The organism is Arthrobacter sp. ok362 (genome assembly GCF_900102785.1).
Taxonomy (GTDB): domain Bacteria; phylum Actinomycetota; class Actinomycetes; order Actinomycetales; family Micrococcaceae; genus Arthrobacter.
On sequence record NZ_FNGC01000013.1, the window covers coordinates 56741 to 113965 of the forward strand.

52 protein-coding genes (2 of these 52 only partly in view) are annotated in these 57225 nt (G+C 66.6%); 41 read left to right on the forward strand and 11 right to left on the reverse strand.

Features of this window, described 5'->3' with window-relative positions; translation table 11 throughout:
• The 6 genes from BLQ10_RS16825 to BLQ10_RS16850 form a co-directional block, all read left to right on the forward strand.
• A protein-coding gene (locus BLQ10_RS16825) for a Cgl0159 family (beta/alpha)8-fold protein (RefSeq protein ID WP_091564028.1) crosses the window boundary here: on the forward strand, positions 1–688 show its 3' portion. The gene continues 308 nt to the left of window position 1, outside the view; 688 of the gene's 996 nt are visible here — the last part of the coding sequence; its start codon lies beyond the left edge, outside the window; its stop codon occupies positions 686–688.
• A gap of 39 nt (positions 689–727) precedes the next feature.
• Positions 728–2656 (forward strand): 3D-(3,5/4)-trihydroxycyclohexane-1,2-dione acylhydrolase (decyclizing), encoded by a 1929-nt coding sequence (gene iolD / locus BLQ10_RS16830; RefSeq protein ID WP_091564030.1) that lies wholly within the window; start codon positions 728–730, stop codon positions 2654–2656.
• A gap of 37 nt (positions 2657–2693) precedes the next feature.
• Positions 2694–4226, forward strand: coding sequence for a CoA-acylating methylmalonate-semialdehyde dehydrogenase (locus tag BLQ10_RS16835; RefSeq protein ID WP_091564032.1), 1533 nt, complete (start codon positions 2694–2696; stop codon positions 4224–4226).
• 103 nt (positions 4227–4329) lie between these two features.
• Positions 4330–5241, forward strand: coding sequence for a sugar phosphate isomerase/epimerase family protein (locus BLQ10_RS16840; protein WP_091564034.1), 912 nt, complete (start codon positions 4330–4332; stop codon positions 5239–5241).
• Between the two features lie 18 nt (positions 5242–5259).
• Complete coding sequence (locus tag BLQ10_RS16845; protein WP_091564036.1) at positions 5260–6273, forward strand: Gfo/Idh/MocA family protein; 1014 nt, start codon at positions 5260–5262, stop codon at positions 6271–6273.
• Positions 6274–6359: 86 nt separating this feature from the next.
• Positions 6360–7235 carry a sugar phosphate isomerase/epimerase family protein gene (locus BLQ10_RS16850; RefSeq protein WP_091564038.1) on the forward strand — a complete coding sequence of 292 codons (876 nt, stop codon included), beginning with the start codon at positions 6360–6362 and terminating at the stop codon, positions 7233–7235.
• A gap of 224 nt (positions 7236–7459) precedes the next feature.
• Here the strand turns inward: BLQ10_RS16850 and BLQ10_RS16855 are convergent, their stop codons facing one another.
• On the reverse strand, positions 7460–7909 hold the full coding sequence (locus BLQ10_RS16855) for a MarR family winged helix-turn-helix transcriptional regulator (protein WP_091564040.1): 450 nt from the start codon (positions 7907–7909) through the stop codon (positions 7460–7462).
• A gap of 180 nt (positions 7910–8089) precedes the next feature.
• On the opposite strand from BLQ10_RS16855, the gene BLQ10_RS16860 reads away from it, so the two are divergent.
• A complete protein-coding gene (locus BLQ10_RS16860) occupies positions 8090–9295 on the forward strand; it encodes an MFS transporter (protein ID WP_091564041.1) in 1206 nt (401 codons plus the stop codon).
• A 42-nt stretch (positions 9296–9337) separates the two neighbouring features.
• Here the strand turns inward: BLQ10_RS16860 and iolB are convergent, their stop codons facing one another.
• Complete coding sequence (iolB, locus tag BLQ10_RS16865; protein WP_091564043.1) at positions 9338–10234, reverse strand: 5-deoxy-glucuronate isomerase; 897 nt, start codon at positions 10232–10234, stop codon at positions 9338–9340.
• A gap of 110 nt (positions 10235–10344) precedes the next feature.
• Positions 10345–11085 (reverse strand): GntR family transcriptional regulator, encoded by a 741-nt coding sequence (locus BLQ10_RS16870; protein ID WP_091564045.1) that lies wholly within the window; start codon positions 11083–11085, stop codon positions 10345–10347.
• A gap of 348 nt (positions 11086–11433) precedes the next feature.
• Between BLQ10_RS16870 and BLQ10_RS16875 the strand changes: the two genes are divergently transcribed.
• Genes BLQ10_RS16875 through BLQ10_RS16900 form a run of 6 tightly spaced genes read left to right on the forward strand, consistent with a single transcriptional unit; the run spans position 11434 to position 17411 of the window.
• The gene (locus BLQ10_RS16875; protein WP_091564047.1) at positions 11434–12429 is read left to right on the forward strand and encodes a substrate-binding domain-containing protein; all 996 of its coding nucleotides are present in this window, start codon (positions 11434–11436) and stop codon (positions 12427–12429) included.
• Positions 12430–12481: 52 nt separating this feature from the next.
• The gene (locus BLQ10_RS16880; protein WP_091564049.1) at positions 12482–13531 is read left to right on the forward strand and encodes an ABC transporter permease; all 1050 of its coding nucleotides are present in this window, start codon (positions 12482–12484) and stop codon (positions 13529–13531) included.
• Between the two features lie 14 nt (positions 13532–13545).
• Positions 13546–14463, forward strand: a complete 918-nt coding sequence (locus BLQ10_RS16885) for an ATP-binding cassette domain-containing protein (protein ID WP_091564050.1) — start codon at positions 13546–13548, stop codon at positions 14461–14463.
• A 31-nt stretch (positions 14464–14494) separates the two neighbouring features.
• Positions 14495–15595 (forward strand): Gfo/Idh/MocA family oxidoreductase, encoded by a 1101-nt coding sequence (locus BLQ10_RS16890; protein ID WP_091564052.1) that lies wholly within the window; start codon positions 14495–14497, stop codon positions 15593–15595.
• The gene (locus tag BLQ10_RS16895; RefSeq protein ID WP_091564054.1) at positions 15595–16380 is read left to right on the forward strand and encodes a TIM barrel protein; all 786 of its coding nucleotides are present in this window, start codon (positions 15595–15597) and stop codon (positions 16378–16380) included. Before BLQ10_RS16890 ends, BLQ10_RS16895 begins: the two co-directional genes overlap by 1 nt.
• The gene (locus BLQ10_RS16900; protein WP_091564056.1) at positions 16377–17411 is read left to right on the forward strand and encodes a Gfo/Idh/MocA family oxidoreductase; all 1035 of its coding nucleotides are present in this window, start codon (positions 16377–16379) and stop codon (positions 17409–17411) included. The genes BLQ10_RS16895 and BLQ10_RS16900 overlap by 4 nt, the downstream gene beginning before the upstream one ends.
• Before the next feature lie 143 nt (positions 17412–17554).
• Here BLQ10_RS16900 and BLQ10_RS16905 read toward each other — a convergent pair whose 3' ends face one another.
• A complete protein-coding gene (locus tag BLQ10_RS16905; protein WP_091564057.1) occupies positions 17555–18325 on the reverse strand; it encodes a gamma-glutamyl-gamma-aminobutyrate hydrolase family protein in 771 nt (256 codons plus the stop codon).
• Positions 18326–18365: 40 nt separating this feature from the next.
• Here BLQ10_RS16905 and BLQ10_RS16910 point away from each other — a divergent pair, with 40 nt between their 5' ends.
• The 5 genes from BLQ10_RS16910 to BLQ10_RS16930 all read left to right on the forward strand — a co-directional run bounded on the left by BLQ10_RS16910 (position 18366) and on the right by BLQ10_RS16930 (position 23240).
• Positions 18366–18860 (forward strand): SRPBCC family protein, encoded by a 495-nt coding sequence (locus tag BLQ10_RS16910; protein WP_091564059.1) that lies wholly within the window; start codon positions 18366–18368, stop codon positions 18858–18860.
• A gap of 14 nt (positions 18861–18874) precedes the next feature.
• Positions 18875–19582: a FadR/GntR family transcriptional regulator gene (locus BLQ10_RS16915; protein WP_091564118.1), complete on the forward strand. Its 708-nt coding sequence runs from the start codon at positions 18875–18877 to the stop codon at positions 19580–19582.
• A 197-nt stretch (positions 19583–19779) separates the two neighbouring features.
• A complete protein-coding gene (locus BLQ10_RS16920; RefSeq protein WP_091564120.1) occupies positions 19780–21150 on the forward strand; it encodes an MFS transporter in 1371 nt (456 codons plus the stop codon).
• Between the two features lie 27 nt (positions 21151–21177).
• Positions 21178–21954 (forward strand): SDR family NAD(P)-dependent oxidoreductase, encoded by a 777-nt coding sequence (locus BLQ10_RS16925; RefSeq protein WP_091564060.1) that lies wholly within the window; start codon positions 21178–21180, stop codon positions 21952–21954.
• Positions 21955–22106: 152 nt separating this feature from the next.
• Complete coding sequence (locus BLQ10_RS16930; RefSeq protein WP_091564062.1) at positions 22107–23240, forward strand: LOG family protein; 1134 nt, start codon at positions 22107–22109, stop codon at positions 23238–23240.
• A gap of 4 nt (positions 23241–23244) precedes the next feature.
• Here BLQ10_RS16930 and BLQ10_RS16935 read toward each other — a convergent pair whose 3' ends face one another.
• Both BLQ10_RS16935 and BLQ10_RS16940 read right to left on the reverse strand, forming a co-directional pair.
• The gene (locus BLQ10_RS16935; protein ID WP_254785628.1) at positions 23245–24204 is read right to left on the reverse strand and encodes a matrixin family metalloprotease; all 960 of its coding nucleotides are present in this window, start codon (positions 24202–24204) and stop codon (positions 23245–23247) included.
• Positions 24204–25478, reverse strand: a complete 1275-nt coding sequence (locus BLQ10_RS16940; RefSeq protein ID WP_254785629.1) for a VIT1/CCC1 transporter family protein — start codon at positions 25476–25478, stop codon at positions 24204–24206. Before BLQ10_RS16940 ends, BLQ10_RS16935 begins: the two co-directional genes overlap by 1 nt.
• 261 nt (positions 25479–25739) lie before the next feature.
• Between BLQ10_RS16940 and BLQ10_RS16945 the strand changes: the two genes are divergently transcribed.
• On the forward strand, positions 25740–25976 hold the full coding sequence (locus BLQ10_RS16945; protein ID WP_091564064.1) for a hypothetical protein: 237 nt from the start codon (positions 25740–25742) through the stop codon (positions 25974–25976).
• A 103-nt stretch (positions 25977–26079) separates the two neighbouring features.
• Here the strand turns inward: BLQ10_RS16945 and BLQ10_RS16950 are convergent, their stop codons facing one another.
• Positions 26080–27603, reverse strand: a complete 1524-nt coding sequence (locus BLQ10_RS16950; RefSeq protein WP_091564066.1) for a sodium:solute symporter family protein — start codon at positions 27601–27603, stop codon at positions 26080–26082.
• A gap of 281 nt (positions 27604–27884) precedes the next feature.
• Here BLQ10_RS16950 and BLQ10_RS16955 point away from each other — a divergent pair, with 281 nt between their 5' ends.
• Entirely contained in the window at positions 27885–28460 is a 576-nt protein-coding gene (locus tag BLQ10_RS16955; protein WP_091564068.1) for a helix-turn-helix domain-containing protein, read from the forward strand.
• Positions 28461–28597: 137 nt separating this feature from the next.
• Here the strand turns inward: BLQ10_RS16955 and BLQ10_RS16960 are convergent, their stop codons facing one another.
• Positions 28598–29425 (reverse strand): DUF559 domain-containing protein, encoded by an 828-nt coding sequence (locus tag BLQ10_RS16960; protein ID WP_091564070.1) that lies wholly within the window; start codon positions 29423–29425, stop codon positions 28598–28600.
• 465 nt (positions 29426–29890) lie between these two features.
• On the opposite strand from BLQ10_RS16960, the gene BLQ10_RS16965 reads away from it, so the two are divergent.
• The 12 genes from BLQ10_RS16965 to BLQ10_RS17020 all read left to right on the forward strand — a co-directional run bounded on the left by BLQ10_RS16965 (position 29891) and on the right by BLQ10_RS17020 (position 46223).
• Entirely contained in the window at positions 29891–31336 is a 1446-nt protein-coding gene (locus tag BLQ10_RS16965) for an ammonium transporter (RefSeq protein WP_091564072.1), read from the forward strand.
• Complete coding sequence (locus tag BLQ10_RS16970) at positions 31333–31674, forward strand: P-II family nitrogen regulator (protein ID WP_090583148.1); 342 nt, start codon at positions 31333–31335, stop codon at positions 31672–31674. The genes BLQ10_RS16965 and BLQ10_RS16970 overlap by 4 nt, the downstream gene beginning before the upstream one ends.
• A gap of 92 nt (positions 31675–31766) precedes the next feature.
• Positions 31767–32846, forward strand: a complete 1080-nt coding sequence (gene speB, locus BLQ10_RS16975) for an agmatinase (protein ID WP_091564074.1) — start codon at positions 31767–31769, stop codon at positions 32844–32846.
• A complete protein-coding gene (locus tag BLQ10_RS16980) occupies positions 32843–34507 on the forward strand; it encodes a thiamine pyrophosphate-binding protein (RefSeq protein WP_091564076.1) in 1665 nt (554 codons plus the stop codon). The genes speB and BLQ10_RS16980 overlap by 4 nt, the downstream gene beginning before the upstream one ends.
• A gap of 246 nt (positions 34508–34753) precedes the next feature.
• A complete protein-coding gene (locus BLQ10_RS16985; RefSeq protein ID WP_091564126.1) occupies positions 34754–35239 on the forward strand; it encodes a MarR family winged helix-turn-helix transcriptional regulator in 486 nt (161 codons plus the stop codon).
• 103 nt (positions 35240–35342) lie between these two features.
• Positions 35343–37466 (forward strand): MDR family MFS transporter, encoded by a 2124-nt coding sequence (locus BLQ10_RS16990; protein ID WP_091564078.1) that lies wholly within the window; start codon positions 35343–35345, stop codon positions 37464–37466.
• Between the two features lie 332 nt (positions 37467–37798).
• A complete protein-coding gene (locus BLQ10_RS16995) occupies positions 37799–39532 on the forward strand; it encodes an ABC transporter ATP-binding protein (protein ID WP_091564079.1) in 1734 nt (577 codons plus the stop codon).
• Positions 39533–39555: 23 nt separating this feature from the next.
• Positions 39556–41604 carry an ABC transporter ATP-binding protein gene (locus BLQ10_RS17000; protein WP_302847336.1) on the forward strand — a complete coding sequence of 683 codons (2049 nt, stop codon included), beginning with the start codon at positions 39556–39558 and terminating at the stop codon, positions 41602–41604.
• Positions 41605–41726: 122 nt separating this feature from the next.
• Complete coding sequence (locus BLQ10_RS17005) at positions 41727–42158, forward strand: acyl-CoA thioesterase (protein WP_091564083.1); 432 nt, start codon at positions 41727–41729, stop codon at positions 42156–42158.
• 57 nt (positions 42159–42215) lie between these two features.
• The gene (locus BLQ10_RS17010; protein WP_091564085.1) at positions 42216–42506 is read left to right on the forward strand and encodes a hypothetical protein; all 291 of its coding nucleotides are present in this window, start codon (positions 42216–42218) and stop codon (positions 42504–42506) included.
• An 86-nt stretch (positions 42507–42592) separates the two neighbouring features.
• A complete protein-coding gene (locus BLQ10_RS17015; RefSeq protein ID WP_091564086.1) occupies positions 42593–44824 on the forward strand; it encodes an McrB family protein in 2232 nt (743 codons plus the stop codon).
• Complete coding sequence (locus tag BLQ10_RS17020; RefSeq protein WP_254785630.1) at positions 44817–46223, forward strand: McrC family protein; 1407 nt, start codon at positions 44817–44819, stop codon at positions 46221–46223. Before BLQ10_RS17015 ends, BLQ10_RS17020 begins: the two co-directional genes overlap by 8 nt.
• A gap of 34 nt (positions 46224–46257) precedes the next feature.
• Here the strand turns inward: BLQ10_RS17020 and BLQ10_RS22820 are convergent, their stop codons facing one another.
• The 3 genes from BLQ10_RS22820 to BLQ10_RS17035 form a co-directional block, all read right to left on the reverse strand.
• Positions 46258–46599 carry a hypothetical protein gene (locus tag BLQ10_RS22820; protein WP_254785631.1) on the reverse strand — a complete coding sequence of 114 codons (342 nt, stop codon included), beginning with the start codon at positions 46597–46599 and terminating at the stop codon, positions 46258–46260.
• Positions 46600–46746: 147 nt separating this feature from the next.
• Positions 46747–47190: a very short patch repair endonuclease gene (locus BLQ10_RS17030; RefSeq protein ID WP_091564088.1), complete on the reverse strand. Its 444-nt coding sequence runs from the start codon at positions 47188–47190 to the stop codon at positions 46747–46749.
• A gap of 57 nt (positions 47191–47247) precedes the next feature.
• On the reverse strand, positions 47248–47682 hold the full coding sequence (locus BLQ10_RS17035) for a pyridoxamine 5'-phosphate oxidase family protein (protein ID WP_091564089.1): 435 nt from the start codon (positions 47680–47682) through the stop codon (positions 47248–47250).
• A 291-nt stretch (positions 47683–47973) separates the two neighbouring features.
• Here BLQ10_RS17035 and BLQ10_RS22125 point away from each other — a divergent pair, with 291 nt between their 5' ends.
• From BLQ10_RS22125 to dhaL, 9 genes are all read left to right on the forward strand, one after another.
• Positions 47974–48561 (forward strand): DUF6318 family protein, encoded by a 588-nt coding sequence (locus BLQ10_RS22125; protein ID WP_139164268.1) that lies wholly within the window; start codon positions 47974–47976, stop codon positions 48559–48561.
• A 443-nt stretch (positions 48562–49004) separates the two neighbouring features.
• Positions 49005–49505, forward strand: coding sequence for a PKD domain-containing protein (locus BLQ10_RS17045; RefSeq protein WP_091564092.1), 501 nt, complete (start codon positions 49005–49007; stop codon positions 49503–49505).
• Between the two features lie 187 nt (positions 49506–49692).
• A complete protein-coding gene (locus tag BLQ10_RS17050) occupies positions 49693–50751 on the forward strand; it encodes a 2,3-butanediol dehydrogenase (RefSeq protein ID WP_091564094.1) in 1059 nt (352 codons plus the stop codon).
• A 78-nt stretch (positions 50752–50829) separates the two neighbouring features.
• Complete coding sequence (locus BLQ10_RS17055) at positions 50830–51900, forward strand: alkene reductase (RefSeq protein WP_091564095.1); 1071 nt, start codon at positions 50830–50832, stop codon at positions 51898–51900.
• Positions 51901–52023: 123 nt separating this feature from the next.
• On the forward strand, positions 52024–52734 hold the full coding sequence (locus tag BLQ10_RS17060; RefSeq protein ID WP_091564097.1) for a GntR family transcriptional regulator: 711 nt from the start codon (positions 52024–52026) through the stop codon (positions 52732–52734).
• A gap of 159 nt (positions 52735–52893) precedes the next feature.
• On the forward strand, positions 52894–54234 hold the full coding sequence (locus tag BLQ10_RS17065; protein ID WP_254785632.1) for an MFS transporter: 1341 nt from the start codon (positions 52894–52896) through the stop codon (positions 54232–54234).
• Entirely contained in the window at positions 54231–55427 is a 1197-nt protein-coding gene (locus BLQ10_RS17070; protein ID WP_091564100.1) for a 2-hydroxyacid dehydrogenase, read from the forward strand. Before BLQ10_RS17065 ends, BLQ10_RS17070 begins: the two co-directional genes overlap by 4 nt.
• A 78-nt stretch (positions 55428–55505) precedes the next feature.
• Positions 55506–56510 carry a sugar phosphate isomerase/epimerase family protein gene (locus tag BLQ10_RS17075; RefSeq protein WP_091564102.1) on the forward strand — a complete coding sequence of 335 codons (1005 nt, stop codon included), beginning with the start codon at positions 55506–55508 and terminating at the stop codon, positions 56508–56510.
• 108 nt (positions 56511–56618) lie between these two features.
• Positions 56619–57225 carry the 5' end (the start) of a dihydroxyacetone kinase subunit DhaL gene (gene dhaL / locus BLQ10_RS17080; RefSeq protein ID WP_091564104.1) on the forward strand. The gene runs 1166 nt beyond the window's last position, so the window shows 607 of its 1773 coding nt (coding positions 1–607); its start codon is at positions 56619–56621; the stop codon falls past the right edge of the window.

The following is a 57225-nucleotide window of genomic DNA, read 5'->3' on the forward strand; positions in this document are numbered from 1 at the left end:
GGACGATCTGCTCCTGCTCGGCGCGCTCGAAGGCAAGCTGCTCTTCGGCTCGATGAACCGCGGCGGGCTCTCCGGACTGGTGAACGAATTCGATGACCGCTTTACCGGGCACACCGCGGCCGCGCTCAAGGCCCTGGGCGCTGACGGCGGCAAGATGCTCACCCGCATCTGCCTCGGTGACCCGGACACGGTGGCCACCCTGGAAGCGACGGCGAGGGCCATCGACTCCCTTGCCGAACGCAAGCTGATCGCCATGGTGGAACCGTTCCTCTCCGTCCGCGAAAACGGAAAGGTCCGCAACGACCTCTCCACCAACGCCGTCATCAAGTCAGTCGCCATCGCCGAGGGCCTCGGCGCGAACAGCGCCTACACCTGGATGAAGCTCCCCGTGGTGGCCGAGATGGAACGCGTCATGGCGTCCACCACGATGCCCACCGTGCTCCTCGGCGGCGACCCGGAGGGCAGCCAGGACGACGTGTTCTCCAGCTGGCAGGCTGCCCTCGCCTTGCCCGGCGTCCAGGGTCTCACCGTCGGCCGGACCCTGCTTTACCCGCACGACGGCGACGTTGCTGGCGCCGTGGCAACCGCTGCCTCGCTGCTGCACCACACCGGATCCGGCCGCACCGAATCAGGCCACACCGAATCCACCCACACCGAACCCACCAGCGCCGAAGAAGTATCGGAGTAACTTCCCATGGGAATCAGCACTGCACGAGGAACACGCAGAATGACAGTCGCCCAGGCCGTCGTCGAATACCTGTCCAAGCAGTACACTGTCGATTCGGTCGGCGGCCAGGACTTCCGGGAACGCCTGATTCCAGGCATGTTCGGCATCTTTGGCCACGGCAACGTTGCCGGCGTCGGCCAGGCCCTCAAGCAGTACCAGCAGCTCGATCCGACCATCATGCCGTACTACCAGGGCCGCAACGAACAGGCCCAGTCCCACCAGGCCGTCGGCTTCGCCCGCCACACCCGTCGCCGCCAGACCTTCGCGATCAGCACCTCGATCGGACCGGGCTCCTCGAACCTGCTCACCGGCGCGGCGCTGGCCACCACCAACCGGCTCCCGGTCCTGCTGCTGCCCAGTGACACGTTCGCCACCCGCGCCGCCGACCCCGTGCTGCAGCAGCTCGAACAGCCCTACGCCTACGACATCACCGTCAACGACGCCTTCCGGCCGCTGTCGAAGTTCTTCGACCGCGTCTCCCGGCCCGAGCAGCTGTTTTCCGCGTTCCACCACGGCCTGCGCGTTCTCACCGACCCGGCCGAGACCGGCGCGGTCACGATCTCGCTGCCCCAGGATGTCCAGGCCGAGGCCTTTGACGTGCCCGAGGAGTTCCTTGCCGAGCGTGAATGGCGGATCCGCCGCCCGGACGCCGATGACGAGGACATCCGCCGCGCTGCCGAAGCGATCCGCGCCGCGAAGCGCCCGCTGATCATCGCCGGCGGCGGCGTCCTCTACGCCTACGCCAACGAGGAACTCGCGAAGTTCGTCGAACTGACCGGCATCCCGGTGGGCAACACCCAGGCCGGCGTCGGCGTGCTGCCCTGGGACCACCAGTTCTCCCTCGGCGCCATCGGGTCCACCGGCACGACGGCGGCGAACGCCATCGCCGCCGAGGCGGACCTGATCATCGGCATCGGCACCCGCTACGAGGACTTCACCACCGCGTCCCGGACGGCGTTCCAGAACCCGGACGTGAAGTTCATCAACATCAACGTCGCCGCGATCGATGCCTACAAGCACGGCACCTCGCTGCCGATCGTGGCGGACGCCCGCAAGGCCCTGGTCAAGCTGAACCAGGCCCTCGGCGGCTACCGGGTGGGCGCAGACCTCGAGCAGCAGATCGCCGCGGAGAAGACCCGCTGGGACGCCACCGTGGACGGGGCCTTCGACACCCGCTTCACCCCATTGCCGGCGCAGAACGAGATCATCGGCGCCACGAGCCGCGCCATGGACGCCCAGGACGTCGTCGTCTGCGCCGCCGGTTCGCTCCCCGGGGACCTGCACAAGATGTGGCGCGTGAGGGACCCGTTCGGCTACCACGTCGAATACGCCTACTCCTGCATGGGCTACGAAATCCCGGGCGGCCTCGGCGTCAAGCGCGCAACCCTCGCAGAAGCCGCCACGGGCGGCACGCAGCGCGACGTCGTCGTGATGGTGGGGGACGGCTCCTACCTGATGATGCACACCGAGCTGGTCACCGCCGTCGCCGAACGGATCAAGCTGATCGTGATCCTGATCCAGAACCACGGTTACGCCTCAATCGGCTCGCTCTCCGAGTCCCTGGGCTCGCAGCGGTTCGGCACCCAGTACCGGGCGCTGGACGAGGAGCACCACAGCTTCGACGACGGCGACCGGCTGCCGGTGGACCTGGCCCTGAACGCCGAAAGCCTCGGCGTGAAGGTCATCCGGATCGAACCGGGGGAGAAGGTCATCGCCGAGCTCGAACAGGCCATCCGCGACGCCAAGGCCGCGCCCGAAAACGGCGGACCGATCGTCATCCACGTGGAATCCGACCCGCTGCTGGACGCGCCCAGCTCCGAATCATGGTGGGACGTTCCGGTCTCCCAGGTCTCCGAGCTCGACTCCACGAAACAGGCCTTCCAGACCTACACCGACCACAAGAACCGCCAGCGCAAGCTGCTGGGCTGATCCCCCTTCGAACTTCAACCACTCAAGGAAGAGCCCCATGACTACCACCACTGACCAGAACACCACTGACCAGAGCACCAAGACCATCCACCACTTCATCAACGGCGCCGAAACCGCAGGCGCGGGCACCCGGACCCAGCCCGTCTACAACCCCGCCACCGGCGCCGTCACCGCGGAGCTGCGGCTGGCCAACCGGGCAGACCTGGACGCGACCGTCGCCGCCGCCCGCGCCGCCGCCGATTCCTGGGGCGACATCTCCCTGGCCAAGCGCACCGCCGTGCTGTTCAAGTTCCGCGAACTCGTGGCCTCCCACGTGGACGAACTCGCCGAACTGATCACGGCCGAGCACGGCAAGGTCCTCTCCGACGCCAAGGGCGAGATCGGCCGCGGCCTGGAGGTCATCGAGTTCGCCTGCGGCATCCCGACCCTGCTCAAGGGCGACTACTCGGACCAGGTCTCCACCGGGATCGACGTCTTCTCCTTCCGGGAGCCGCTCGGCGTCGTCGCCGGCATCACCCCGTTCAACTTCCCGGTCATGGTGCCGCTGTGGATGGCCCCGATGGCGATCGCCGCCGGCAACGCCTTCATCCTCAAGCCCTCCGAACGCGACCCCTCCGCCTCCATGCTGCTCGCCAAGCTGTGGAAGGACGCGGGTCTGCCCGACGGCGTCTTCCAGGTCCTGCACGGCGACAAGGAAACGGTCGAGGGCCTGCTGACCCACCCGGACGTGGACGGCATCTCCTTCGTCGGCTCCACCCCGATCGCCCGGTATGTCCACGAGACCGCCACCGCCCACGGCAAGCGGGTCCAGGCTCTGGGCGGCGCGAAGAACCACGCGATCATCCTGCCCGACGCCGACCTCGACAACGCCGCCGACCACCTCGCCGCCGCCGCGTTCGGTTCCGCCGGCGAACGCTGCATGGCCATCTCCGTCGCCGTCGCCGTCGGTGATGCCGCCGACCTGCTGGTCAAGAAGGTCGAAGAGCGCGCCCTCGCAGTCAAGGTCAACAACGGCACCGCCCCCGGCGCCGAAATGGGACCCGTCATCACCCCGGCCTCCAAGGAACGCATCGTGCGGATCGTCACCGAAGCCGAAACCGCCGGCGCCGCCATGGTGGTGGACGGCCGCGACCTCGTGGTCCCCGGCCACGAAGACGGCTTCTGGGTCGGCCCCACCGTCCTGGACCACGTCAAGACCGAAATGACCGCCTACACCGAGGAAATCTTCGGGCCCGTCCTCGTCGTGGTCCGCGTGGCGGACCTCGACGCCAGCATCGCCCTGATCAACGCCAACCCCTACGGCAACGGCACCGCCATCTTCACCTCCTCCGGCGCCAGCGCCCGCAAGTTCCAGCGCTCCGTCACCGTGGGGATGATCGGCATCAACGTCCCGCTGCCCGTGCCCGTGGCCTACCACTCCTTCGGCGGCTGGAAGGCCTCGCTGTTCGGCGACAAGCACATCTACGGCCCGGAAGGCGTCTCCTTCTACACCCGCGGCAAGGTCGTCACCTCCCGCTGGCCCGAACCCACCCACGCCTCCGGCGCCTCCTACAACTTCCCCTCCAACTAACTGCGCAACTGACGCCTCGACCAACCACGATCGACTGCTCCGTAACCGCCGTTTTGAGTGTCCAAAACGGCACTTGCGGAGCAATCGATGAGAAGGAATCGAAATGACTGAGAACAAGCTGATCATTGGCACCGCGCCGGACTCCTGGGGCGTCTGGTTCCCGGATGACCCCAAGCAGACCCCATGGGAACGCTTCCTGGACGAGGTCGCCGAATCCGGCTACAAGTGGATCGAGCTGGGCCCCTACGGCTACCTTCCCACCGATCCGGAACGCCTCGCCGAAGAGCTCAAACAACGCGACTTGAAGATCTCGGCCGGCACTGTGTTCACCGCCTTCCACCGCGGCCTGGACCAGTGGGACACCGCGTGGGAACCGGCCCGCAAGGTCGCCGAACTCACCGCCGCGATGGGCGGGGAACACATGGTGGTCATCCCGGCGATGTGGCGCGACGACGTCACCGGGGAGGCGGTGGAAAGCGGCACACTCAGCGAAAAGGCCTGGGACGACCTCTTCGCCGGCCACAGCCGCCTGGGCAAGACGCTGCTGGAGGATTTCGGCCTGAAGCAGCAGTTCCACTCGCACGCAGATTCCCACGTCGGCGCGCAGGAGGACATCGAGACCCTGCTCGCCGCCACGGACGCCAAGTACCTCAACCTCTGCCTGGACACCGGCCATGCCGAATACTGTGGGGCCTCCAGCCTTGAGCTGATCAAGAACTACCCGGACCGGATCGGCTATTTGCACCTGAAGCAGATCAACCCGGAGATCCTCAAAAGGGTCAACGCGGAAAACATGACCTGGGCTGCCGCCAACCTGGCCGGCGTCATGACCGAACCGCCGAACGGCCTGCCGGACCTGCGCGCCGTCATCGAAGCCGTGGAGGCGCTGAACCGGCCGATCTTTGGCATTGTGGAACAGGACATGTACCCCGTGCCCTTCGACGTCCCGATGCCGATCGCCAAGCGCACCCGCAACTACCTGCTTTCCTGCGGCTCCCGCACCGCCGTCAACTAAAACTCGAAGGAACCCACCATGACAAAGATCCTCCGCGTGGCCGTCATCGGCGCCGGCCGTATGGGCGCAGACCACATCCAGCGGCTCAACACCCGCATCCACGGCGCGGAAGTCGCCGCCGTCGTCGACGTCGACCTCACCCGTGCACAGGCAGCCATCGAGGGCATCCCGGGCGCCATTGCCCTGGCCGACGCCGAGGAAGCCCTCAACAACGGCGACGTCAACGCCGTGCTGATCGCCACGCCCGGCTTCCTGCACGAGGACATCCTGCTCAAGGCGATCGCCAAGGACATCCCGATCCTGTGCGAGAAGCCGCTCACCCCGGATGCCGGGTCCTCCTGGAAGATTGTCGAGGCCGAGCAGAAGCTGGGCCGCAAGCGCATCCAGGTCGGCTTCATGCGCCGCTTCGACGCCGAATACGCCGCCCTTGGCAAGATCATCCGCGACTCCGAACTCGGCGAGCTGCTCATGCTGCACCACCAGCACCGGAACCCCACCACCCCGGCGGGGTTCACCAACGAGATGCTGATCAACGACTCCGTGGTGCACGAATTCGACGCCATCCGCTACTTCACCGGCGAGGAAATCACGTCCGTCCAGGTCCGCCTCGGCAAGGCCACACGCAACGCGCCGGCCGGGCAGCACGACCCGCAGCACGTGCTGATCGAGACCGCATCCGGCGTCCTGGCCGACGTCGAGATCTACGTCAACGCGAAGTTCGGCTACGAGGTGGCCACCCAGGCCTCCTTCGAGGACGGCATCGTCAGCATCGGCGCGGACACAGGCCCGTACACCCGCAGCAACGGCCGCTGGGGCGGCGAGGTCACCCCCGGCTTCGAGGAGCGCTTCGGGGCAGCGTACGACGCCGAAATCCAGTCCTGGGTGGACGCCGCCCTGCGTGATGAGATCGGCGGCCCCACCGCCTGGGACGGCTACGCCACGGCCGCGTGCTGCGAGGCCGGCGTCGAGGCGCAGAAGAACGGCGAAAAGGTCGCCGTGAAGCTCAACGCCAAGCCCGCCCTTTACCGTTAGGAGCCCTGCCGGCCGGCGCCCTCTCTTACCAAGAACGTGGCGCCGGCCGGCCGCACGTCCGCCAGATCCACCATGGAGTGTTCAACGTGAAAATCGCCCTTGACCCCACGCCGTTCCACCACAGCCACGGACTTCTCGAGTTCCCGCGCGTGGTGGCCGACCTCGGCTACAAGTACATGCAGATGACCCCGCACGCCGATTTCATCCCGTTCTTCAACCATCCGAAGGCCGACGACGAGCTGGTGGGCCAGCTGAAGGCGGCCTGCAAGGACGCGGGAATCGAAATCGCGTCGGTGCTGCCCGTGCTGCGCTGGTCGGGGCCGGACGAGGACGCCCGCGAGGCCGCCGTCCGCTACTGGAAGCGCGCCATCCAGATCGCGGTGGACCTCGGCGTGAGCACCATGAACACCGAGTTCAGCGGCCGGCCGGAGAGAGCCGAGGAATCCGAGCGGGCCTTCTACCGCTCCATGGAGGAACTGCTCCCCATCATCGAGCGGGAGGGGATCGACCTGCTGATCGATCCGCACCCGGACGACTTCGTCGAGGAGGGCCTGGCCGCGATCCGGGTGATCCGCGGGCTGAACTCGAAGAATGTGGGCCTGGTCTACGTGGCCTCGCACAGCTTCCACATGAAAAACGCACCGCTGGAGATCATGCGGGCCGCCGGCGACAAGCTGCGCCTGGTCCACGTCGCCGACACGATGGACCACCACGCCTCACACGGGCTGCGCTACATCACCAACCCTCCCGGCAACCCCGTCCGGGTGCACCAGCACCTGAAAATCGGCGACGGCGACGTCAACTGGGACGAGTTCTTCTCAGGCCTGCAGGAGATCGGCTTCCTGGACCGTGAAGACACGGTGATGGTGTCCAGCGTCTTCGCCGAGGATGACAACGCCGCTGAAGTCTCCCGATACCAGCTGGAGACCATGACGCAGCGCGTCGAGAAGGCGAGCCTATGACGGCGTCCGCCAAGACGGCGCCCGGCAGAACGGCGACAAACTGTTCATCTTCGTCGGGCTCCAGGTGGCAGCCATCGTCTGGGTGAAGCGCGTGGTTCCGGAGACCAAGGGCAAGAGCCTGGAGGACCTGGAACACTTCTTCAACCCCGCACGCACAAAGCCCCGCCCACGGTTTTTGTCCCCGGGCGGGGCTTTGTGCTTTGTCGCGCGAGGCGGTTGTCGTGCTAGACCCCGGCGTGCAGGCGGGGGAGGGCGTCGACCAGCGGTGCCAGTTCCGGCACCTCCTGGGCCTCGGCCAGTGCCCGCTCCAGCGTGGAGTCGTGGACCGGCCTGCTCTGCTCGAGCAGCGTGATGCCGCTGGGTGTGAGCTCGGTGTAGATCCCGCGGCGGTCATCCGCGCACAGGATCCGGGTCAGCAGCCCGCGGTCCTCGAGCCGGTTGACCAGGCGCGTGGTGGCGCTCGCGCTCAACGCCGTGGCACGGGCCAGCTGCTGCATCCGCATGTGCCAGCCGTCCTGCCGGCTCAGCGCGTCCAGCACGGTGTACTCCACCACGGAGAGCTGCGCCTCGGCCTGCAGGGAACGCTCCAGTTCAGCCTCGATCAGCCCGTGCAGGGCCGCCAGGGTCCGCCAGCCTTGCGCCCGGACCTCGACGGCGTCGTCCTTGATGCCCATCTGGTGAATCCCTTCAGCTCGCGTGCCCGGCGGGGGTGTTGCCGGGCACATCAAATAATAGTTGCTTGCGCGCTGTATCTGCTTGTGCAACAATTTCTAACTAGAACCATAAATAACGCGTCTGCAACTACTAGCTTACGCGCCATACCTCTTCCCGTACAGCTTGTAAGGAGCACCTCCATGCCTGTTGGCCTGATAGCCCTCGCCCTCGGCGGGTTCGGCATCGGACTCACCGAGTTCGTCATCATGGGCCTGCTGCCGCAAGTGGCCGCAGACTTCCACGTCACCGAGGCCACCGCTGGCTGGCTCATCTCCGGCTACGCGCTCGCCGTCGTGGTCGGGGCGCTCGGCCTTACTGCCGCCGTCACGCGATTCGAACGCAAGCCCGTGCTGGCCGTGCTGATGGTGCTGTTCATCGCGGGCAACCTCGTCTCGGCGCTCGCGCCCGACTATTCGATGATGATGGCCGGCCGCATCATTGCCGCGCTCTCGCACGGCGCGTTCTTCGGTATCGGCGCCGTGGTGGCCGCCAGCATGGTGGCGCCCAACAAGAAGGCCGGCGCGATTGCGATCATGTTCACCGGCCTGACGGCAGCGAATGTGCTCGGTGTCCCCTTCGGCACCATGCTGGGCCAGGCGGCGGGCTGGCGCTCCACGTTCTGGGCGATCACGGTCATTGGCGTCCTCGCCCTAATCGGCATCCTCGCCCTGGTGCCGAAGACCGGTTCGGGAGAGACAGCCCAAGGCGGTCTCCGAACCGAGCTCCGTGCCTTCCGGTCCGGACAGGTCTGGCTCTCCATCCTCGTCACCATCCTCGGCTACGGCGGCATGTTCGGCGCATTCACCTACATTGCCTTCACCCTCACCGAGGTCACCGGTTTCTCCCCCACCACCGTCCCGTGGCTGCTCATTCTCTTCGGCGTCGGGCTCTTCATCGGCAACACCGTGGGCGGCAAAGCGGCCGACAAGAATGTGGACCGCACCCTGCTGGTAGTGCTCGCCATCCTGGTGTTGGTGCTCGTGGTCTTCTCCCTGACCGCCGGCAGCCAGCCGGTGACCATCGCCTCCATGGTGCTGCTGGGCGGCTTCGGCTTCGCCACGGTTCCGGGGCTGCAGATGCGCGTCATGAAGTACGCCAGCAGCGCTCCCACGCTGGCCTCGGGCGCAAACATCGGCGCTTTCAACGTCGGGAATGCCCTGGGCGCCTGGATGGGCGGCGTCACCATCACCGCAGGCCTCGGCTACACCTCGCCAATCTGGGCAGGTGCCGGGATCACCCTGCTGGGCCTGGCGGTGATGGCGTTCGCGGCAGCCGCTGCCAGGAAGCACGACGCCGGCCGGCCGGCCGACGTCGACAGCCCCGAGACCGAGCTCCAGCCGGCCTAGCGGCCCGGCCGTAGCCGGCCCATTGGACCTGCGGCAGCCGGCCTAGCGGCCGAACGGCAGCCGCGGGTCCAGGTCCTGGCCCTCCCAGGTCTGGCGGATCCAGCCGTGGTGCGGGTCATCGCTGATCAGCCAGTCGCGGACCGGGCCGGGGCCAGCCATGACGTTGAGGTAATACATGTCGTAGCCGGGGGCGGCCATGGCGGGCCCGTGCCAGCCGTACGGCACCAGCACGACGTCGCCGGTCCGGACCTCGGCCGCAACGTCGATGGGCCGTTCGTCGGAGGCGTAGACGCGCTGGTAGCCGAGGGCGTCGTCGGCGCCCGGGCGCTGGGGTGCTCCGGGCGTCACTCGGGTTTCGAAGTAGTAGATCTCCTCGAGGCTGGTTTCGCCGTCCTTTTCCTCGTCGTGCTTGTGCGGGGGATAGGAGGACCAGTTTCCGGCCGGGGTGAGGACCTCGCAGACGATGAAACGGTCCGCCTCCAGCGCGGCGGGGGTACCGAAATTGTGGACCTGGCGGGAGCAGTTGCCCGCTCCACGCAGTTCCACCGGCGTCTCGGCGGCGGTGATGAGGCGGGTTGGGTAGGAGGCTTTGGCCGGGGCGGTGGCCACCGCCACCCGTCCGCCGTCGGCCGAGGTGATGGCCACCGCCTTGCCGGCTCCGGTGTAGAGCACATCGCTGGGGCCGCTGAAGACGCTGTCCCGGCCGGCCAGGGGATAGTCCTGCCCGTCCACGGTCGCCACGAAGGGGCCGTTGAGCGGGATCACGATGCGTTCCTCCGCCGCGGCGTCCAGTCCGACGGCGCCGCCGGCCGCCAGCGTTGCGACCTTCAGCCCGGTATGTGCCCAGCCGTCCACCTCCAGTCCCGAATCCGACGTCCCGATGGATATGTCCCACTTGCCTTCGGCGGCGGTGCCGAGCGGATAGACCCAGTTGGCCATGGAAGCTGCCCTTTCGTTGTCGCGCCGGAGGTAGGCGCGTATGTGTGCGGGGTTGGAGCCGGTGGCGTTCGCTGTTGGGCGCCTATCTCTGAACTCTTATTGTTGGGCGCTTATCTCTGAACCAGTGTCATTTCAAAGCTGTAGGAATCCGCCCGGTAGACGTGGTGGCCGGTTTCCACCATGCGCCCGGTGTCGTCCACGGCGGTCCGCTCCATGGTGACAAGGGCGGAGCCGGGCGTGGTCTCGAGCAGCGGCGCCTGGTAGTCGTTGGCGATCATGGCGCCGATCCGCTGCGAGGCGAGGCGGAAGTTCACGCCGCCGTTGCGCAGGATGGCGTAGAGGCCCTGCGAACCCAGGCCTGCCTCGTCGATGGCGGTGATGTCGTCCCGCACCCAGTTCTCCATCAGGGCCAGCGGCTTGCCGCCCACTTTCCGGAGCCTGGTGAAGTGGTACACCTTGGCGCCGGCCGGAAGCTGCAAAGCCGTCCGGATCGCAGTGTCCGCCTCCTCGTGCGAGAAGCTCAGCACGTCGGTGGTGGGCTTGCTGCCGTTGTTGCTCAGGTCGTCGTAGAGGCTGGAGAGTTCCAGCGGGCGGCGCACCTGGCTGGAGACCACCTGGGTGCCGACGCCGCGCTTGCGGACCAGGAGGCCGGAGCGGACGAGCTCATCCATGGCCTTGCGCATGGTGGGCCGGGAAAGGTTGAGCTGGGCGGCCAGGTCGATCTCGTTTTCCAGCCGGCTGCCGGGCTCCAGCAGTCCCGTGTGTATCGCGGCCTCGATGCCCTGCACCACCTGGTGGTACAGGGGCACCGGAGAAGAGCGGTCTATCCGCAGATTTAGTTGATTCGCCACTGGGCGTGCTCCCTTGTGCTCCGCGGCGGCCGTAGTACCGGCCTGTCCGGGTATGTCAGGCGTATGTTCGCTTGATAGGACATACTGCCTTTTTCTGATAGTAGCAGGGCTGCCACGGGCAGCCAAGGGCTGCTCTGCGGAGCCGTGGGAGTAAGGGCTGGGCGGGCACATTCCGAATGATTAGGTCCGCGAATATGGTGAAACCTCCGCGGAGCCTTACGTCAAAACATCCTTATGTCAGGACAAACTCTTGACAACCGTGATTCGAGTCACCATGATCGGTTGTAGATGGCTCACGGACCGACGCGATGAAGCGGCGGCGTGGCCCGGAATCAAAGGAGATTAATCGTGACCAAGTTCTCGTGGCGGAAGGCGACCCTCGTGGCGGCCGTTGTACCCATGCTGGCCCTGAGCGCGTGTTCCAGTACCGGCGGCAAGCCCGCAGACGCAGGCAATGCGGCCGGCGGGGGACAGGCAGCCAGCACCCCGCGCATCAAGGTCGCCCTCATCACTCACGCCGCGGCAGGTGACACCTTCTGGGACATTGTTCGCAAGGGCGCTGAGGAGGCATCGGCGAAGGACAACGTCGAACTCCTCTACACGTCCGATCCAGAAGCCGGGCGCCAGGCCCAGCTCATCCAGCAGGCTATCGACCAGAAGGTCGACGGCATCGCGGTGACGCTCGCCAAGCCCGAAGCCCTCAAAGACGTCCTGAAGAAGGCCTCCGACGCCGGCATCCCGATTGTGAGCCTCAACGCCGGCGAGGATGTCTCGGCGCAGATGGGGGCGTTCACCCACTTCGGCTCGAACGAGAAGCTCGCCGGTGAGGCCGTCGGCACCCGGCTCGCGGCGGAGAACTTCAAGCACCCGATCTGCGTGATTCAGGAACAAGGCCATGTCGGACTTGAAGCACGTTGCGCCGGCGTCAAGGCGAAGGTGCCTGGAACGGAGATCCTTTACGTCGACGGCAAGGACATGACCGCGGTCCAGTCCACTGCGACAGCCAAGCTCCAGGCTTCCAAGGACGCCGACGTCATCATCGGCCTGGGCGCCCCCTTCACACTCACTCTCCTCAAGTCGGTCACGGACGCCGGCAGCTCTGCCAAGGTCGCAAGTTTCGACCTCAACGCGGATCTTGCCCAGAAGATTGTGGATGGTGCGGTTCTGTTCACCGTGGACCAGCAGCCGTGGCTGCAGGGTTACAGCGCCGTCGACGCCATCTGGCAGAACAAACGCGGCGGCTTCAAGATCGGCGGCGGTCAGTCGGTCCTCACCGGCCCGAGCATCGTCGATAAGTCAAATGCGGCCGATGTCCTGAAGTTCGCCCAGCAGGGTATCCGCTAACAGTCCGCTGGCCGGGCCGGCCCAGGCCGGCCCGGCAGCAAGGAGAATTATCATGACCATCACCCAGACAAAGACAACGTCGGCGGCGGCCGATGAGCGTGTCGGCAAGCGCAGTCCGTTCCAGAAGCTGCTTGGCCGGCCCGAGATTGGTGCCCTGGTGGGTGCGATCGTCCTGTTCGTCTTCTTTGCGTTGGTTTCCCCGACGTTTACCCAGCCGAATGCCTTCGCGACAGTGCTATACGGTTCCTCCACGATCGGGATCATGGCGGTAGGGGTGTCCTTGCTGATGATCGGCGGTGAGTTCGACCTCTCGGCCGGTGTCGCCGTTATCAGCTCGGCCCTGACGGCGTCGCTGTTCAGCTGGTACTTCACCACGAACGTCTGGGTCGGCGTCGGCCTGGCCCTGGTGGTGTCACTGAGCATCGGGTTCATCAACGGCTGGATCCTGATGAAGACCAAGCTGCCCAGCTTCATCGTGACCCTGGCGACGTTCCTGATGCTGACGGGTCTGAACCTGGGCCTGACCCGGCTGATCGGCGGCGGTGTGTCGTCCCCGTCGATTTCGAATATGGACGGCTTCAAGTCTGCGCAGGCGGTGTTCGCCTCCTCGGTGAACATCGGCGGCGTCGAGGTCAAGATCACCGTGTTCATCTGGTTCGCGCTTGTCGCGGTGGCCACCTGGGTGCTGATGCGGACCCGGGTGGGGAACTGGATCTTCGCCGTCGGCGGGGACGCTAACGCGGCCCGCGCCGTGGGTGTGCCGGTCAAAGCCACGAAGATCGGCCTGTTCATGGCCGTCGGGTTCTGCGCCTGGATCCTGGGCATGCACAACCTCTTCGCCTTCGACGCCGTGCAGTCCGGTGAGGGCGTGGGCAACGAGTTCCTCTACATCATCGCCGCAGTGATCGGCGGCTGCCTCCTGACCGGCGGTTACGGCTCGGCGATCGGCGGCGCGATCGGAGCGTTCATCTTCGGCATGGCCAACAAGGGCATCGTCTATGCCCAATGGAACCCGGACTGGTTCAAGTTCTTCCTGGGCCTGATGCTGCTGCTGGCCACCATCGTCAACCTCATCGTCAAGCGCCGCGCGGAACTTAAGTAAAAGGGGCCGGAGAAATGAATGCCAACGAGATCAACCAGCAAACGCTGCTCCAGAACGAAACAGACCCCCTGACGCACACCGCGGTACACCTGCTCTCCATGGAGGGCATCGGCAAGCACTACGGCAACATCATCGCCCTGAGCGATGTCACGATGGCTGTGGACAACGGCCGCGTCACGTGCGTGCTGGGCGATAACGGCGCGGGCAAGTCCACGCTGATCAAGATCATCGCCGGCCTGCACCAGCACGACGCCGGTGCGCTGAAGGTGATGGGGGAGGAACGGAAATTCAGCTCGCCCCGCGATGCCCTGGCTGTGGGCATCGCCACCGTCTACCAGGACCTCGCCGTGGTGCCGCTGATGCCGATCTGGCGGAACTTCTTCCTCGGCTCGGAGCTCACCAGCGGCTTCGGCCCGTTCAAGAGCATGGACGTCGAGAAGATGAAGGACATCACGCTCAAGGAACTCGCCGCGATGGGCATCGACCTGCGCGACGTGGATCAGCCTATCGGCCAGCTATCCGGCGGTGAACGCCAGTGCGTCGCGATCGCCCGGGCCGTGTACTTCGGCGCCAAGGTCCTGATCCTGGACGAGCCCACCGCGGCCCTGGGCGTGAAGCAGTCCGGCGTGGTCCTGCGCTACATCCTGCAGGCCCGCGACCGCGGCCTCGGGGTCATCTTCATCACCCACAACCCGCACCACGCCTTCCCCGTCGGGGACCGGTTCCTGCTGCTCAAACGCGGCAAGTCGATCGGCTACTACGACAAAAAGGACATCACCCTCGACGAGCTCACCGCCCAAATGGCCGGCGGCGCCGAACTCGCCGAACTCGCCCACGAACTCGAACAACTCGGCGGCCACAGCGACGTGGTCAAGGAAGTCCAGGGCGAAGTCGCCGACGTGTCCCAGACCACCGGCAAGACCTACGAGTAACTTCCGTCCCAATTCCTGAAAGGACAAGCCTTTGGCTTACCTCAACCGCAACGCCTCCGGCGTCGCCCTGCCCGTGCGGATCGGGCTCATCGGCTCGGGCTGGATGGGCGCCTTCCACGCCGAGAGCATCGCCCGCCGAGTCCCCGGTGCCGTCCTTGCCGCCATCGCGGATCCCAACCTTGAATCCGCCGAGGCGCTGGCCGGCGCCCTGGGCACCACGAAGGTGACCGCCGACGCCGCCGACCTCCTGGCCGACCCGGAGATTGACGGCGTCGTCATCGCCAGCCCGGCGCGCTTCCACTCCGCCCTGATCGGCCAGGCCGCAGCCGCCGGAAAGCACGTCTTCTGCGAGAAGCCCGCCGGCCTGGGACTCGAGGAGCTCGACACCGCCCTGGCCGCCGTCGAAGCCGCCGGGGTGCACTTCCAGATCGGCTTCAACCGCCGGTACGCCGCGGACTTCCAGGCAGCCAAGAAGGACCTCGCCGCCGGAATCGCGGGGGAGCCGCAACTGCTGCGTTCGCTGACCCGGGACCCCGGCACCGGAAGCATCGGCCACGCCGCAAGGATCCCGGCGTGGACCATCTTCCTCGAGACCCTGATCCACGACTTCGACACCCTGAACTGGTTCAACGAAGGCGCCGAACCCGTGGAGGTCTACGCCGTCGCGGACGCGCTGGTGGAACCGGGGCTGCGGGATCAGGGCTTCCTGGACACCGCCGTCGTGACCATCCGCTACAGCAACGGCGCGATCGCCGTCGCCGAGGCAAACTTCAGCGCACTGTACGGCTACGACATCCGCGGGGAGGTCTTCGGTTCCAAGGGCATGGTCCAGGCCGGCCGCTCCACCGAAACCGCCGCCCGCCGGTTCACCGCCGAGGGGATGTCCGCCGACACCCCACGGCTGAACGTCGAGCTCTTCCGGCAGGCCTACACGGATGAGCTCGTGGACTTCGCCGACGCCGTGCGCGCTCGGCGCGACGGCCGTAGTGACGATACAGTGCCGGCGCCGAAGCCGTTCACTCTCACTCCGGGAGCCCTTGACGCCCGGCGGGCGCTGGCCATGGCGCTGGCCTGCATCGAGTCCGTCAAGCAGGGCACGCCGGTGGCCGTCAACGAGAGGGCGGTCCTCTGATGCGGCTCGCCGTTTGCGCTGAGATGGTCTTCACGGACCTGCCGTTCACGGAGCGGGTACGCCGGCTCCACGAGGCCGGTTTCGACGTCGAACTCTGGGACTCGCGGTCCAAAGACATCGGTGCGCTCAAGGCCACCGGGGCGGTGTTTTCATCCATGACCGGATACACCTCCGGCAGCCTCGTGGATCCGGACACGGCGGACGACGTGGTGCGGACCGCCGAGTCGCTGATCCCTACCGCCCTGGAGCTTGGCGTCAGCCGACTGGTGGTTCACCCGGCGGAACTCGTCGACGGCCACGCGGCCCGGCCGGTCTACCGCTCCAGCGGCCACATGTGGGCCACCGGCGCCCGGACGCTGGAACGGCTCGGGCAGCTCGGTGAGAAGCACGGGGTGACGTTCTGCCTCGAGAACCTCAACACCATCCTGGACCACCCCGGCATCCCGCTGGCCCGGGCCAAGGACACCCTGGCGCTCGTGCAGGCCGCCGGGCATCCGAACGCCAGGCTCATGCTGGATCTGTACCACGCGCAAATGGGGGAGGGGAACCTGGTCGAGCTTGTCCGGAGCGCCCTGCCGTACCTCGGTGAAATCCAGGTGGCGGACGTTCCAGGCCGCTGTGAACCCGGAACCGGGGAAATCAACTACGCGGCCGTCGCCAGGGCGCTGGCGGACGCAGGCTACGAAGGGACCGTGGGCATGGAAGCGTGGGCCAGTGCCGACAGTTATGCGGCCCTGGAGGCCTTCCGTTCAGCGTTCACCGTGGCCGCCAAGGCAGCCGCATGAGGGACGTTGTTCTCGGACTCGTCGGGGTCGGGCGGATCGGCGTCATGCACGCCAACAACATCGCAGCCCTCAACGAGGTCCTGAATCCGCAGGACATCAACGTCCGGCTCCGGCTCACGGACGTCGTCGAAGAGCATGCCCGGGCGGTGGCTTCCGGTCTCGGCGCCGAATTCCTGCCGTCGGTGCAGGCTCTGCTTGGCTCCGGGCTCGACGGCCTCGTCATCGCCACCGGAACCGGAACCCACCCCGAGCTCATCAAGGCGGGGGTGGACGCCGGGGTCCCGGTCTTTTGCGAGAAGCCCGTGGCCCTGAACGTGGCCGATGCCATGCTGGTGCTCGACTACATCCGGGACCGGCAAGGCGTGGTGCAGATCGGGCATCAGCGCCGGTTCGACGCCGGCTACCTGGAAGCCCGCCGCGCCTACCAGGCCGGCGAGCTGGGCTGGATCCATTCCCTGCGCGCAGTCACCTGCGACATGACGCCGCCGCCGGTCGAGTTCCTTGCTGGCTCAGGCGGGTTGTTCCGGGACTGCTCGGTCCACGATTTCGACATCCTGCGCTGGCTCACGGGCCGGGAAATCGTCGAGGTGTACGCCAAGGGCTCCAACAACGGGGATCCGGCTATTGGCGAGGCCGGCGATGTGGACACGGCCCTCGCGCTGGTGACGTTCGACGACGGCACCGTGGGAACGGTTTCCGCCACCCGCTACAACGGGGCCGGCCACGACGTCCGGCTGGAAATCCAGGGCTCCCGGAGTTCGCTGATGGTTGGTCTGGACGACAAGTCGGCGCTGGCCACGGCCGAAGCCGGGATCACGTTCCCGGCCGGGGAACCGCACCTGACGTTTGCCGAGCGGTTCGAGAAGGCGTACCGGTCCGAGATGACCGCCTTCGTCGAACTGATCCTTGGCCGCCGGGAGAACCCCTGCACTCCGGAAGATGCCGTGGCGGCGTCCCGGGTGGCCGATGCCGCCCAGGAGTCGCTGGCCACCGGCGTCCCGGTCCGCGTGGCACTGAGCATCGCCAGGTGAGCGTCGCCCGGTCCGCGTGGCCCTGAGCGTCGCGAGGTGAGCGTCGCCGGCTGACCGCAGCCTCGGCGAGACCACCAGTTTCGGATCGAATGCAGATGACGGAAACCCCGGGGCCAGGGCCCCGGGGTTTCCGTCATCTGCTCTCAGGGCCGGGTACGGCACACCTCCACGAAGGCCCGGAACGGCGCGAGCCGCTCGCCGGCGGGAAGTTCCACGGCTTCGGGGTGCCACTGGACCGAGGCCACCCAGCGCTCCGGATCCTCCAGCGCCTCGACGGTCCCGTCCTCGGCCACGGCTGTCACCTGCAGCCCTCCGGCCACCCGGGCCACGGCCTGATGGTGGCCGGAGGCGATCTTCACGCTCACGGCAGCGGATTCGCCGCCATACAGCGAGGCCACCTTGGAACCTGCCTGCACCGCCACCTCGTGCCAGGCCCACGAACCGGTGCCGTGCGCCGCTGGCTTGCGGTGCGCCACCGTCCCCGGCCGCATGTCCTGGATGAGGGTCCCGCCGTAGAGCACGTTGAGCAGCTGATGCCCGCGGCAGATGCCGAGTACCGGCAGCCCGGCGTCGATGGACTGCCGCGCGACCGCCAGGTCCAGTTGGTCCTGTTCCCGGTTCACGTCGTAGCAGACCGCGCTTTCTTCCTCGCCGTAAAGGCCGGGGTCGAGGTCGCCGCCGCCGGGAAGCACGACGCCGTCAAGGGACGTCAGCGCCGCCGCAAGAGCGGCGTCGTCCGGCCCCGCCGCGGTCAGCAGCACCGGTTCGCCGCCGCCCTCACCCAACAACTCCACGATGTGCTCGAACAATGCGTTGGCTTTTGCCACGCGCGGGTCGGGATCGGACGAGCTCGTGAGGCGGACGGGAACGCCGATGCGCGGCCGGTGGCCAAGGGAGCTGCGGGAAGTCTGCATGCCCCATTCTGCAACACAACCGGGGCACTAGGATTGCCAGATGAACGCCCGCTATCTCGTGTCCCGCAGCCGGTACATCGCCGCCGCCCCGGAAGCCGTCTTCGACGTGCTCGCCACGCCCGCCCTTCACAGCGTGATCGACGGCTCGGACACTGTGAAGGGCGCCCAACCGCGCGGGCCCCGCCGGCTGTACCTCGGCGCCAGGTTCGGCATGGAAATGAACATGCGGGTGAACTACAAGATCCTCAATAGGGTCTGCGAGTTCGACGAAGGCCGCCGGATCGCGTGGCGGCACTTCTACGGTCACGTGTGGCGCTACCTGCTCGAACCATCCACTGGCCTTGACGGCACCGCCGGCACCCTGGTCACCGAACAATGGGACGCGCGGCGGGTCCGCGGCAAGAGCCTGCTCCGGCTGGCCGGCTACCTGCGCCGCCACCCGGCCAACCTGGAACAGACGCTGGCCAAGCTCGACGCCTACATGGCGGCGCACCCCGACTTGGGTAATGTGGATGGCAGCACGAGCCGCGAATGACGATGGGAACCGGGATGGGCCGCAGGACACTGGTCGACGATCTTGTCGACGGCCTGCTGACCGAGATTCTTGACGGAAAGCTCCAGCCCCACAGCGCGATTCCGCCGGAAGCCGACATCGCCAAGGCCTACGACGTCAGCAGGCTCACCGTGCGTGAAGCCCTCAAGGCGCTCCGCGCGCAAAACATCCTCTACGTGAAGGCCGGCAGGGGAACCTTCGTCAATCCCACGGACAACTGGACCGGCCTTGATGCGATCTTCAAGGCGGCCTCGCACGGCAATGGGGCCGAGCAGGTCTCGGTGGGGCTGATTGAGATGCGCCGCATGGTGGAGACCGGGGCTGCCGCGCTCGCCGCCAAACGCCATACCCCGGAGCAGGCCGAGCGCATGCGCGAGTGCATCAAGGACATGAAGCGCTTCCACGACTCCGGCGACCTAGACCGCTTCGTGGAGGCGGACATTGCCTTCCACGACGCCGTCTTGCGGGCCTCCGGCAATCCTTTTGTCCGTGCCCTGTTCGCCCAGCTGGGCCAGTTGCTGTACGTGACCCGGCGCGAAACGTCGGCCGTTGAGGTGATCCAGCGGCACGCCATCGATTACCACCAGCGGGTCATGGACAGCATCCTGAGCGGTGACGCCGAGCGCTCGCGGCAGGCGATGGACGAGCACATGGACCAGACCAATGCGGACTATGAACGCTATGTCCGGGGCGCCAAGTCCTGACGTCCACCCACTGGCTCTTGACGTAACGCCAATCACATTCTAGGATCTTGCCTAGTTCTTGAATCAGATGTCTGACATCTGACTCAACAAGATTCCTGCAGCACGCGCTTCCAGGCGGGCAGGATGACCTACCCCAAACCACCGACTTCCTCACCCGGCACAGCCGCAGGGCAGGAAAACACGTAAGAAGGTCGATGATGACTTCATTAGCCCCCAAGTCCTTCGGACTCGGCGAACTAGGCGACCGCACGCTGCGCAAAGTCCGCCGCCGCGTCATGCCCCTGATTGTCCTGCTCTACTTCGTTGCCTACCTGGACCGCAACAACGTCGGATTCGCCAAGCTCACCATGAGCGAGGACATCGGCCTGAACGGCGCTGCCTACGGCCTTGGCGCCGGCATCTTCTTCCTCGGTTACGCCCTCCTCGAGGTTCCCAGCAATGCGGGTATGTACCGCTTCGGAGCCCGGAAATGGCTGGCCCGAATCCTGATCACGTGGGGCATCTTCGCCACGGCCATGTGCCTGGTGAACGGTGAAAGCACCTACTACGTCGTCCGGTTCCTGCTTGGTGCCGCCGAGGCCGGCTTCTTCCCGGCGATCCTGTTCTACCTGACGCTGTGGTTCCCCGCCGCGCAGCGCGTAACCGTGCTGGGTATCTTCATCCTCGCCCAGCCCGTGTCCAATGCGCTCGGCGCCCCGGTCTCCGGGCTCCTGCTGCAGATGGACGGCGTCATGGGCCTCCAGGGCTGGCAGTGGCTCTACATCCTCGAAGGCATCCCGGCGATCGCCCTCGGACTCCTGACCCCCATCCTCATGACCGACCGCCCGCGGGACGCCAAATGGCTCGACGCCGACGAACGCAACTGGCTCACCGCCACCATGGACGCCGAACTGGCCGCCAAGTCCCAGTCGGGCAAGCACAACTTCGTGGCCGGGCTCAAGGACAAGCGCACCCTGGTCTACTCCGCCCTGTACTTCGGCCTGGTGTGCGGGATCTACGGCCTGGGCCTGTGGATGCCCACCATCGTCGCAGCCCTCGGCAACTTCTCCACGGCCGAGGTCGGCTTCATTGTCTTCATCCCCTATGCAGTGGCCGCAGTGTTCGTCTACTTCTGGAGCAAGCGTGCGGACCGGACCGGCAAGCGTGCCTGGCACTCCGCGGTCAGCATGGTGCTCGCTGGCGCGGGACTCCTGGCCGCCGGCTACCTGCTGCCGGTCAACCCAATCCTTGCGATGATCGGCCTGACGGTCTCGGCCATGGGGATCTACGGGGCCATCGCTCCATTCCTCTCGATGCCCTCCGCGGCCCTGACCGGCGCGGCCGCCGCTTCCGGGCTCGCCCTGGTGAACTCCCTCGGAAACCTCGGCGGCTTCATCTCCCCGTACGCCGTCGGCCTCCTCAAGGACGCCACCGGCAGCAACCAGAGCGGGCTGCTGTTCCTGTCCCTGTGCCTGTGCCTCACCGCCGTGGCCACCTACCTCTACGCCCGCCGGCGCCCCGAGGGCGACGCCGCCCTCGACCCCGCGGTCGCAGCGGCAGCCGCCGTCGACCCGGCCAAAGTACCCTGATCCCAAACTCCCGAAGGAACCTTCGTCATGACATCAATTACCCCCTTCCCCACTGAACGCACCGTGGTCCTGACCGGCGCCGCGTCAGCCCGCGGCATCGGCCGCGCCGCCGCCGACCGCCTGGCCAGCGAGGGCTGGTCCATCGCAATCCTGGACATCAACGCCGAGGACGCTTCTGCCGCTGCCGCCGAGATCGGTTCCAACCGCGCGGTCAAAGCCATCGGCGTCGGGGCGGACGTCTCCGACGCCGCGTCGGTAGACCGGGCCATCACGGAGATCGAGGGCGCGCTGCCCCCGATCGTGGCCCTGGCCAACCTGGCCGGCATCAGTTCCCCGACGCCGTTCATGGAAACCACGGTCGAAGAATGGGACAAGGTCTTCGCCATCAACATGCGCGGATCCTTCATCGTCTCCCAGCGGGTGCTCAAGGGCATGATCGAGCGCAAGCTCGGGCGGATCGTGAGCATCTCCTCGATTTCGGCACAGCGGGGCGGCGGGACCTACTCCAAGGTCGCATACAGCGCGTCCAAGGCCGGGATCATCGGATTCACCCGCGCCCTGGCCCGCGAGGTGGGCGAATTCGGCGTCACCGTCAACGCCATCGCCCCCGGCCCCATCGACACCGACATCATGGGCGGCACTCTAAGCGAGGACCGCAAGGCGCAGATGTCCGAGGGCATCATGATGGGGCGTGTCGGCAGCCGCGAGGAAGTGGCGGCGCTCATCGCCTTCCTGCTCGGCCCGGACGCCGGCTACATCACGGCGGCCACGTATGACATCAACGGAGGCCTCCAGGTCTCCTAACCTGCCCACACCCCCCGTTGCGCTATCACTCTTAGGCCTTAAAATGCCGGAATGGCCACCAAAAGTGATAGCGCAACGGGGGAGGGGCACCGGGTGATGCGCCGTCGACGTCGGTCCCCGTCGCGGCTTTGGCCACGGTCTAGGCTGGCTCCATGAGCGCCGCCCGCAGCCTTTATCCCAGCCCCCGCACGTTGGAGGTCGAGAGCCTTGCCGGTTTCGACCGGTTTGTCGCCGCCGGGGCGGGCAGCATGCACGGCTGGCATGTCCAGTCGCTGGACCTGCGGGGCCGCCGGGCACAGCTGGAGGCACTGGAGGTCCAGGGCGCGGTCTTCCTGGGTTGCACGTTTGACTACGGTGTGGAGGATTCGCTGCGCGGCCGTGGCGCCCTCATCTTTCCCCGGCTCACGGCCGTCCCGTTCAACCCCTACCGCGGCCAGCTGTACACGCCGCAGGAACTGTATGCCGGGATCGCCAACTCGCCCTACGAGGACACCCTCGACGCGCGGGTCTACCAGTGGAGCATCCGGCCGGGCCAGCGCCGCCGCCTCGATGCGACACTGGCCGCCGCCCTGCATGATCACTCGATCGGCGTGGCCCTCGACGAGCTGACCGGCACCTATCTCCGCGCGGGCCGCACGACGGTGGGGGTCATGGGCGGGCATATTGCCCACCGCGGCACTGCCGTCTTTGAAGAAGCCGCCCTGCTGGGCCGGCTGCTGGCCCGCAGCAACCGGGTGGTTGCCACCGGCGGCGGCCCCGGGGCCATGGAGGCCGCCAATCTCGGGGCTTTCCTCAGCGAGGCCCCCGAGTCGGAACTCCGGCGGGCCCTGGCCGACCTCGCGGCGGTGCCCTCCTTCCGCCCCTCGGTGTCCGCCTGGGCGCGGGCGGCCGCGGCGGTCGCCCAGCGCCACCCGGAGGGTACTCCGTCGCTGGGGATTCCCACGTGGTTCTACGGTCATGAGCCGCCCAACTTCTTCGCCACGCACGTGGCCAAATACTTCGCGAATGCCATCCGGGAAGCCATCCTGCTCGAACTGTGCAACGGCGGCATCGTCTTTCTGCCAGGATCCGGCGGCACGGTCCAGGAGATCTTCCAGGACGCCTGCGAGAACTACTACGGCGCTCCGGAAACCGTCACTCCCATGGTCCTGGTGGGGCACGAGCACTGGCTGCGGCGATTCCCGGCATGGCCCCTCCTGCAGAGCCTGGCGTCCGGCCGCCGGATGGAAGGACGGATTTTCCTGGTGGACACCGTGGAGGAAGCCCTCGAAGCGCTGGAACGCTAGCCGGTCAGAGATCCTTGCGGCACTGGGCGTGACCGAGCTCGTAGAGTCCGTTCAGATCGCCGTCGGCAAGGCCGTCCGGGGCCCCGATCTCCGGGTACATCAGCTGGGCCGGGTCATCGACATGCTCCAGGCCCATCACATGGCCGAGTTCGTGCAGGATCACGGCCGTGGCATAGGCCGCGCCCTGGGCCCTGTCCAGGTCGTCCGCGATTTGCGGGGCATCCAGTTCCAGGCTGCCGGTAACGAAGCTCTTGGGACCGTCGCCGAAACTGAAGTGGGTGCTGCCGCCGGTGCCGATCACCGGGCCTTTGAGCTGCGGGGCCTGCTCCGGCGTGGTCCAGGCGATCAGCAGCGGCGCCCACCGCTCCCCGTAGAGATCCTTCTGGTAGGGCGCGCGGGTTGGCGAGGGCTCCTCGGACGTGGAGTCGTCATTGATGAACCTGATACCGGTGGCCTCAGAGATCGTTCGGATGGAGTCTGCCACGAGCCGCTCGGCGCCCTGCGGGGCCAAGACGGCATTGATGACGTAGTGCAGCGGCCGGCACGGCGAGTAACCCACCGGAGTGCCGTCGTCGTTCGTTGCGAGGAACTTGTACGAGGTGCTGGCGGTCTGCGGTTTCCGGGGCGTGCCGAGAGGGTGGTCCTGCTCCTCAAGCCCGGGCGGGGGAGTGTCCGTCCGGTCCCCGCCGGCCGGCACGGCAGGCTGGCCGGACCCCTGGCCGGACCGCGGCGCCACCGGCAGGACACGGCCTGCGCTGTCCCCTGCGTTGTGCCCCGCGTTTTCTCCCGCTCCCCGGCTGACCTCGAAGAGGCCGGTGAATCGGGGATCGCCGTAGACGAGTCCGGCGGTGAGGAAGGCCCCGCCAGCGATCACCGCGGCGGCGGCAAGGTTCCTGCTAACCCGCAGCGCCGTGGCACCCCGGCTGTGACGCGGCCCCCGGTCCCGAAAAACAGGGCCGTCCACTAGCCAACCACGGCGCCAAAGGCCATGCCCAGCAGGTACGTCACGCCGGCGGCCCCCATGCCGATGGCCAGCTGGCGCAGGCCGCGGGTGGCGGGCGACGTGCCGGAGAGCAGGCCCACGACCCCGCCGGTAAGCAGCAGTGCCAAGCCAACGAGGGAGGCGGAAACCACCAGCGCGGCGAGTCCTGTCATGCCCAGCAAGAAAGGAATGATGGGTACGATAGCGCCGGACGCGAAGAAGCAGAAGCTCGACGCCGCCGCGCCCCAAGCGGTGCCGACAGCCTCGTGCTGGTCCCCGCTTTCGGGCAGTTCCGGCCGCAGGGACAGGCTTGGATCGCAGTCGCAGTCCAGCAGGCCCATGCGCTCCGCGACGCGGTGCTCGGCGGCCTCCCGGGACATGCCGCGGGCCAGGTAGACGAGCAGGAGTTCGTTGTGCTCAATATCCAGCAGCGGTGCCGCCGCCAACGTGATTTGGGTGGGACGGGTGGCGGCGAGGAGTTCCCGCTGCGACCGCACGGAAATAAATTCGCCGGCCCCCATGGACAGTGCGCCGGCCAGCAGCCCGGCGACGCCGCTCAGGAGCACCACCTGGCTTCCCACGCCCGAGGCCGCCATGCCCATGACGAGGGACAGGTTGCTGACCAGCCCGTCGTTGGCGCCGAAGACGGCGGCGCGGAACGTTCCCGCCAGCCGGTTGCGGCCCCGGGTGGCCAGTCCGCGGACCACTTCTTCATGGATCTGCTCGTCGGCGACCATGGCGGGGGTGGCAAACGATTCAGTGGCGTAGGGCGAGCGGCTCTCCGCCCGCTGGGCCAGGGCCAGGACGAAGACCGAGCCGAAGTGCCGGGCCAGGAACCCCAGGAACCGGCTCCGCAGTGAGGCATGCCGGTTCTTGCCGGCGTGCTCGCCCAGCAACTGGATCCAGTGCGCCTCATGGCGTCCCTCGGCCTCGGCCAGCGCCAGCAGAATGGCGCGCTCCTCGCCGGAGCGGTTCTGCGCCAGGTCCCGGTAGACGGCCGCCTCGGCGCGCTCATCGGCGAGATACTGGCGCCAGCGCTTGATGTCCGCGGCGCTGGGATCTGAGCCGGGAGCCGCACTGGGAGCTGAGCTTGGTGCGGTGGCGGGAGTTGCGGCGGGGGGAGAACTGGGGGTTGCGCCGGGGGCAGGGGAGGCGTGTGGCGGGGCGGGACGCGGGTCCGTGCTGCGGGCTGGCGAGGCTTGTGCCGGGTGTTGCTGCGAAGAATCGTTGCAGTCCGATTCGGTGTGCTGAGACACGAAAAACTCCTGGGTTTGGTCGGGCGTGGTCCGGCCCCATTGCGACTCCAGAGTACCGCGTAATTCCGCGCTTTTCCGGCTGGCCATCCTCAGCGGAAAGTTTAGGGAGGCCGTAACTGAACTGCTGCGAAAGGGCCGTCCGCAGCTTCTGTTCGGCAGCAATTGTGTGCCCTTGACCGTCCGTGTCCGCGGTGTTCGAATGAAAGCCAGGGCGGGCTCCCCGGGGCCTTGCCGCCACTGAAGCCGCACGGAGGTTGCACCATGGATAGCGCCGCATCACATCCCATCCAGCCGGCCCGGGAATCACTCGAGTCCGATCCCGCCTACGACTACGCCGAGGACGCGCCGGTCGGTGATGCCGCGGAGACCGAGGACGAGGAGCTTCTCCAAGAGGCCGATCAGCTCGTTCCCCTGGACGCGGACGACTTCCTGGGCGACGAGAAGCCGGTGGTGCCTTTGGAAGGGGAGGAGTTCCTTGAGCCCGAGGAGAATGAGTGATTCTCCCATGGGCAGTTAACTTCCATAACGGCCGACGGCGGCGCCCCCGGAAGGGGAGCGCCGCCGTCGACCTTTAACTCGCCGACCCTGGCAGGTCAGGGCTTTAGTGCGTGAGGGCCGGAGCCACTTCTTCCTCGGCCGCGCCGCCGGCGACACGCCGGCGCCAGTTCTGCATGACCGCGGGATCCGTCGGCTTGGTCAGCAGCGACACGGCGATGTAGACGATCGCGGAGGCCGCCAGGCCGTAGTAGATCGGCTCGTTGGCGTAGATGCCGTCCAGCGGAACCTCGGCGTTGATTTCCAGGATGATCATGGTCCCGAGCGTGATGACCGAGCCCACCGCCATGGACGACGCTGCGGCGACGCCGGTACCGCGCTTCCAGACCAGGCCGCCGAGGATGGCCACGAGCAGGCCGCCAACAAGGATGTCGTAAGCAATGGTCAGGGCCGCGACAACGTCCTTGGTGACAATGGCGATCACGATCGCCACGACGCCGAGGCCCAGGACCCACATGCGGTTGGCTTTGACGTCGTGTTCCGGGTTGTCGGTGTCATCGGTGTTGACGGTCTTGCCGAACCAGCCGGCGACGAACGGCAGCACATCGGCGCGGGCCACGGTGGCAGCCGCGATCAGGGCACCGGAGGCGGTGGACATCATTGCGGCGACGGCGGCGGCGAGCACGAGGCCGCCGATGCCGATGGGCAACAGGTGGGTGGCAACCTCGGCGTAGACAACGTCCTTGCCCAGGGCTTTGACGTCGATCTGCGGCAGGGCGACCCGGGCGCCGAGGCCGATCAGGGCACCGGCAGCACCGTAGAGGATGCAGTAGATACCGGCCGTGGCGCCGCCCCAGCGCGCAACTTCAGGCGTCTTGGCGGTGAACACGCGCTGCCAGATGTCCTGACCGATCAGCAGGCCGAGGGTGTAGACCACAAAGTAGGTGATGATCGTCTGGACGCCGATGCCGTCGATCTGGAAGAAGGAGGCATCCACCCGGCTGCGGATTCCGTCGAGTCCGCCGGCAGCATTGAGCGTGAATGGCAGCATCAGCACGAAGATGCCCACCGTCTTGATGACGAACTGGACCTGGTCGGCCAGCGTGATGGACCACATGCCCCCGATTGTCGAATAAACCAGCACGATTGCCCCGCCGACGGCGATCGCGAGGGCGCGGTCCCAGCCGAAGAGCACCACGAAGATGGTGGCGTAGGCGCCGGTGGAGGTGGCGCAGAGCATCAGCGTGTAGGCGAGCATGACGATGCCGGAGGTCTGCGTGGACTTGCTGCCGTAGCGCAGGGTCAGCATCTGGGACACGGTGTAGATCTTCAGCTTCTGGATGGTGCTGGCGAAGAGCAGGCTCAGCAGCAGGACGCCGGCGCCGATTGCGACCACAAGCCACATGCCGGAGATGCCGAACTTGTAGCCAAGGCCCACACCTCCGACCGTCGAGGCGCCGCCCAGGACGACGGCGGCCATGGTGCCGGTGTAGAGGAACGGCCCGAGACGGCGGCCGGCGACCAGGAAGTCGCTATTGTTCTTGGTGCGGGACTTGCCCCACCAACCGAACGCCAACATGGCGGCCAGGTACACCACCACAATGGCGATGTTGACGAAAGTTGCGTCCATTAAGGGCTCCTTGGAGCTGGTTGGCAGCGGATGCGGGCATTGCCGGGCCTCAACGATGCGTCCGACAAGTCTGCTGCTGCGTGACGTGATGGGAGGAGGATGTCCGTCGGAACCTCCGGTATTGCCTAATAGGCAACACATGTTGCCATGAAGAGTATGTTGTGACCTCGGTAACAGTCAAGGCGCATTACGTGCCGCCGCGCATCCGCGTCACGACGGCCCGATCCAGCTAGGATTGCTCCAATGATGGGGCCGAGCGGCCGGCCGTGAAAGGTTCCTAAATGAAGGCTCTACCAGTTGAACCGAGCAATGTTCCCGTTGCCATCGGTTCGCGGATCCGCGCCGCCAGGCAGTCCCAGCGGCTCACTATTGAACAGGTCGCAGACGCCACCGGGCTCACCAAGGGATTCCTCAGCCGGGTCGAGCGGGACCTCACCTCGCCCTCGGTAGCCTCCCTGGTGACGCTGTGCCAGGTCCTGTCCATCTCGATCGGCGACCTCTTTGCCGCCCCCGAAACGCACCTCACGAAGCAGAGTGAGGGTCCCCGCATCTCCCTTGGCGGCGAGGGGATCGTCGAGCGGCTGCTCACCGCGCGCTCCGAGCGCCGCGTCCAAATCATTCAGGCGGTGATCGAGCCGCGCGGGCGCGGGGAGTCCGAACTCTATGCCGTCGACTGCGATGTCGACGTCCTGCATGTGGTCAAGGGAAGCATCCGGCTGATTCTCACCAATGAGGAATTCGAGCTCAGCGCCGGGGACACCGTGACGTTCCCCGGCCGGGAACCCCACACCTGGGTCAATCCCACAGACGACGCCGTCGAGGTGCTGTGGGTGCTGGTGCCTGCCGCCAGCCGCTGACCTCGCGCGGGGCCGGCCCGCCTGCCTTCCGTTGCACTCCTTCCCGGTTGCTAAGCCGACGAAGGCTGAGGGCTGGCGCCCAGTCCCGGAATCTAGCGGGCGATCCGGGTGTGCACGGAGGCAAGTGGGCAGGAACGTCACGGAACGCTGTGCGGGGTCCGGCTCAGCACGGCCCGAATTTCAGCGATGACACGCTCCGGCTCAAACCAGATGTGCTCCGGCATGTACCTCAGCACGGCAAACCCGTTGACCGTGGAGGCGTTGTTGCGTCCCAGATCCCGGCGCATGGCCTCGCGGTTGGAGTGGAATGCGTAGCCGTCCACTTCCACGATGAGGAATCCCTCAATCAGGAAGTCGACCCGGCCGATTCCCGGGAGCTGGACCTGGGTGTCGAAGCCGATTCCGTTTGCGTTGAAGAGATGCTGGGCATCGACCTCCACGATTGACTCGGCGCGTAAATCCAGCTGCCGCAGGGCCTGGAGTACCGGACCCGACCGGTCGCCGATGAGCTGGGCCTTTAGCAATTCGAGGGGAATGCCATGCAAGCGCATGGCCGATGTCGCCAGGGCTGTTGATGCGGGCGGCCTCAAACACGACAGGGCATGCAGCGCAACGTCTTCGACCGCGGCCACTGGCAGCCGGGCAGGGCCATCGAACCTGATGGTCCGGTGTCTGATGAAGCCGGTTCCGTGGCCGTGGTTGCAGGCCAAGTGATGCTGGGCCGGGATTTCTCTAAGCCAGAGGCCGTAGTGCGCGGCCGCACTGGCGCAGGTGACGCGGGCGTTGTGCCGAATGGCGGCAGCGAGCTCCGGCTGGCACTCGGAGAGCATGAACACTCCTCGCCGGGGTTGGCACGCCCCCGCCCTCGTCAGCCCGGCGATGTCCGTCCGGGAGTATCCCGCGGCCAAAAACTGGCCGGTCCGGGCGACTCCGCCGACTTGTGCAAGGTAGCTGATGGGGTCCATGTCGCCAGTCCATAGGGTCGGCCTGGACCGCGGAAGGCGGTAATGGGGCTATGTGGACATTGGGCCGTGCTGGCAATTCGGCTGTTTGGACACCCACAGGCGGGCGCTGGCTGCGTTCCTTCCCGGCTGCCTGACACGGGGGCGGCTTCGCGGCGGGCAAAAACGCTGAATCCCGGGCGGGCCTGGGGGTGGGCGTAGAAGTAACCGGGGAGGAACGTCGGCCGGCCGCTTACCAGGGCCGCGGGATTGGCCTTGGTGAGATTTACGTCACATTCCGGAAATCTGCCGGAAACAGCAAATTAATGCCCGGGGCGCTCGCGTAACGTGCCAGCAAAAATCGGAGAGCCTTCCCGAAACACCCCGTGGGTAGCGTCATCTGCGGGGGGACGTACAACAGTCCCAAATCTCACTTGGTCTCGCCGAATCGGCGCCTCGGAGCGCCGGCACTCGAGGAAGGCTCCCGCTATGAAGTTCTCTGTGCTTGCAGTAGGAATGGCAGTAGATCCGCAGGTCCTTGACCCCGGATCGACCGCGTGGATGCTCACGGCGTCCGCCCTGGTCCTCCTGATGACCCCCGGTCTTGCGTTCTTCTACGGCGGGCTCGTCAGGATGAAGTCCGTGCTCAACATCATGATGATGAGCTTCGGCGCCATGGGCGTGGTGGCCGTCGTCTGGGCCCTGTGGGGCTACGGACTGGCCTTCGGCCCGGATGCATTGGGCGGATTCGTCGGGGATCCCTTCACTAATTTCGGCCTGAGCGGGCTGACCACCAGCATCGGCACCAAGGCGGCAGGCCTGCCGGACATGATATTTGTCGGCTTCCAGGCCACATTCGCCATCATCACTGTCGCGCTCATCAGCGGGGCGGTGGCCGAACGGGTCAGGTTCGGACCCTGGCTGCTCTTTGCCGCCCTCTGGGTCACACTCGTCTACGCGCCGATCGCGCACTGGGTCTGGGGCGGCGGCCTCTTCGGACCCACCGGCATCATCGGCAGCAAGATCTCGGCCCTCGACTTCGCCGGCGGTACGGTCGTCCACATGAACGCCGGCATAGCCGGACTCATGCTGGCCGTGGTTCTGGGCAAGCGGCTCGGCTTCATGAAAGACCCCAACATCCGCCCGCACAACCTGCCGTTCGTCATGCTCGGCGCAGGGCTGCTCTGGTTCGGCTGGTTCGGCTTCAACGCCGGCTCGGAACTCGCCGCCGACGCCACGGCCGCCCTGGCCTGGACCAACACGCTGCTTGCCACCAGCGCCGCCCTGCTGGGCTGGCTGCTCGTGGAGCGGCTGCGCGACGGGCATGCCACCTCGCTCGGAGCCGCCTCTGGTGCCGTCGCGGGACTCGTGGCCGTCACCCCGGCCTGCGGCTTCATCGACCCCGTCGGGGCAATCCTGATCGGCACGATCGCCGGAGCCGTCTGCGCGCTCGCCGTCGGGCTGAAGTTCAAGATCGGACTCGACGACTCCCTGGATGTCGTGGCTGTGCACTTCGTTGGCGGCCTGTGGGGGACCCTGGCCCTCGGATTCTTCGCACTTCCGTCCGCCAAGACCGGCGGTGGCCTCTTCTACGGCGGCGGCCTGGCGCAGTTCTGGCCACAGATCCTCACCGCGCTGATTGTCACGGCATGGAGCGCCGCCATGACCACCCTGATTGGCTTCGCGATCCACAAGAGCATCGGCATGCGCGTTTCCCAGGCCGACGAGCTCTCCGGCATCGACGTGACGGAGCACGCCGAAACGGCGTACGAACTCCTCATGGTTGGCGGCAGCTTCCACCCGGGTGACCCGCATGCCAGGACTGATGCTTCCCAGGCCCACGCCCAGACCGAAGGCCACGCCCAGACCGAAGCCCAGGCCGAGGCCCAGGCCCAGGCCGAAGGCGAGGCCGCCCGCGGCAAGGTGTCGTCATGAAGCTCGTCACGGCCATTGTGCGCCCGGAGCGGGTTGACGCCGTCAGCGCGGCCCTGGAGCGGTCCGGAGTCAACGGCCTGACCGTGAGCCAGGCCAGCGGCTATGGCCGGCAGCGGGGCCACACCGAGGTGTACCGGGGTGCCGAGTACAGCTCCGACCTGCTGCCCAAAGTGCGGCTGGAAGTCCTGGTCAACGAGGACGCCCTCGGCGCCGTCATGGCCGCCATTGAAGAGGGCGGACGCACGGGCCACTTCGGCGACGGCAAGATCTGGATTATTGACGTCCGCGACGCCGTCCGCGTCCGGACGGGGGAGCGGGGCGCGTCGGCCATCGCGTGAGGTTCTTGGTAAACAATTGATGCGCAACGCGAAACTTCGAGTGTATGATGGCAGTCACAACCGTCGGTCAATCCTCGAAGGAGAGGCTTCTTTTGGAAGAGCTGCGCATCGAGGCCAATGGCAACCTTGGCCCCATCGATTCATCCCGCGTCCCACGCTACGCCGGGGCCGCCACCTACGCCCGCCTGCCGCGCCTGGACCAGGTGGCCAAGGCAGACGTCACGGTGGTCGGCGTGCCGTTCGACTCCGGCGTCTCCTACCGCCCCGGCGCCCGCTTCGGGGCCAACCACGTCCGCGAGGCCAGCCGCCTGCTGCGGCCGTACAACCCGGCGTGGGACGTCAGTCCCTTCGAGAACATCCAGGTTGCCGACGCCGGCGACATGGCGGTCAACCCGTTCAACATCAACGACGCCATCGAAACTATCCAGCAGAACGCCCTGGACCTCACGGCGTCCGGCAGCAAGCTGCTGACCCTCGGCGGCGACCACACCATCGCCCTGCCGCTGCTGCGCGCCGCCGCCGAGCGCGCCGGCGGCCCCATTGCCATGCTGCACTTCGATGCGCACCTGGACACCTGGGACACCTACTTCGGCGCCGAATACACCCACGGCACCCCGTTCCGCCGCGCCGTCGAAGAAGGCATCCTGGACACCGAGGCCATCAGCCACATCGGCACCCGCGGCCCGCTCTACGGCAAGAAGGACCTCGACGACGACCACCGCTTCGGCTTCGGCATCGTCACCTCGGCGGATGTCTACTACCAGGGCGTCCTGGAGACGGTGGCCAAGGTCCGGGACCGGATCGGGAACCGCCCGCTCTACATTTCGGTGGACATTGACGTCCTGGACCCCGCCCACGCACCGGGCACCGGCACACCGGAAGCCGGCGGCATCACAAGCCGCGAACTGCTGGAAATCATCCGCGGCTTCCGCGGCATGAACCTGGTGGGGGCCGACGTCGTCGAGGTTGCCCCGGCGTACGACCACGCCGAGATCACCGGCGTGGCGGCCAGCCATGTCGCCTACGAACTCGTGACCCTGATGGCGGACCGCGCCGTCGAAGGGGACCGCTTCGGCGCCCCGAACGGCTACGCGGCCCAGGCCCTCGGCCAGGAATCCCGGCGCCCCGCCGGCTTCGGCTCCCCTGTGGCTTCGCCGGCGGCTTCGCGATGACCGGCGTGCGCAACGGCGGAGACCTCGTCGTCGAGACCCTTGAGGCGCTCGGCGCCAAGACGGTCTTCGGCATCCCGGGCCAGCACGCCCTGGGCCTGTTCGATGCCATGGGCCGCGGGAACCTGCACTTTGTCTCCTCCCGGGTCGAGAACAACTCGGCCTTCGCCGCGGACGGCTACTCCCGCGCCACCGGCGAGGTCGGCGTGCTGTTCCTGTCCACCGGCCCCGGCGCGCTGACGTCGCTGGCCGGGCTGCAGGAGGCCTACGCCACCGGCGTGCCCATGGTGGTCGTGGCGAGCCAGATCCCGCTCGATGGCCTCGGCGCGCGCCGCAAGGGCATGCTGCACCAGCTCGATGACCAGAAGGCCTCGGCCGCGAACGTCACCAAGTCCCAGCGCCTGATCCAGCACGCCTCCGGCATCCCCTCGGCCATCCAGGATGCCTGGACCGAGGCGATCTCCTCGCCGCAGGGCCCGGTCTGGCTGGAAATCCCGCAGAACGTCCTGCTGGACCCCATCATGGTGCCTCCCGTGGAGGACGCCCTCGCCGAAGCGGCCGACAACCCGCCCCGCGTGGAGCTGGTCCGCGAAGCCGTCAAATGGCTCTCGACGGCGGAACGTCCCGCCATCATCGCCGGCGGCGGCACCCGCCGCGGCCGGGCCGGAAAGTCGCTGCTCTCGATCGCGGAGAAGCTGCGGGCGCCGGTGATCTGCACGCCCGGCGGCAACGGCGCGTTCCCCTGGAACCATGAGCTCTCGCTGCAGTCCTGGATCGAGGACCAGTACATGACGGAGGTGCTCGAGGACGCCGACGTGCTGATCGTGATCGGCTCCTCCCTGGGCGAGGTCACCTCGAACTACTTCACCTTCGAACCGCGCGGCCGGATCATCCAGATCGACGCCGAGCCCCGGGTCCTGGAGTCCAACCGCCCCGGCCTGGGCATCCGTGCCGACGCCGGCCAGGCCCTCGCCGCCCTCGACGAGGCCCTGACCGAACCACACGGCGAACGCGCCGACTGGCACGGCACCTCTCCCGAAGCCCTGGTCAAGGACACTCTGGCCAAGGTCACGGCCCGGCTCGAGTCCCAGGACCTCGGCAAGGAACTGAAGTTCATGGCCGACATCCGCGAGGCCGTTCCCACGGGCATGCAGACATTCTGGGATATGACCATCTCGGCCTACTGGGGCTGGAGCTGCTGGGACGCCCGCGAGGGCCAGTTCCACTCCGCGCAGGGCGCCGGCGGGCTGGGCTTCGGCTTCCCGGCGGCGATCGGCGGCGCCGTCGGGCTGGAGACCACCGGCGCGCCCGGCGGTTCGGCCCGCGTGCTGGCCGTCTCCGGCGACGGCTCGGCCATGTACTCCATCTCCGAGCTCGCCACCGCCAAGCAGCACAATGTTCCGGTCACCTGGCTGATCGTGGACGACGGCGGCTACGGCATCCTGCGCGAATACATGGTGGGCGCCTTCGGCAAGGCCACGGCCACCGAGCTCGCCCGGCCCGACTTCGTCAAGCTGGCCGAGGCCTTCGGCGTCCCGGCAGTCCGCGTGGCTCCCGAGGACGTCGGGGACGCCCTGAAGGCCGGCTTCGCGGCGGATGGCCCCAACGTCGTCGTCGTCGAAACCCTGCTCAAGATGTTCGGCCCCACCCACCTGGCCACGTAGTCGCCCGGGCGACACTGCCCTCAACAACACGGCACGACACAACCACACAGCACAGCACAGCGCAGCGGACCGGCCGGGTCTGCCCCTCACCGAGAGGGGCGGACCCGGCCGGTCCGCGTTGCCATTTAAGTGCCCCTTCAGCGTCCTTTCGTGGGCTGTCCGGCAGCCCTCTCCAAAGAGTTAGTTTCCCGAAGTAACCAATTTAGTATATAGTTGCCTTGGGCAAACAAAAGAGGGGTGTCCATCATGTCAGTTGAATCCAACGCTGCAGCCAAACTCGTCTACCAGATCTTCGACCTCCAGCGCGCCGTCCGCTGCGTTGCCGCCGCCAGCCAGCGCGGGCAGGACACCGGAGTGGCGCTTCAGGGCGTTCTTCGCTTTGTGGGGGAGGGCGAATCCCGGGCCACGCATCTTGCGGAGCGGCTCGGCGTCAGCGCTCCCGTCCTTAGCCGGCACATCGCCGATCTCGAAGAGCACGGCTATGTGGTCCGCCGGCCGGACCCGGAAGACGGCCGCGCGCAGCTGATCGCCCTGTCCGTCTCCGGCGCGGAGAAACTGCGCGTCATCGAGGACCACCGGACGGCCACCATCCAGGGCCTGCTGCAGGACTGGAGCCAGGACGACGTCGAACTGACGGCGCGCACCCTCGAAAAACTTGCTGAGTCCCTGAGGACCTCAGCCCGGGCAACGACGGCCGGAACCACGAATACGACCGAAATTGTTGAGGAGTAGATATATGGCTAGCCACGCTGCCGCCACGGGGCCGTCCCCGGCCCCGTCGGACCTTCCGCCCAGGGCGCCCCGCGCATCCCAGCCCGCCGCAGAACCTGCGGCGATGACCCACCGCCAGATTATGGAGGCGCTGACCGGGCTGCTGGCGGCGTTCTTCACCGCCATCCTGAGCAGCACGATCGTTGCCAACGCGCTGCCCACCATCATGTCCGAGCTTAAGGGCACCCAGACGGACTTCGCCTGGGTGATCACTGCCGCACTCCTGGCCAACGCGGCGACCACGCCGATCTGGGGCAAGCTGGCGGACCTCTTTAACAAGAAGGTCCTCGTCCAGCTGAGCATCGTGATCTTCGTGGCCGGCTCGGTCATGGCCGGCCTGTCCGAGACCATCCCGCTGCTGCTGACCGCCCGTGTCATCCAGGGCATCGCCATGGGCGGCCTCACCGCCCTGGCCCAGGCGATCATCGGCTCCATGATCCCGCCGCGCGACCGCGGAAAATACTCCGGCTACATGGGCGGCGTCATGGCCGTGGGCACTGCCGGCGGCCCGCTGCTCGGCGGCTTCATTGTCGACAGCCCGCTGGGGTGGCGCTGGACCTTCTTTGTCTGCGTCCCGCTCGCGGTGGTCGCGCTCATCCTGCTGCAAGTCACCCTGAAAATTCAGCACATCAAGCGCCCGGCCAAGATCGACTGGCTCGGCTCCATCCTGCTGACCTCGGGCGTCAGCCTGCTGCTCATCTGGGTCTCCTTCGCCGGCAACCCGGACTACTACGACTGGTGGTCGTGGCAGTCCGTCGCCATGGTGGGCGGCGGCGTCCTGCTCCTGGGCCTGCTGGTGCTGGTGGAATCCCGGGTAGCCCAGCCCATCATCCCGCTCAAGATCATCTCGGAGCGGACCACGGCTCTCGCGATCCTCGCCTCGGTGGCCGTCGGCGTGGGCATGTTCGGCTCCTCGACGTTCCTTGGCCAGTACTTCCAGGTGGCTCGCGGTGCCACCCCCACTGAAGCCGGCCTGCTCACGCTGCCCATGATCGCGGGCAACCTGATCGGTTCGGTCGCCTCGGGCATGCTCATCAGCCGCACCGGCAAGTGGAAGCGGTACCTGGTGGCCGGCGCCATCCTGCTGATCGGCGGCCTCGGCCTGGCCGGCAGCATGGACCACACCACTGACCTGTGGCTGACCGGTATCTACACGGCCATCCTCGGCGTCGGTCTGGGCCTGCTGATGCAGAACCTCGTGCTCGCCGTCCAGAACACGGTGCAGGCCAAGGACATCGGCACGGCCAGTGCTTCGGTTGCCTTCTTCCGGTCCGTCGGCGGAGCAATCGGCGTCTCGGTCCTCGGCGCCGTGCTGGGCAACCGGGTCAAGCAGCTCGTCGTGGAGGGACTCGCCTCCGCCGGAATCCAGGTCCCGGCCGGATCTGCCGGTGCAAGCATGGACCTCAAGGACATGCCGGCACCGATCCGCAACATCATGCGGGCGGCCTACGGCGACGCGATCGCTGAGGTCTTCCTGATCTCTGCAATCATCGGCCTCGTGGCGCTGGTTGCCATCCTGTTCATCAAGGAGCGCCCGCTGCGCCGCACCGTTGATGTCCGCCCGGAGCCTGCCGAGCACGCAGCGGACGCCGCTGCCGATGCTGCTGTGGCCGCCGCGGGAGGTGCCGCTGCAACGGCCTTGGGGAACGCGGGGAACGACGCCGTCAAGGCAGTTTCGTCCGCCGGCGGACCCGGCATCGTGGACCTGGACCGGGAATTCATCGAGGTCCTCAGCCGGGAGCGCGCCGAATCCCGTTTCCCCGATGCCGCCCGCCGGGATGCCGACCTTGGCTTCATGGCCAGTGTTGGCTCCGGCCAGGATTCCGGTCCGACGGAGTCCGGTGCTGCGGACTTCGGTGCGGCGGAGTTCGGTGCGGAGCGGGCGGCCGAGAGGGAGGGCGGCCGCCAGCGGGCCCGGACCATGGTGGCCGAGAACCGGCCCGAGGTCGCCGACGTCGTACCCGTGCTGCTGCAGACCCAGCAGCTGCTGGCGGAGCAGCAGCTCCAACTGGCGGACGCGCTGCGCGCAGTGCACGAGCAGGCCGCAGAGCAGAGAGCGATCGCCGCGGAACAGGCCCGGGTTGCCGAAGAGCTCAAGGTCCTGCGCCGGCAGCTCGCCAAGCAGCGTAAGATGCAGCGCGCGGCGGCCGACTACATCGCCACGCACGGGCGTCACCGCACCGAGTAGGGCCGGCTCACAGTACCGGACCGTTCGGTGACGAATCCGAGAGGCCCCGCGGCCGCCCCAAGGGCAGCCGCGGGGCCTTCGCGTGGCCGGCCTTCGCGCGGCCGGCCTTCGCGGCAGGGCCCGCGGCAGACGCCGCGGGGGGCTTAAAGTACACCGTTTGGATGATATTCAGTGTCCCGTGTTCCCCCCGGGCGGGGGATTTCGTAGAGTTGGGTGGCTATGGCTGTCGGACGTAGGCGCTAGTCTCCTATCAGCTTTCCAATGCACTTCGTTATTTGGTCTTCCAATAATTCAGTCTTCGTATAATTCGGTCTTCGTAAGGACTCCTGGGCATGCTCGTCACTCTCATGCGGCGCTATTCCAAGCCGTATCTGCCATACATCGCGGCTGTGGTCATTTTTCAGCTGGCTTCGACCATCGCGGCGTTGTACCTCCCCAGCCTCAATGCCCAGATCATCGATGAGGGCGTCTCCCGCGGCGACACCGATTACATCTGGCGCACCGGCGGTGTCATGCTCGGCGTCGCCCTGATCCAGGTGGCCACCGCGATCGCCGGCGTCTACTTCGGTTCGAAGGCTGCGATGGCGTTCGGCCGTGACCTGCGCCGCGGCGTCTTCCGCAAGGTGAGCAGCTTCTCGGCGCGGGACGTCAACCTCTTCGGCGCCCCCACCCTGATCACGCGCGGCACCAACGATGTGCAGCAGGTCCAGATGCTCATGCTCATGGCGCTGAACTTCATGGTGGCCACGCCCATCATGTGCATCGGCGGGATCTTCATGGCCTTGCGCGAGGACCTCAACCTGTCCTGGCTCGTCTGGGTTTCTGTGCCCCTGCTCGTCGTTGTGGTGGGCTACCTTGTGGTCCGTCTGATGCCGCTCTTCCGTTCCATGCAGGAGAAGATCGACCGGCTCAACGGTGTCCTCCGCGAGCAGATCATCGGCATCCGCGTGGTCCGGGCCTTCGTGCGCGAACCGCACGAGGCCGAGCGCTTTGGCGCGGCCAACAAGGACCTCACCGACGTCTCGCTGAAGATCGGTTCCTTGTTTGTGCTGATGTTCCCCGCCATCGGCATGATCCTGCACGTCTCCACGGCCGCCGTGCTGTGGTTCGGTGGCCAGCGTGTCGATGCCGGTGAAATGCAGGTCGGCTCGCTGACGGCCTTCCTCCAGTACCTGTTGCAGATCCTCATGGCCGTCATGATGGGAACCTTTATGGCCATGATGATTCCCCGCGCCTCGGTCTGCGCCGACCGGATCGGTGAAGTGCTCGACGTCGAACCCTCCATCCGCGAAACGCTGACCCCGGTGGCGCCGGCGGCAAGGGCCGGACGTGTTGAATTCCGCAACGTGACCTTCGCCTACCCCGGCGCCGAGGCGCCGGTGCTGAGCAATATCAGCTTTACGGCAGAGCCCGGACAGACGGTGGCGATCATCGGCTCCACAGGGGCCGGCAAGTCGAGCCTGCTGGCCCTGCTGCCGCGGCTCTACGACGCCGAATCTGGCGAGGTCCTGCTCGACGGAGTCCCCGTCACCGCGCTGGACCGGGCCGAAATCACGCAGCGCGTGGCCATGGTGCCGCAACGGCCCTACCTGTTCTCCGGAACCATTGAGCACAACCTGCGCTTCGGCAAGCCCGAGGCCACGGACCAGGACCTGTGGGAGGCGCTGAGCGTCGCCCAGGCCGCGGATTTCGTGCGCGAAAAGAAGGGCGGCCTGGCATCGCGGATCGCCCAGGGCGGCACTAACGTCTCCGGCGGCCAGCGGCAGCGGCTCTGCATTGCCCGCGCCCTCGTCACCGAACCCAAGGTCTTCCTGTTCGACGACTCGTTCTCGGCCCTCGACGTCGCCACCGATGCCAGGCTCCGCCGGGCGCTCAAGGCCAAGACGGCCGATGCCACCGTGATCATCGTCGGCCAGCGCGTGTCCACCATTGCCGATGCGGACCAGATCCTCGTGCTGGACAACGGCAGGATCGTGGACCGCGGAACACATGAAGAACTGTTGGAAAGCTCCAGCACCTACCAGGAAATCGTCGAATCCCAGCTGAGCGCGGAGGCAGTGGCATGAGCACCAACGAGAAAATCTCCACCATGCCCGCCAAGGCAACCGACGCCACCCCGGCCGGAACGGCCGGAACCGCCGTGACGGACGACGACTTCATCGAGGAGGAGTACACGCCCGGCGAAGCCGACGGCGGCATGTTCGGCGCCGTCCCGGCCAAGAAAGCCCAGCACTTCTGGCCCTCGGCCAAACGGCTCATGGGGCTGCTGAAACCGGAGCGCGCCGGCATCACCGCCGTGCTCGCCATGGTGACAGTTGCCGTCGTCCTCAATGTCATTGCCCCGAGGATCCTGGGCCAGGCGATGGACGTGATCTTCGCGGGAGTGGTCGGCAAGCAGCTCCCGGCCGGGGCCACCAAGGAGCAGTTCATCGAAGGACTGCGCTCCCAGGGCCAGGACAACTTCGCCGACATGCTGGCCAAGATGGACGTAGTGCCGGGCGCGGGCGTCGATTTCCAGAAGCTCGCGTTCCTCATCAGCGTGGTGCTGGTGATGTACTTCGTCGCCAACATCTTCCTGTGGCTCCAGGGCTATGTCCTCAACGTGCTGGTCATGCGCGTGGTCCGCACCCTGCGCGATGACACCGAGAAGAAACTCAACAAGCTCCCGCTGAACTACTTCGACACCCGCCAGCGCGGCGACATCCTCTCCCGTGTCACGAACGACGTCGATAACATCCAGCAGGCGCTCCAGCAGGCCTTCGCGCAGCTCGTGAACTCGGCCTTGACGGTCGTCGGGATCGTGATCATGATGTTCATCGTGTCCTGGCAGCTGGCCCTGATCGCACTCGTTGCCCTGCCGCTCTCCGGCGTGGCCGCCGGCATCATCGGCGCCCGCAGCCAGAAGCTCTTCGCCGCCCAGTGGAAGAACACCGGGGAGCTCAACGGCCAGATCGAGGAATCGTTCTCCGGCCACGACCTCGTCCGCGTGTTCGGCCGCGACGCCGACATGCTGGCCCGCTTCGACGAGCGCAACGAGGAACTCTACAAGGCCAGCTTCGGTGCCCAGTTCGTCTCCGGCATGATCATGCCGGTCATGCAGTTTGTCTCCTACCTCAGCTATGTGGGGATCGCGGTCGTCGGTGGGCTGCGCGTGGCCTCGGGCGCCATGAGCCTGGGCGACGCCACGGCGTTCATCCAGTACTCGCGCGAGTTCACCCAGCCGCTGGGCCAGATGGCCGGCATGGCCAACATGCTGCAGTCCGGCGTCGCCTCCGCCGAGCGGGTCTTCGAATTCCTCGACGCCGACGAACAGGACGCCGAGACCGCCACCGAGCACCTCCCGGCGAAGACGGACGGACACGTCGAGTTCAAGCATGTCACCTTCAGCTACTCACCGGACAGGCCGCTGATCGAGGATCTGTCCTTCACGGCCGAACCCGGACACACGGTGGCGATTGTGGGACCGACCGGGGCGGGCAAGACCACCCTGGTCAACCTCGTGATGCGCTTTTACGAACTAAACGCCGGCAGCATCACCCTGGACGGGGTGGACATCACCCGGCTGAGCCGTTCGGAGCTGCGCGCCAAGGTGGGCATGGTGCTGCAGGACGCCTGGCTGTTCGGCGGAACCATCTACGAAAACATCCGTTACGGCAAGCTCGACGCCACCGAGGACCAGATCATGGCGGCGGCCAAGGCCACGTTCGTGGACCGCTTCGTCCGCGCGCTGCCGGACGGCTACAACACTGTCATTGACGAAGAAGGCAACAACGTCAGTGCAGGCGAAAAACAGCTGATCACCATTGCCCGGGCCTTCGTGGCGAACCCGTCGCTGCTGATCCTGGACGAAGCCACGAGTTCCGTGGATACCCGCACCGAAGCCCTGGTCCAGAAGGCCATGGCCGCGTTGCGCACAGAGCGCACCAGCTTCGTCATCGCCCACCGCCTCTCCACCATCCGGGACGCGGACACCATCCTTGTCATGGAGGACGGGCAGATCGTCGAGCAGGGCCGGCACGCCCAGCTGCTGGCCATGCAGGGCGCGTACTACCGCCTGTACATGTCCCAGTTCGCCGGCGAGGACGCGGACACGGCTTTGCTGGATTCCGCGGAGGACGCGACGGCGGTGCACAGCTGAGCGCCGCCGGGCCCGCAGCGGGGGAGGGCACAGCCGAAGAAAGCCCCGCAGGGGAGGGCACAGCAGGGGAGAGTGCAGGCTCGGAGCCCCGGCGCCTCGAGGTGCTTGAGGTGGAGGTGCCGATGCGCTGGAGCGACATGGATGCCTATGGGCATATCAACAACGTCCAGATTGTCCGGATCCTGGAGGAAGCACGGATCGCGGCGTTCGGCCCACCCCGGGGCGCCGGGCTGCCCGGAACCGAACCCCGCGTGTCGCTCTTTAACGAAATCCCGGAAGGGACGCTGGCGCTCGTGGTCGAGCACAAGATCAGGTACGTCAGGACGCTGGAATACCGGAACGTGCCCGCCGTTGTCCAGCTGTGGATCGGGGCGGTCAAGGGCGCCAGCTTCGACATCCACTACCTGGTGCAGGATCCCGTCACGCGGGAGGACTGCGTCCGGGCTACGAGCCATCTGGCATTCGTCAATGAGGCAACCGGCCGGGTGCTGCGGCTGACGCCGGAGCAGAAGGAGCGGCTGGCCCCGTACACCCGCGCCCACCCGGTCCCATAGCCTCTACCCGGTTGTCGGGGGTGCTCCTACAATGACAACTCCGACGCTTAAGGAGGCGTGGTCGCCGTGAACATGGGCAAGAACATGCACCACAACATTCACAAGCAGCACTCCCGCAAGAAGAAGTGGAACGAGCTTTCGCCGATGGCGCGGTTCGGCACCGTCGGCGCTGGCATCGTCCAACTCTCGCTTCTCGTCGCGGCCCAGACGGACATCAGCCGACGCCCGGCTCAGCAGATCCGCGGCAGCAAGGCCATGTGGCGGCTTGCCACCCTGGTGAACTTCATCGGCCCGGCAACCTATTTCGCCGTCGGGGTGAAGCGCCGGCCTGCCGCGAAGCAGGCGTAGCAGACCGCTTGGCTGCGCTCTACTGGGCGGTAGCTTTGGGGCGGCGTTAAATGCGCGCGTTCAGTTTAAGCCTGTAAATTGAACCTATGACCCCAGCCAAGAAGCCTGCCCTGCACCGTGCCCTCGGTATCTCCAAGGAGATAGAAGACGCGGCGTGGTTTGTTCTGGGCCCGGGGTTGCTGGGCAAGGCGTCCGCCCTGGACGGCCGCACCAAAACATGGTCCGTCCAGGCTGCCGCGGAGTTGCTGGAACGCCTTGAACGCGGCGTTCCCGATCCCAAGGCGCCCATGATGACCAATCTGCGCCAGAACCTGGAAGATGCCACCCGCGGGGCGAAGCAACTGGCCGTGGAATTACTCTTCCTCCAGTCCCTGCCGCTGGCCCACGAGGTCAAGTCGCTGAAGGTCAAGCGGGCCCGAGTCGCCGAGGCGGCGTCCTGGCTGGAGCCTCCGTTGGACCTTCCCGACGAGCTCTACGCGGGAATGACGGACCACGGCGTGATCCGGGACCGCACCGCAGAATTCAACTGGACCATCTGGGACCACCTGAAATGGCTCTGCCGCTTCGTGCAGCACGTCGCACAGCGGCCGGCCCACGTCGTCCAGGCTGCGGTCAAGGACCCGCTGGTCTTCCACCGGCTGGTCGCCGGGACCCCGGATGACCAGCCGGCCATCCGCCGCAGCATTGAGTTTTTGGTCTGGCCCAGCTACTTCGAACCTGTTGTGGCCGATGTCGAACGGCAGGAGATCCGCGACGCCTTCGCTTCCTTGGTGGGCGGGGCCAAGGGGGACAGCGACGAGGACATTTCGGCGGACATCCACAGGATCCGCCTGCATCTGGATCAGCAGGCCGGGCAGCGGATCGACTGGTACTCCCGCCAGCTGGTGAGCCAGTGGCGGAAGGTCGGCGATCCCGGCCGCCGCGCCTGGCTCTTGCGCACCCACTACGACAATGCCGAGCTGCTGGGGGAGTGGCGGGACGAGGAGGCGGTGACGCTCGACGTCGAACACCTCCGCCTGCTGGATCCCGGCGTTTCCGCCGGGCTGGTCCAGAACGCGGTGGACGAGGATTACAAGCACCTCGGCTACGTGGAGCGCGAGGACACCAAGACCGCCGTCTTCGCGTTCCTGACCGTGATGAAGCCGGGTGACCTCGTGCTTTACCAGAGCTCGGGCAAGGTCCGGATCGGCGTGGTCCTCGGCGAACCGGAGCATGGAAAGGATAACCGCCAGCTCCGCCGCAAGGTCCGCTGGTTCGATGAGGAACACGACGCCACCGGGCTGCCCCGGCACGTGCAGCGGCAGCTGACCACCTCCGGGAACATCGTGGACATCACCCGCGTGATCCAGGCGCTCGAGGCCCTCCTGCCGGCAGAAGCGGAAGCCGAGGACGGCGACGGCGCCGAGCCGGATGCCGCCGTCGAACCGGTTCATGACGGGTTCCGGCCGCTGACGCCGGAGTTCGCCGCGTCCTTGCACATGGATCTGGATCCGCTGCAGGAAATCGCCGAACTCCTCGAGGAGAACCGGCAGCTGGTGCTCTACGGTCCGCCGGGAACGGGCAAGACGTACCTTGCCAAGCACCTCGCCGCCGAGCTCGCCGGCGACACCACGGACGAGCGGGTCAAGCTGGTCCAGTTCCACCCGTCGTACGCCTATGAGGACTTCTTCGAGGGCTTCCGCCCGGATAAGACGGACGAGGGCCAGGTGTCCTTCAAGCTCGTGGCAGGTCCGCTGCGCCGGCTCGCCGAGGAAGCTGCCAAGCCCGGGAACGAGAGCAAGCCGTACTTCCTGATCATCGACGAGATGAACCGGGCGAACCTCGCCAAGGTGTTCGGCGAGCTGTACTTCCTGCTCGAATACCGCGATGACCGCATCTACCTCCAGTACAGCCCCAACGAGCCGTTCACCTTGCCGGACAACCTCTACATCATCGGCACCATGAACACCGCTGACCGCTCCATCGCGATGATGGACGCGGCGATCCGGCGGCGGTTCTCCTTCATCGAGCTGCATCCGAAGACGGAACCCGTGAAGGGCTCGCTGCTGCGTTTCCTCCAGGCCCGCGACCTGGACACGACGCCGGCCCTGCTGCTTGATGCCTTGAACGACGCGATCGACGAATGGGACCGCGACCTCATGATCGGGCCCTCCTACTTCATGAAGAAGTCCGCGCAGACGCCCAAGGGCCTGCGCAGAATCTGGAAGTACGAGCTCATGCCGCTGCTGGAGGAGCACTATCACGGCCAGCTCAACCGCGCCCAGCTTGAGGAACGGTTCGGACTGGAACAACTCCTGGGCCGCCTGGCGCATGCCTAGGCTGGCCGGGGACGCCGTAGCGCTGGACCGCAATTCTTCGAACCCCAGTTCGTCGGACCGCGGCGCCGACCGGGCCGCCGGCCGGGCCGCGTCGGACGCCGGTTCGGCCAAGCGGGGTTCGGCCGGGCGGGGTCTACCCGGACGCGGTCTGTCCGGACGCGGCGGCGCGGCGGAGCCCTGCCGGCACATTGTCCTCGACGAACTCTCCGCCGGCGTCGTGGAGCTGCTTGATCCGGACACTGCGGCCTACGTCAACGCCAGCGGCTTGGCGAAAGCCTCGCCGATGGGCATGGGACTGTACCGGATCGAGCCGGTGGGGAGCGTGGGCTCCGTGCGGACCCCCTCCGTGCAGCTGGAGGTGCGGCCGAAGGGAAGGCTCGGGCTGAGCCGGCTGCTGTTCCTGCTCGGCTACGCTGGGGACCAGGGCTTCCGGGACGATTCGGTGTCTGCGGTGGAGCACGCCGACCTTTGGAGTGCCCTGGCCGAATCCCTGGCGCAGCTCGCGGACCGGGCGCTGAGCCGGGGGGTGCTGCAGGGGTACCTCATGGTGGAAGAATCCCTCAGGACCGTTAAGGGCCGGATCCGGATGTCGGACCAGATTTCCCGCCGGCCGGGGATGCTGGTCCCGCTGGAAGTCTCCTATGACGAGTTCACTGAGGACATCGCGGAGAATCGGATTCTGCGCGCCGCACTCGAACGGATGTCCCAGGTGCCGCGCGTGCGGCCGGAAGTCCTTAGCCGGCTGCGCCAGCTGAAGGGAAAGCTCGACGCCGTGACGCGCCTGCAGTCCGGCGCGCCGCTGCCGCAGTGGCGGCCCAGCCGGATGAACACCCGCTACCACGCGGCCCTCCGGCTCGCCGAACTGATCCTGCGGAACGCTTCGGCGGAGGCCGGCGACGGCAAGCAGCAGTCGGCGTCGTTCGTGGTGGACATGGCAAAGGTGTTCGAGGACTTCGTGGGGACGGCACTGCGCGAGGCCATGGCCGCCTACCCCGGAGAAATGCGGTTGCGCTACAACGCACTGCTGAACGAGGCCGTCCGCGACTCGGACCGGATTGTGGTCCAGCCGGGGGCCGTCCACCTCCTCGGCGGCCGGCCCGTGATGGTGTACGACGCGAAGTACAAGGGCGCGGCTGATGCCGGCGCGTCGCTCTCGGGCGACCACTACCGGATGCTGGCCTACTGCACATCCCTGCGGGTGCCGACGGCGTGGATTATTTACCCGGGTGCAGGGGAGATCAAGCTGCGCCGGATTCTCAATACCGACATCGACATTGTCGAGTTCCCGCTGGATCTGTCCCTGCCGCCGTCGGAAATCCTGGCCTCCGTGGCAGATCTTGCCCAGCAGTCCTGGGGCGAAGTGCTCCGGCAGGCCAGTATCGACCGTTCGGCCAGTTAAACCGCTCAGCCGGCCAGTTAAACCGCTCAGCCGGCTAGGCGGATTCTTGCTGGTCGGCCACGGTCCGCAAATGTTCCAGGAGCGCCTTTTCCGGCTGGCCCGGGTTGTTCGCGACATGCCACTGAAGTTTCTCCCGCACGTCGGCATCTTCGGGGTTGGTGCCCGCCAGGACCTCGTCGATGATCGAGGTTGCCTGCCGGCGCAGCGGCTCCAAGTCAGGGTCCGCTCCGCGGAACTGGCGGGGCCGGACGGCGCGGTGCCTGGTGTGGCCGAGGCGAGGGAACTGAAGAACTGTGGGACTGGAATCTGCCGGAGCGGAATCTGCAAGCGCAGCAGCCGTGTCGGGCTCGTCGTTGGACATCAGCAAGTGGGGCATCGTGCGCTCTCCCGTGTTAGCAGTACGCGTTGGTACTGACCCAAACCTGACTAAATCCCCCGGAGTCGAATACTAGCTGAGACCTTTCGGCCTGCCCCGGAAGCGGGGCCGCGCGACACGCAGCACTTTGCTGGTCAGCGGAGATCCTCAGGAGGTTTCGTCCGTTGGCAGGTCCCGGAGGAACGCGTCGAGCCGGAGCTCCAACGCCGATCGATCCTTCAGCTCGCACTCCCACACCGTGAGCACTCCCCAGCCCTCGCGTTCGAGCTGAAGCCGCTGGGCGGCGTCGCGGTTCCGGGTCCGCGTACGTTTGGTTTCCCAGAAGTCGGCATTTGCTTGGGGTGCGTGCTGCCCTACCCGGCAGTCATGGAAATGCCAGAAGCAGCCGTTGACGAAGATGACCTTGTGGCGGCCGGCGAAGACGAGATCGGGGTTGCCCGGGAGTTTGCCGCCCCTCGCCGTGCCATGCAGGCGATAACGGTATCCCTTGGCGTGCAGCAGCCTGCGGACCAGCATTTCCGGCTTGGTGTTCTTGCCCCGGATCCGGGACATGTTCCAGCTGCGCCGCTCCGGAGTCAGCTTGTCCGCCATCATTTAAGTCTAGGCGGCTGCTAAGCCGCGGCGGCTGCCGGGCCGGTCGCGGGGGCGTTAGATCTCCCGCTCCGGGTGTTCGCCGAACTGGAAGTGGCGTCCGCTGACCGAGGTCGGCGTAATCTCCACGTAGAAGTCCTTCAACGTTGGAACCCAGGGTTTGAGTCCGAGGGCCTCGGCCTCGGCGATATCCGCCGATTGATCAAGCACCCTTGCAGTGCCGCGCAGGACCACTGACCACGCTTCCTCGGACAGGACGCCGTCGGTTTCGAAGAGCACCTTCGAGTTGATGGTGAGCTCGGCCAGTTTGTTTCCCGGGGCGGTGCGGAGGAACAATTTCCGGCCGCTCGTCGCGTAGTTCACCGGGAAGATGTCGGGTTCTCCGGCCACAGTGACCACGAGTCTGCCGTGTTTTGTGCTGTCAATCAGTTTCCAGGATTGCTCGTCGTCCAGCGTGAGGATGGGATCGCCGTCTTCGTGTTCGAACATCATGGGTTCATTGTGCTGGCGACTGTAGGCAAATCGCTAGGGGCTAAAGGACTCAAGACGGGTGGGGCTGCCGGATTGCGGACTCAACACGGGTGGGGCTGCCGGTTTGCGGGCCGGTGAATTCCGCCTGTGGATAATTTTGACCAGCAAAATGTGATCTCGGTTACCCTTAAGCCACTATTGGGCTTCAGACGTCTTGATTTTCTATCGGGGGAGTAGCTGACCATGACATCTCGCACTTCGCTTTCCGGTCCCTGGCGAGCCTGTGCGGTCGCTTTGGTGTCAATCTCCCTGATGTCGGCCACAGCGTGCAGCGGGGGTGGTGCCCCGCCTCCCGGATCGCCACCGGCTGATCCGCAAAGCCCGTCAGCAACTTCCACGCCGAGTGCAACTCCGACGCCCACCGCCAGCTACAAACCGGCCGACGCGACCGGCAGGGCACAGAACGTTCCCGTTCCCGAACTGCCGGAAGCTGCGAAGGCGGAGACGAAGGAAGGGCTAGAGGCGTTTGCCCGGTACTGGTTCCAACTGCTCAGCTACGGGTACGAAACCGGCGATATTTCCCGGCTTGAACCGATAACTAGTCCGGAGTGTCGCGCCTGCGAAAGTGCGAAGGCCGTTATCTCGGGGTGGCATGAGGGCGGAAGATGGCTCGCAGGCGGCAAAGTGCAAACGCCGTCTGTCAGCACGACGTTCAAGGTTGCCCCGGACGGCAACTACCAAGTAGCGGTCCAAGCCTCCCAACAGGCGCTTTCGTACTACAACGCCGATGGCACGTTGAACAGCACCGATCCCAAACCCGACGATACCGGCAACTTGATGCTAGCTATCTACAAGAACGGTAAGTGGTACGTAAACAACATCCAACCGATAGCTGGCTAGCGATGAAGAGAGCGGCGTTAGCTGCGGTCGGCATCGGGCTGTTGGCTCTCTTTTGGGGTCAATCATCGATCGGCGCGCAGGGTGCAGCAGACGCTGATCAGCCGCCTGTCAAGGGAACGTGGACACCTGGCGCTGTCAAAGTGGGAGCGTGGCTTCTGGATCCGACTTCAGGAGGATTCGCCTGGTCGCCTGCGGGTCCCACCAATGCGGACCCCTTCCAATACAAATACGAACTCCAGTGCCACCTTGGCGGAGGTGACTTTGACGCCGAGTGTCTCGCCCGCGCCGTGGACTGTTCGAAGGGGCCAAACGGCAAGGCCGGCATTCCCGTGGTCTGGCTGAAAGCACCGGCGGGCGTGCCCAACCCGACTTGGTCGTTCCACTCCGGCCCAACGTGTCTCTTCGATCCCAAGCCCGAGGACTTGCTCCCCAGAATTGCCACAATGATCCAACGACAATTCCAGCAACTTCCGATATCTGCGGGAACCTCTACGGCCCAACCCAGCCCCAACACCCTGCGCGGTGCAGAGACGAACTTCTTTGCCAGCGCCGCAGATCAGCAGTTCGACATCTCAATCCTGGCTCAGGCCGTCCACGTCACGGCCAAGCCCGTGGAATACACGTGGAGCTATGGCGACGGCACGTCACGGGGCCCGCAAACGGCGGCGGGCGGACCGCTTCCGCAGGACCGCTGGGGCGAGAAGACCCTGACGAGCCACGTCTACGCCCAGACCGGCGACTTCCCGGTAGTTCTGACAACGCATTTCCGCGGCACCTACTCCGTGAATGGCGGACCTCCCCTTCCCATCCCGGGCCAAGGATCCTTCAGCTCGCCGCCACAGACCGTCAGCGTCTGGCGGTCGATCACCAGGAATTACGCGGACACATGCCTGCAGAACCCCCAAGGCCAGGGCTGCCCCGGCGTCGCTCCGCCTCCCCCCTAGTGCGTCGCTCCGCCGCGTTTTTTCGAGCTGCAGCCCACGCACTACAGTCGCTGACTCGAACAGGCCGTGACAATCCCAGGCACGGCCACCAGACTGGAATTACGGCCCCGCTGTGAAATCCAACGACATTCCGTGGATGCGCCTGATCGGGCCGCATCCACGGCCTGGAATGCGAAGGTGAAACGCCATGAAAGCAGCACGATTCCACGCCCGCGAGGATCTCCGGATCGAAGACATCCAAGAGCCGGAGCTGCGTCCGGGAACGGTGAAGATCGCCGTGGCCTGGTGCGGTATCTGCGGCACCGACCTCCACGAATTCCTCGAAGGACCCATCTTCACCCCGCCGCCCGGCCACCCCCACACCCTCACCCACGAGGCCGCCCCGGTCACCCTCGGCCACGAGTTCTCCGGCACCGTCGAAGAAGTCGGGGAAGGGGTCAGCGGGCTGGCAGTCGGAGACAATGTTGTCGTTGAGCCGTACGTCGTCTGCAATGAATGCGGTCCCTGCCTCAGCGGACACTACAACCTGTGCACAAAGTTGGGCTTCATTGGGTTGGCGGGCGGTGGTGGCGGCCTAAGCGAGAAGGTCGTCGTCGACACCCGTTGGGTGCACCCTGTCGGCGACATTCCCTTGGACGAGGCCGCACTTATCGAACCCCTCGCGGTGGCCTATCACGCCGTCGGCAGGAGCGGCCTCAAAGCCGGGGACGTCGCCGTCGTCGGGGGTGCGGGACCCATCGGGCTCCTGACCGCCGCGGTCCTCAAAGGCATCGGCATCACCACGATCGTCACCGAGCTGTCGGCCGCCCGCAAGGACAAGGCGGCTTCCTCCGGAGTTGCGGATCACGTTCTCGACCCCAGTACCGACGACGTCAAGGCGCGCGTGCTGGAACTGACCAACGGCGCAGGGGCCGATGCGGCGTTTGAATGCGCAGGCGTTAATGCCGTGTTAGACACGATGCTCGATGTCGTGAAGCCCGCCGGCGTCGTCGTCAACGTCTCGATCTGGGGACACCCGGCCACGGTGGATATGCAGAAAGTGGTTCTGAAGGAAATTGATCTGCGCGGCACTATCGCTTACTGCGGCGATCATAAAGCCGCCATCAAGCTCGTCCAGGAAGGAAAAGTCGACCTGAAACCCTTCATCACCGGGAGAATCGCCTTGGACGACTTGGTGGACAAAGGGTTCGACACGCTGATCAACCACAACGACACGGCGGTGAAGATCATCGTCCACCCGTCGTGATCCGAGTCTCAGATGGAATAGTCGCAAACGCTGTTCAGTTACCGCCAATGAACCAATCCATTGTGAAAGGAACTGCGCATGCTGTTTTCCCCGATGACCCTCGGCGAGCTGGAACTACCCAACCGACTCGTGATGGCGCCGCTTACCCGCGTACGCTCGGGCAACGAAGGAATCCCCGGCCCGCTGGTGGTCGAACACTACCGTCAGCGCGCCTCGCTCGGCCTGATCGTCAGTGAGGGCACGTACCCCAGCCACGCAGGCCGAGGCTTCCCGGGCCAGCCCGGGCTCGTGACCGACGAGCAGCTCGCGGGCTGGGCCAACGTTACAGCCGCCGTGCACGCTGAGGGCGGCCGGATCTTCGCCCAGGTCATGCACGCCGGCCGGGTCACCCACGAGGACACCACCGGTGGCTATGAAGTGGTCGCGCCCAGTGCCATTGCCATCGACGGCGAGACCCGCACGTACGAGGGCAAGAAGGCGTTCCCCGTACCGCACGCCCTGACCGCCGAGGAACTGCCGGGCATCGTCGAGGAATTCGTGACGGCCTCCCGCAAGGCGGTAGAGGCAGGTTTCGACGGCGTCGAACTTCACTCGGCCAACGGTTACCTGCTGCACGAGTTCCTCACTCCGGCCGCCAACCAGCGCGACGACGTCTACGGCGGCTCCCCGGAGAACCGGGCGCGTTTCGTGATCGAAGTTACCCAGGCCGTGGTGGACGCCATTGGCGCGGACCGCGTCGGCATCCGCATCTCCCCGGAGCACAATGTCCAGGGTGCCCTCGAACTCGACGCAGCGGACGTCCGGGCCACCTACGGCCACCTCGTGGACGCCCTGGCTCCGCTGAAGCTGGCCTACCTCAGCGTCCTGCACAAGGACCCCGCCAGCGAATTGGTCCAGGACCTGCGCGCACGCTTCAACGGAACGTTCCTGGTCAACACCGGCTTCGGCATCGTCACCACGCGCGACGAGGCGACCGCCCTGGTCGCAGACGGCCACGCTGACGCCGTCGTCGTCGGACGTCCCGCCATCGCCAACCCGGACCTGGTCCGCCGCTGGCGCGAGGGCCTGCCGGTCAACGAGGCGAATCCGGCCACGTTCTACACCGACGGCGCCGAGGGCTACACGGACTACCCGGCCTACCAGAACTAGCGCAGGGGCGGCACCTCCACCGCTGGACATGTCCAGCGGTGGCAACAAAGAGTGGGCAGAACACCGTTCTGCCCACTCTTTGCATTAAAGAATGGGCATGTCCCCGTCCTATAGGATCTGAACATGCAACTAGCTTCCTCCGGGAGTCGCCCTGAGGGCCACTACGCGGGCCGTCCCGTCAGCCGCCAGGTCCTCGCCGACCACGTCTACGAAGAGCTTCTGGCGTCGCTGATGGACGGACGGCTCGAGCCCGGGGCCGCCGTGAGCATCGATGGAACGGCCCGCGAGCTCGATGTTTCCCCCACGCCGGTGCGCGAAGCGCTTGCCCGGCTCGAACACACCGGAATGGTTCGCCGCGTCGCGCTCAAAGGCTACCGGGTTGCGCCGATGTTCACCCAGGAGGACTTCGCCGAACTCATGGAAGCGCGGCTTGCCATCGAGCCCGTGAATGCCCGTTTGGCGTGCGCCCGGCAGACGCCGGCGCACCATGCCGAGCTGGTCAGGGCCGTCGCGGACCTCAAGAAGGCGCCGCGGGGCCCGTCGTTTGCCGAATACCGCGACTATCTGGAAGCCGATGAGCGCTTCCACCGGTTGATCGCGGAGCAGACCGGCAACCAGTTCATGGTGGCCGCCTATGCCGCCCTCGGCGGGCAGGTCCAGCGTTTCCGCCTGTTCGGCGGCGTGGGCATCACGGACGCGGAACAGGCGATCGCCGAGCACCAAGCGGTCCTGGACGCGCTTTCCTCGGGCGATCCGGAGAAGGCCGCAGCCGCCATGGCCGAGCACGTGCAGAAGGTGCGCGGCCGCGCCATCGCGGACGCTCCCGCAGAATAAGTCTCCCTCCGGAGGGCAGCCGCCTGCTTCCGCAGGCAGCCGCAGCGGACCCCGCAATAACTTTTTTGTGACCCTCTTCACAATTCGATCGAAGAGCCTATAGGATCTTCGATTGTGACGGCTACGGTGCCGGCATTGGGAGTCACGAGGGAGTGAAGAGTGCAAACAGAAACTTTGGCCGCAGGGCCCAAGGAATCCGCAACACGCCGCACCATTAAGAATCTGCGCTGGTGGATCCTCGGCTGGGCGCTAGCCGCCGGCATCATCAACTACATGGACCGGAGCGCGATCTCCATTGCCGCGCCGCAACTGATCAAAGACTTCGGCATGACCCGGACGGACATTGGCCTCCTGGGCACCGTCTTCTCCTGGACCTACGCATTTGCCCAGCTGCCCGCCGGCTGGCTTGTGGACAAGCTTGGCGCCCGCCGGATGTACTTCCTGGCAATCGCGGGCTGGAGCATCGCGACGGCGCTGATGGCCATCGGCGGCAAGATGTGGCAGTTCATCACGTTCCGCTTCCTGCTCGGCGTCGCCGAAGCCCCCAACGGGCCGGCATCGGCCAAGCTCACCGCTGACTGGTTCCCCCGGGCCGAACGCGGGCAGGCCACCGCCATCTGGGACAGCGGTTCCAAATGGGGACCGGCCATCGCCCCGCCCATCCTGACCGCCATCATGCTCGCCTTCGGCTGGCAGGCCATCTTCCTCTTCCTCGGCGTCGCGGGCCTCGTGCTGGCCCTGGCCTTCTTCCTGTACTACCGCGCCCCCGAAGAGCACAAGCGCATCAGCGCGAAGGAACTGGACTACATCGAAAGCCAGCGCACCACCCAGCTGCTGACGGCCAAGAAAGTCTCCTGGCTCGGACTCTTCAAGCACCGCCAAATCTGGGGCATGATGGCCGGCTTCTTCTGCGTCATTTGGATCTGGAACATCTTCATCGTCTTCCTGCCGCTCTACCTGCAGGAAGAACGCGGTGCCAGCATCGCCAGCTCCGGCTGGCTCGCGGCTGTCCCGTACCTCGGCGCAGCCATCCTCGGAATCACCGGCGGCTGGGTCATGACGCGCTACTCCAAGAAGGCGGGCCGCGATCCGCTGCTGGCCAAGCGCCACGTGATGTCCGTCGCCGCCATCACCGCCGGCATCCTCATCTGCCTCATCCCGTTCGTGGATTCCCTCCCGCTCGCCATCGGTGTCATGACCGTGGCGCTGGGCTTCGTTGCCACCATGCAGGCAGCCGCCTGGGCCATGCCCGGCGACATCGTGGACAACTCCCAGGTTGCCTCGGTCGGTGCCATCCAGAACTTCGGCGGCTACTTCGGCGGCGCCTTTGCTCCGCTGCTGACCGGCGTGATCGCCGACGCCACCGGTTCCTACGCGCCGTCGTTCGTCATCGGCGGCATCATCGCGGCCCTTGCCGCCGTGGCTTACACCGTGCTGGTCCGCGAACCCATCAAGGACAAGACCGCAGTAATGCAGACAGAAAGCCGAACCGACGCATGAGCACAGCAACAAACGCATTGACGACGACGGCGGTCGCCAACTGGGCGGCCGCCCCGGCGGGAACCGCCCCGGCGGCCGCCCCGGCCGGCACCACCCCGGCCGGCACCACCCCGGCCGCCCCCGCCCCGGCGGCCGGCACCACCCCGGCGGAAACAACCCCGGCCGGCACCACCCGGTCGCCGTTCACCGTCGCCGTCACGGCCGACGCTGCGCGGCCCGACGGAAGCTCCATCCACGGGGACCTGGGCCTGCAGCGGCTCAGCGAGAACGGCATCAGCTGGCGCGTCCTGCCCAGCTACACAGACCCGGTTCCGCTGCCCGACCTCGCCGGGGTCCACGCCGTGCTGTCGCTGGGGCACATCGCCTTCGATTCACGCACCGTGGACCACGCCCCGGACCTGAGGCTGATCGCCCGGTTCGGGGCCGGCTACGAAACCATCGACTTGGACGCCTGCACCCGCGCCGGCGTCGTTGTCACCAACACCCCGGATGCCATCCGCCGGCCGCTGGCGGTGGCAGGGCTGACGCTGCTCCTGGCGCTCTCGCACAAGCTCCTGGCCAAGGACCGGCTGACCCGGACCTCGGACTGGGCGCAGCGCGAGCACTACCGCGGCGCGCCGCTGGTGGGGCAGACGGTCGGCATCGTGGGCTTTGGCAGCGTGGGCGCTGAGCTTGCCCGCCTGCTGGCCCCGCTCGGGATGAACGTGGTGGGCAACAACCGCAGCGGCCGCCACGCGGAGGCCGCCGGGCTCGGCGTTGAATTGCTGGGCCTGAACGAGCTCCTGGAGCGCTCGGACTACGTTGTGCTTTGCGCCGCGCTGACCCCGGCAACCGAAAAGCTGATCAACGCCGCCGCGCTGGCCCGGATGAAGCCCAGCGCCTACCTGATCAACATCGGCCGCGGAAAGCTGGTGGACACGGATGCCCTCCGGGACGCCCTGCGCGACGGCCGGATCGCAGGCGCCGGACTGGACGTCTTTGAGCCCGAACCCTTGCTTCCCGACGACGAGCTGCTGACCTTGGACAACGTGGTGCTGTCCCCGCATTCCCTGTGCTGGACCGAGGATTTCACCCGGGATGTTGCGGCCAGTGCCATTGCCTCGATACTTGCCGTCGCGGCGGCGGAGCGCCCTGCCAGCGTCCTGAATCCGGAGGTCTTCGCAACCGCGGCTTTTGCGGCGAAGCGCGCGTAACCCGGGATGTGACCTTGACAACATCCCTCCAGATAGTAAATCCTATAGGAAACAGGATTCCACGAAGGAGTGACCCCCATGGCCTACACAGCCGAAAACTGGCCCATCACCGCAGCGCTCCTGCAGTTCCCGGGAACCGACGCGCAGGGTAACCACATCAACGACGCCGATGCCTCCGCCTGGGCCGAGGTCCTCACCGAGGTCAAGGAAGCCGGCTTTGCCGACGCCGACCTCACGGACAGCTGGGTCCGCCCCGGCGACCTGAGCTCCGCTCGCCTTGCCGAGTTCAAGCAGACCGCGGACAACGTGGGCATCGGCATCCCCGTCATCTCGGCCATCCGCCGCAGCGTGATCGAGGAAGGCAATTGGGAAGCCAACCTGGCGTACAGCCACCGCACCATCGACGCCGCCGCCGAGCTTGGCTGCGAGGTTGTCTCGTTCGGCCTGCACCAGGCCATCACCGCCGAGCAGCAGAAGCAGCTGTGGTTCTGGACCGTCGAAGGATACAAGGACCCGGTGGGGGATAAGGAAACCTGGGGCAAAGCCGTGAGCCGCCTCCGGGAACTCGGCCAGCACGCGGCCGAGGTCGGCGTCCTGCTCTCGCTCGAAATGTACGAGGACACGTACCTCGGCACCGCGGATTCTTCCGTCCAACTGGTCCAGGACATCGGCCTGGCCAACGTCGGCATCAACCCCGACATCGGCAACCTCATCCGGCTGCACCGCCCGATTGAGGACTGGCGCGAAATGGTCGCCAAGACCCTGCCGTACTCCAACTACTGGCACATGAAGAACTACATCCGCGACGAGGACGTGGCCCGGGACACCTACGTCGCGATGCCGGCCCCAATGGAAAGCGGCCTCATCAACTACCGCGAGGCGTTCAAGGTCGCGCTTTCCGTTGGCTTCCAGGGCATCCTCTGCACCGAGCACTACGGCGGCGACGGCCTCAGCGTTACGGCCAGCAACCAGGACTACCTCCGCCGCCAGGTCCTGCCGAAGACCGACGGCTACGCCCTCGGCCAGAGCCAGGTGGCACAGGGCCGGCAGCTGCCCGCAGCCACGGCGCTCGCCAGCGTCTGACCCGGCGCCTGACACCCGTGCCTGGTGCGGCCGTCAAGCCATTTGGGGGCGGCCGCACCACCCCAGATTCCCAGCAATACTTCTCCAACACGGATTCAATGAGGAACCATGACCCAGATCTTCGACAATCCCGCTGATTTCGCGGATGAGGCACTGGACGGCTTCGTTGCGGCCAACCGCGGCTACGTGGCCCGTGTCGACGGCGGCGTCGTCCGCTCCACCGAGGTCCCGGCCGGGCAGGTTGCCCTGGTGGTCGGCGGCGGCTCCGGGCACTACCCGGCCTTCGCCGGCCTCGTCGGCCCGGGACTGGCCACCGCCTCGGCCTGCGGCAACATGTTCGCCTCGCCCGCGGCCGGCCAGGTCTACCGCGTGGCCAAGGCGGCCAGCGCCGGCGGCGGCGTGCTGCTGAGCTACGGCAATTACGCCGGCGACGTCCTGCACTTCGGCCAGGCCCAGCTGCGCCTCAACGCCGAAGGCATTGAAACCCGCACGGTCCTGGTCACCGACGACATCGCCAGTGCCCCGCTGGACCAGATGGAGAAGCGCCGCGGCATCGCCGGGGACCTGACAGTCTTCAAGATCGCCGGAGCCGCCGCGGAGGCGGGGCTGAGCCTGGACGACGTCGAACGGCTGGCCATCCGGACCAACTACCGCACCCGGTCCCTCGGCGTGGCCTTCGACGGCTGCACCCTGCCCGGCGCGGAGGCACCGCTGT

Bases quoted from the DNA above. Each gene is read 5' to 3' on its own strand.
- iolD (WP_091564030.1), top strand. From the start codon at position 728: ATGACAGTCGCCCAGGCCGTCGTCGAATACCTGTCCAAGCAGTACACT.
- BLQ10_RS16835 (WP_091564032.1), top strand. From the start codon at position 2,694: ATGACTACCACCACTGACCAGAACACCACTGACCAGAGCACCAAGACC.
- BLQ10_RS16840 (WP_091564034.1), top strand. From the start codon at position 4,330: ATGACTGAGAACAAGCTGATCATTGGCACCGCGCCGGACTCCTGGGGC.
- BLQ10_RS16845 (WP_091564036.1), top strand. From the start codon at position 5,260: ATGACAAAGATCCTCCGCGTGGCCGTCATCGGCGCCGGCCGTATGGGC.
- BLQ10_RS16855 (WP_091564040.1), bottom strand. From the start codon at position 7,909: ATGGGCATCAAGGACGACGCCGTCGAGGTCCGGGCGCAAGGCTGGCGG.
- BLQ10_RS16860 (WP_091564041.1), top strand. From the start codon at position 8,090: ATGCCTGTTGGCCTGATAGCCCTCGCCCTCGGCGGGTTCGGCATCGGA.
- iolB (WP_091564043.1), bottom strand. From the start codon at position 10,234: ATGGCCAACTGGGTCTATCCGCTCGGCACCGCCGCCGAAGGCAAGTGG.
- BLQ10_RS16880 (WP_091564049.1), top strand. From the start codon at position 12,482: ATGACCATCACCCAGACAAAGACAACGTCGGCGGCGGCCGATGAGCGT.
- BLQ10_RS16885 (WP_091564050.1), top strand. From the start codon at position 13,546: ATGAATGCCAACGAGATCAACCAGCAAACGCTGCTCCAGAACGAAACA.
- BLQ10_RS16895 (WP_091564054.1), top strand. From the start codon at position 15,595: ATGCGGCTCGCCGTTTGCGCTGAGATGGTCTTCACGGACCTGCCGTTC.
- BLQ10_RS16900 (WP_091564056.1), top strand. From the start codon at position 16,377: ATGAGGGACGTTGTTCTCGGACTCGTCGGGGTCGGGCGGATCGGCGTC.
- BLQ10_RS16905 (WP_091564057.1), bottom strand. From the start codon at position 18,325: ATGCAGACTTCCCGCAGCTCCCTTGGCCACCGGCCGCGCATCGGCGTT.
- BLQ10_RS16910 (WP_091564059.1), top strand. From the start codon at position 18,366: ATGAACGCCCGCTATCTCGTGTCCCGCAGCCGGTACATCGCCGCCGCC.
- BLQ10_RS16915 (WP_091564118.1), top strand. From the start codon at position 18,875: ATGGGCCGCAGGACACTGGTCGACGATCTTGTCGACGGCCTGCTGACC.
- BLQ10_RS16920 (WP_091564120.1), top strand. From the start codon at position 19,780: ATGACTTCATTAGCCCCCAAGTCCTTCGGACTCGGCGAACTAGGCGAC.
- BLQ10_RS16925 (WP_091564060.1), top strand. From the start codon at position 21,178: ATGACATCAATTACCCCCTTCCCCACTGAACGCACCGTGGTCCTGACC.
- BLQ10_RS16930 (WP_091564062.1), top strand. From the start codon at position 22,107: ATGAGCGCCGCCCGCAGCCTTTATCCCAGCCCCCGCACGTTGGAGGTC.
- BLQ10_RS16945 (WP_091564064.1), top strand. From the start codon at position 25,740: ATGGATAGCGCCGCATCACATCCCATCCAGCCGGCCCGGGAATCACTC.
- BLQ10_RS16950 (WP_091564066.1), bottom strand. From the start codon at position 27,603: ATGGACGCAACTTTCGTCAACATCGCCATTGTGGTGGTGTACCTGGCC.
- BLQ10_RS16955 (WP_091564068.1), top strand. From the start codon at position 27,885: ATGAAGGCTCTACCAGTTGAACCGAGCAATGTTCCCGTTGCCATCGGT.
- BLQ10_RS16960 (WP_091564070.1), bottom strand. From the start codon at position 29,425: ATGGACCCCATCAGCTACCTTGCACAAGTCGGCGGAGTCGCCCGGACC.
- BLQ10_RS16965 (WP_091564072.1), top strand. From the start codon at position 29,891: ATGAAGTTCTCTGTGCTTGCAGTAGGAATGGCAGTAGATCCGCAGGTC.
- BLQ10_RS16970 (WP_090583148.1), top strand. From the start codon at position 31,333: ATGAAGCTCGTCACGGCCATTGTGCGCCCGGAGCGGGTTGACGCCGTC.
- BLQ10_RS16980 (WP_091564076.1), top strand. From the start codon at position 32,843: ATGACCGGCGTGCGCAACGGCGGAGACCTCGTCGTCGAGACCCTTGAG.
- BLQ10_RS16985 (WP_091564126.1), top strand. From the start codon at position 34,754: ATGTCAGTTGAATCCAACGCTGCAGCCAAACTCGTCTACCAGATCTTC.
- BLQ10_RS16990 (WP_091564078.1), top strand. From the start codon at position 35,343: ATGACCCACCGCCAGATTATGGAGGCGCTGACCGGGCTGCTGGCGGCG.
- BLQ10_RS16995 (WP_091564079.1), top strand. From the start codon at position 37,799: ATGCTCGTCACTCTCATGCGGCGCTATTCCAAGCCGTATCTGCCATAC.
- BLQ10_RS17000 (WP_302847336.1), top strand. From the start codon at position 39,556: ATGCCCGCCAAGGCAACCGACGCCACCCCGGCCGGAACGGCCGGAACC.
- BLQ10_RS17005 (WP_091564083.1), top strand. From the start codon at position 41,727: ATGCGCTGGAGCGACATGGATGCCTATGGGCATATCAACAACGTCCAG.
- BLQ10_RS17015 (WP_091564086.1), top strand. From the start codon at position 42,593: ATGACCCCAGCCAAGAAGCCTGCCCTGCACCGTGCCCTCGGTATCTCC.
- BLQ10_RS17020 (WP_254785630.1), top strand. From the start codon at position 44,817: ATGCCTAGGCTGGCCGGGGACGCCGTAGCGCTGGACCGCAATTCTTCG.
- BLQ10_RS22820 (WP_254785631.1), bottom strand. From the start codon at position 46,599: ATGCCCCACTTGCTGATGTCCAACGACGAGCCCGACACGGCTGCTGCG.
- BLQ10_RS17030 (WP_091564088.1), bottom strand. From the start codon at position 47,190: ATGGCGGACAAGCTGACTCCGGAGCGGCGCAGCTGGAACATGTCCCGG.
- BLQ10_RS17035 (WP_091564089.1), bottom strand. From the start codon at position 47,682: ATGATGTTCGAACACGAAGACGGCGATCCCATCCTCACGCTGGACGAC.
- BLQ10_RS22125 (WP_139164268.1), top strand. From the start codon at position 47,974: ATGTCGGCCACAGCGTGCAGCGGGGGTGGTGCCCCGCCTCCCGGATCG.
- BLQ10_RS17045 (WP_091564092.1), top strand. From the start codon at position 49,005: ATGATCCAACGACAATTCCAGCAACTTCCGATATCTGCGGGAACCTCT.
- BLQ10_RS17050 (WP_091564094.1), top strand. From the start codon at position 49,693: ATGAAAGCAGCACGATTCCACGCCCGCGAGGATCTCCGGATCGAAGAC.
- BLQ10_RS17055 (WP_091564095.1), top strand. From the start codon at position 50,830: ATGCTGTTTTCCCCGATGACCCTCGGCGAGCTGGAACTACCCAACCGA.
- BLQ10_RS17060 (WP_091564097.1), top strand. From the start codon at position 52,024: ATGCAACTAGCTTCCTCCGGGAGTCGCCCTGAGGGCCACTACGCGGGC.
- BLQ10_RS17070 (WP_091564100.1), top strand. From the start codon at position 54,231: ATGAGCACAGCAACAAACGCATTGACGACGACGGCGGTCGCCAACTGG.
- BLQ10_RS17075 (WP_091564102.1), top strand. From the start codon at position 55,506: ATGGCCTACACAGCCGAAAACTGGCCCATCACCGCAGCGCTCCTGCAG.